This is a genomic window from Pandoraea pnomenusa (assembly GCF_040391475.1).
Classification (GTDB): domain Bacteria; phylum Pseudomonadota; class Gammaproteobacteria; order Burkholderiales; family Burkholderiaceae; genus Pandoraea; species Pandoraea pnomenusa_C.
Genome location: NZ_JBEBXS010000012.1, coordinates 57,672 through 115,342, shown reverse-complemented (window position 1 = coordinate 115,342; position 57,671 = coordinate 57,672). Strand labels below are relative to the sequence as shown.

The following is a 57,671-nucleotide window of genomic DNA, read 5'->3' as shown; positions in this document are numbered from 1 at the left end:
CGGACGGTAAGGAAGCCCACGATGACGACCCCGCAATTCCATTCGCTGACCATTCGCGAAATCCGTCCCGAGACCGCCGACGCCATCTCCATCGCCTTCACGGTGCCGGACGCGCTGCGCGACGCCTACCGTTTCACGCAAGGCCAGTTCCTCACGCTCAAGACCGAGATCGACGGTGAAGAAGCCCGTCGCTCCTACTCGATCTGCGTTGGCGTGCCGGATTACGAAGCCTCCGGCGAGCTGCGCGTCGGTATCAAGCGTGTGCCGGGCGGCAAGTTCTCGAATTTCGCGAACGACCAGTTGAAGCCGGGTCAACAGATCGACGTGATGACGCCGGACGGCCGCTTCTTTACGCGCCTGTCGGCCGAGCACGCCAAACACTATGTCGGCTTTGCCGGCGGCTCGGGCATCACGCCGATGCTCGCGCTCATCAAGACGACGCTCGCCGCCGAGCCGAACAGCCAGTTCACGCTCGTCTACGGCAACCGGTCGGTGCCCGCGATCATGTTTGCCGAGGCGCTCGAAGACCTGAAGAACACGTACCTCGGCCGTCTGCGCCTGTACCACGTGCTCTCGGACGAAGCGCAGGAAGTCGAGCTGTTCAACGGTCTGCTCGATCAGAACAAGTGCACGGCGTTCCTCGATGCGCTGATTCCGCCATCGAGCATCGACGAAGCCTTCATCTGCGGCCCGGGCCCGATGATGGACGCCGCCGAAGCCGCGCTGGCCGCCGCCGGTGTCGCCAAGGAAAAGATTCACGTCGAGCGTTTCGGCGTGCCCTCGCCGCAGGCCGGCGCGAAGCCCGTCGTCGTGATCACCGACGACACGCCGATGGCCGAACTGGTTGTCGTGATGGACGGCAAGGAGCGTCGCCTGCGTCAGCCGTACGAAGGTCAGAGCATTCTCGATACGGGTCTGGCCGCCGGGTTGTCGCTGCCGTACGCGTGCAAGGGCGGCGTGTGCTGCACGTGCCGCGCGAAAGTGCTCGAAGGCGAAGTGGCAATGGACAAGAACTACACGCTCGAGGATTACGAAGTCGAACAGGGCTTCGTGCTGACGTGCCAGGCGCGTCCGCTCACCGAGCGCGTTGTCGTGAGCTACGACGAGCGTTGATCGCCGCCGGTTTCGGCCGGCTTCGGCCGGCCGTCTCGTCGTCGATACGGGCTGTTTCGGTACATCGCCTGCGGCGCTCCGGACCGGCCCGAGCGTCAAACAGGCGTTTGCCACACGGTGCGAACGTAGCGGCAACACTGCGGTAACAGGCGCGAAGTCCGGCCAATGCGTCGATTATTTCGGGCATTTCGGGAGCGTCAACCCGAGGTAGCGGGAATACCGTAAACTACCGGGCATGAATACCATCCATGTCGTCTGTGGCGATATCGCCGCGCAGCAGTTGCGCGCGGCAATGGCGCAAGCGCGCCGCGCCGACCCCGTCCTTGTCCTGCGTGACGATCTGGCCATCGGCCCGTTGCGCGAGATCGACGAGAACGAACGGCAGCGCGCCGCATTCTGGCAACGGGTGATGCCTTCCGCCGGTCGCGACTACGCGAACGAAATCCGCGAAGAACTGGCGTCGCTGCGACGCCTGGCCGAAGGTGGTCCGACGGCCGCCGCCGTGGTGTGCTGGCACGGCGACAGCGCGACGGATCAACTCACGTTGCGACGCGTGGCCTTTACGTTGCGCAACACGCCCGCGCGGCTCAACGAAATTGTATTGCGCAGTAGCGACCTGACGGGTCCCGGCACACCGCAGGGCATCGAGCGACGTACCAGCGTCGGCATGTATGCCCCCGAAGTGCTCGCCGAGCGGCTCGCGCGTATCGCGCCGATCTCGCTGCTGCGCATCGGACGTCTGTCGCTGGAATGGCGTGCGCTCAAGCAAGTGAATACGCAAGTGCGCCGGTGGGTACACAACACGTTCGAAGGCGCGACGTTCGGCGAGATCGACGATCAGATACTCGGACTGGCGCCCGTGGCCTGGACGCCGATGGCCGCCTTTCTGGGCGACACCATGCCGCGTATCGAAGGCTTCTTTGCCACCGACAGCTTTTTACTATGGCGCTGCCGCGAACTCGGTGCGGCAGGCCGGCTAGCCTTGCGCGGCGACACGACATCCGCCGCCGCGTGCGATCTACGACTGGAGTAACCCCCGTTTATGGCACGTACCAAAGCGCCCGATCACGAATCGCAGCGCGAACAGATTCTCGATGTCGCGGCCGAAGCCTTCGCCCGCGCGAGCTATCCGAGCACTTCGATGTCCGAGCTGGCCGCCGCGTGCGGCACGTCGAAGGCCCGGCTGTATCACTATTACGCGAGCAAGGACGCGATCCTGTTCGATCTGCTGGAGCGCTATACGAAGCGGCTGATGCTGATCGTCACCGAGGTCGAGGCGCTGGGGCAACGCCGTGGACTGTCGGAGCGCGATACGTTCCATGAACTGATTCGCGCGTTTCTCGATGAGTACGAGACGTCGCAGACGCGCCACATCGCCCTGCTCAACGACGTGAAATTCCTGAACGACGAGCAACGCGAGATCGTGCTCAATCGGCAGCGCGACGTGGTGGCCGCTTTCGCGCGCCAGCTCACGCGGGCGTTCCCCGACCGGGTCGTCAAGCACAATCAGACGGCGCTCACGATGATGCTGTTCGGCATGATCAACTGGACATTCACCTGGCTCAAGCCGGGTGGCCGCATGCGTTACCGCGATTTCGCCAACGAAGTCATCGCCGTGCTCGAACACGGACTCGCCGCGCCGCTGCCCGATGGCATCGAAGCCGCGATTCCCGCTGCGGTGTTGCCGCCACGAGGCTGAACAAGTAAGCATTCACTCACAACGAAAGGGCGAGCCATCGCCCTTTTTTGTTGCCTCGCAGCAACCATCCAATCATTCCCATGGTGCGCGAAACCCAGAAAAGACGCCATTCTTCAGCCACTTAGACAATTCCCTCCAATGCGCTCGCGTGATTCCTAGGGTTTTTACCTAGCCACTCAGGTATAATTCTTTTGCGTCGCACAATTCCGTGACGACGAGAAGAATAGCTAAGGATTACGCCATGACTGCCCCGAATCAAACGCCCGACGTCGCACGCGCGACGGTTGCCGCCAACGAGCGGTCGAGCGTGCTGATTCGTGAGCTGACGTCCGGCGACATCCATCGTCTCCAGCGCCACTTCCTGGCGCTCGGCGAAGAAGACCGCCTGCTGCGTTTCGGCCAGGCCGTCACCGACGACGTGATTACCCGTTACGTCGCCAGCATCGACTTCTCGCGTGACAGCGTGTTCGGCGTCTACGACGACAACCTCGCACTCGTCGCCGTCGCGCACGTGGCCCAACTGCCGGAAGGCAAGAACGGCCGCGTCGCGGAGTTCGGTGTCTCGGTGCTCGAATCGGCCCGCGGCCGTGGCATCGGCTCGCGCCTGTTCGAGCGCGCCGCCATCCACTGCCGCAACAAACGCGTCGATACGCTTTACATGCATTGCCTGTCGCGCAACGCTCGCATGATGCGCATTGCGAAGAAGGCCGGCATGGAGATCAACTTCGCTTATGGCGAAGCCGACGGTTACCTCAGCCTGCCCCCGGCCGACACCCAGTCGATGCTCTCGGAAATGATGCAGGAACAGGTCGCCGCCTTCGACTACGCGGTCAAGCGCCAGCTCCGTAACGCACGCCGTCTCTTCGGTGCCCTGCTGCCGAACCAACGCGCCGCCTGATACCGCGCGTTTGCGAATCGCAGAAAAAGAAACCCGGCCGATTGGCCGGGTTTTTTGTTTTCGTCAGAATGACGGTGCGCGACGATCGCTATCGGACTACGGCAGCGGCAGCGCTGTTGTCTCCTTGAGTTGATCGAGGACGAAGCTCGTCTTCACGTCGACCACACTCGGATGCACGAGCAGGTGGGTTTGCATGAAACGCGAGAAGTGCGCCATGTCCCGCACGTGGACACGCAACAGATAGTCCATGTCACCGGCCATGGCGTAACAACCGACGACTTCGGTCCACGTGTCGACCACGCTGCGGAAGTGTTCGATCACCGACCCGCCCTGCCCGTCGCCCGGATGCCGCTTGTCGAGGCGCACATTGACGTAGGCGAGCAACCCCAGTCCGAGCCGCGTCGGTTCGAGTAGCGCGACGTAGCCGCGAATGACGCCCGCTTCCTCGAGACGGCGGATGCGCCGCAGGCATGGGCTCGGCGAAAGCCGCACCTGTTCGGCGATTTCGAGATTGGACAGCCGGCCGTTTTGTTGGAGCAAGGCGAGGATCCGGCGATCGATCTTGTCCAGTTCGAGTTTTGACACACTTCTCCCTATTATTGGTATTTATGCGCAACATTATTGCGCATTTTGTCATATTTCGAGAAGTCCTCGCCCTAGGCGTCACGTTACGACAGATTACAGCAAGTTGGCGCGGAGAAAGAAAAAGGGCGCCGGCCTTATGTCGCGGCGCCCTGGTGGGCTGGAACATGTCGCCGGTATGGCGACGACACGTTCAGAGATGTTCAGGCCGCATCAGCGGCGCTGGAATTCACGCGGATCGATCGTGCGCTGGTCGAGCGGGCCTTCGTAACGCTGCGGCTGTTGCGTGGCGCGCGGCTGCGGCGTAACACGGGCCACAACCGGGGTCGGTTCGGCCGTCTTGTCGCGTGCCAGTTCATCGGCACGGGCGACGCTCACTTCCAGGGTCAGGAACGAAGCGGAAACCAGCAGGAATTTGGCGATGTTTCGTTGATTCACAGTGACTCCTTCTTACGTATTGCTTTATTGCATGCGCACTTGCGGTGCGCGAAGAACGTACCCAACGTCTCGGGTAAGGCATTAGTGGGCATTCTGCCTGCTCTGTTCCCACTCGCCCCGAACCGTTACACGTTGTTACCCGCATGTCGGAAGACGCCGACAAAACGCACGGTTCGCGACACAATCCCGACACAAAGGCGCCATTTTGATGGAAATTCCGGAAATCGGAGCGCGTCCGGGTGCCGCACCTCCCGAATCTGTGAGGGATCCCCCCAGACATTCGCCGGACAATGCATCGGCTGACTAACTGCCGAGCAGGGCCGAGGGTTTACGCCAGCCGTTTTACGTTTACGTAAACGTCATAATGCGCGTGGTACTGCCCCGAGCGGCAACTTATGCAACGTCACCTTCACCGTCAGGCAATGCCATGACGCCGGTGCTAACATGAGTCCGACTGGCATCAGCATCACGAAAAAAGGCCCCGCCCACCGGGTGACACCACGCAGGTGAACACTCGGGAGAGAGCAACTTATCAAGGCCGGCATTCACCACGGCCGTCCTGCTTCACGAGAGCGGGGGGGCAAGAAGTTTTGGCGATCCCAAAATCAGTGAGAGTGAGGAGCACACCCCATGAACGCCCCCGTCAATCCGAGCTTGCTGGCCGCACTGGAATCGGTCACGCTCGACGACAAGTACACGCTCGAGCGCGGACGCGCTTACATGAGCGGCATTCAGGCGCTGGTGCGCCTGCCGATGTTGCAGCAGGCGCGCGACGCCGTCGCCGGGCTGAACACCGCCGGTTTCATTTCAGGCTATCGCGGCTCGCCGCTCGGTGGTCTGGATCTCTCACTATGGAAAGCGAAGCAACACCTCGCCGGCCATAACATCGTCTTTCAGCCCGGGCTGAACGAAGACCTCGCCGCCACCTCGGTGTGGGGCTCCCAACAGGTCAATCTGTATCCCGCCAAGTTCGATGGCGTGTTTTCCATGTGGTACGGCAAGGGCCCGGGCGTCGACCGCTCGATGGACGTCTTCAAGCACGGCAACTCGGCCGGCTCATCGAAACACGGCGGCGTGCTGGTGCTCGCCGGCGACGACCACGCCGCCAAATCCTCCACGCTCGCCCACCAGTCCGAACACGTCTTCAAGGCGGCCGGTATTCCGGTGCTGTATCCGTCGAACGTGCAGGAGTACCTCGACTACGGCCTGCATGGCTGGGCGATGAGCCGTTACTCCGGCCTGTGGGTCGCCATGAAGTGTGTGACGGACGTGGTCGAATCGTCGGCCTCGGTGATGATCGATCCGCACAACGTCGACATTCAGTTGCCGAACGACTTCATCATGCCGCCCGACGGCCTGAACATCCGCTGGCCCGATCCGCCGCTCGTGCAGGAAGCGCGCATGATCGACTACAAGTGGTACGCGGGTCTGGCCTATGTGCGCGCCAACAAGCTCGACCGCGTGATGGTCGATTCGCCGAACGCGCGCTTCGGCATCATGACCGGCGGCAAGGCCTATCTCGATGTCTGCCAGGCACTCGCCGACCTCGGTCTCGACGACGCCACGTGCCAGCGCATCGGCATTCGTCTGTACAAGGTGGGCTGTGTGTGGCCGCTCGAAGCGCAGGGTGCGCGCGCGTTCGCACAGGGTCTGCAGGAAATTCTGGTGGTCGAGGAAAAGCGTCAGATCCTTGAGTATCAGATCAAGGAAGAACTCTATAACTGGCGCGACGACGTGCGTCCGCGCGTCTACGGCAAGTTCGACGAGAAGGACGGCGCCGGCGGCGAATGGTCGGTGCCGATGGCCAACTGGCTGCTGCCCGCCCACTACGAACTCTCGCCCGCGCTGATTGCGAAGGCCATTGCCACGCGCCTGGAGAAGTTCGAGCTGCCGAGCGATGTGCGCGATCGTATCGCCACACGCCTGCGCGTGATCGAAGCGAAGGAACAGGCGCTTGCCAAGCCGCGCGTCGCGGCCGAGCGCAAGCCGTGGTTCTGCTCGGGTTGCCCGCACAACACGTCGACCAACGTGCCCGAAGGCTCGCGCGCCATCGCGGGGATCGGCTGCCACTACATGACCGTGTGGATGGATCGCAAGACCGACACCTTCTCGCAGATGGGCGGAGAAGGTGTGCCCTGGATCGGTCAGGCGCCGTTCTCGTGCGACGAACACATCTTCGCGAACCTCGGCGACGGCACCTACTTCCACTCCGGCCTGCTGGCGATTCGCGCGGCGATCTCCTCGAAGGTCAACATCACCTACAAGATCCTGTACAACGACGCCGTCGCCATGACCGGCGGCCAGCCGGTCGACGGCACCCTCTCCGTGCCGCAGATCGTGGCGCAGGTCGATGCCGAAGGCGCCGCGAAGATCGTCATCGTGACGGACGAGCCCGAGAAGTACGAAGGCGTGAAGCTCGTGGGCGACGTGCCCATCTACCACCGCAGCGAACTCGACCGCGTGCAGCGCGAGTTGCGCCTGGTCAAGGGCACCTCGATCCTGATCTACGACCAGACGTGCGCCACCGAGAAGCGCCGCCGCCGCAAACGCGGCGCGTACCCCGATCCGGCGAAGCGCGTGGTCATCAATGAGGCGGTCTGCGAAGGTTGCGGCGACTGCTCGGTGAAGTCGAACTGCCTGTCGGTCGAACCGCTGGAAACGGAATTCGGCACCAAGCGCCAGATCAATCAGTCGACGTGCAACAAGGATTACTCGTGCCTGAACGGCTTCTGCCCGAGCTTCGTGACGGTGGAAGGCGGCCAGTTGCGCAAGCCCAAGACGGCACAGGTCGACAGCAGCGGTCTGCCGCCGCTGCCCGAGCCGGCGCTACCGGCAATCACGCGCCCTTACGGCATTCTCGTGACCGGCGTGGGCGGCACCGGCGTGGTCACGATCGGCGGCCTGCTCGGCATGGCTGCGCATCTGGAAAACAAGGGGGTGACAACGCTCGACGTGACCGGTCTTGCGCAGAAAGGCGGCGCGGTGACGAGCCACGTGCAGATCGCCCTGCAACCCGAGGACATTCACGCCACGCGTATCGCCATGGGCGACGCGCGTGTGGTGATCGGTTGCGACGCCATCACCACCGCCAGCGACGACACGCTCTCCCGCGTGCAGCACGGTGTGACGAACATCGTCGTGAACAGCGCTCACACACCGACCGCCGAGTTCATCCGCAACCCGAACTGGCGCTTCCCGGGCTCGAGCACGGAGAACGATATCCGCGCGGCGGCCGGTGAAGGCGTCGACTTCGTCGATGCGAACCATCTCTCGCTGCGACTGCTGGGCGACACCATCTACACGAACCCGTTCGTGCTGGGTTATGCCTGGCAGAAGGGATGGGTACCGCTGTCATATGCCGCCCTCACGCGCGCCATCGAACTCAACGGCGTGGCCATCGAGAAGAACAAGCAGGCCTTCGAATGGGGCCGCCGTGCCGCGCACGATCTCGCAACGGTGCGCAAGCTTGCGCAGCAAAACGAGACGCCGGAATCGTCGGCCGCCGGTGGCAAGTTGATTACGCTGCACACGCCGCGTGCGCTCGACATGCTGATCCAGCGCCGTTACGACCAGCTCGTGGCGTATCAGGATCGCGCCTATGCCGAGCGATTCAAGCAGACGGTGGAGCGCGTGCGCGCCGCCGAGACGCCGCTCACCCCGGAAGGCACCCAGATGCCGCTGACCGAAGCCGTCGCCCGTGCGCTCTACAAGCTCATGGCGTACAAGGACGAGTACGAGGTCGCGCGCCTGTACACCGACCCGGCGTTCATGAAGAAGATCAACGAGCAGTTCGAAGGCGACTTCACGCTGCGCTTCCACCTCGCGCCGCCTTCGCTCGCGAAGCACGACGACAAGGGCCATCTCATCAAGCAGACCTACGGTGCCTGGATGATGAAGGCGTTCGGTGTGCTCGCGAAGTTCAAGGGCCTGCGCGGCGGCGCGTTCGACATCTTCGGTCGCACCGAGGAGCGTCGTACCGAACGCGCATTGATCGGCGAGTATGAAGCGCTGGTCAACGAACTGGTGTCGCGTCTGAACGAGCAGAACCTGCCGCTGGCCGTGCAGCTGGCCGAACTGCCGCAGGAGATTCGCGGTTACGGGCACGTGAAGGAGCAGAACCTTGCGGCCACGCGCATCAAGTGGACGAAGCTGCTCACGCAGTTCCGCGACGGCGACTCGCATCGCGCCGCAGCGTAAGCCGTCCGTCCAATAAAAATCCCGCCAGCGCGTGAGCGTCTGGCGGGATTTTTTTGTGCGCGATGTCAGCGGCGCACGTGCGGTGAACGCGCGCCGAGGTTGCCCCCGGGCAGCGCATCCGTCCGAAACATCAACGCGTGACGTTGGCGGCAGCCACTGCCGTCATGTTGATGATACGGCGCACGGTCGCAGCCGGCGTCAGGATGTGAACCGGCTTGGCGCAGCCGAGCAGGAACGGGCCGACCGTCACGCCTTCGCCGCCCGTCATCTTGAGCAGGTTGTACGTGATGTTCGCCGCTTCCACGTTCGGCATGACGAGCAGGTTCGCTTCGCCGGCCAGACGCGACGCCGGATAGGCGGCGCGACGCACCGTCTCCGACAACGCGGCGTCGCCGTGCATTTCCCCGTCGACTTCGAGTTGCGGCGCACGCTCGGAGAGCAGTTCGCAGGCTCGGGCCATGCGCTGTGCCGAGGCCGACTTCACGCTGCCGAAGTTCGAGTTCGAGAGCAGCGCCACCTTCGGGGCGATGCCGAAGCGCTCGATTTCCTTCGCGGCCAGCACGGTCATCTCGGCGAGTTGCTCCGAGGTCGGCACTTCGTTCACGTACGTATCGCTGATGAACAGGTTGCGCTTCTCGAGCATCAACAGGTTCATGGCGGCGTAGTTCTCGACACCGGCGGCACGGCCAAGCACCTGATCGACCACATCCAGATGGCGGTGGTACGTATCGATCATGCCGCAGATCATGCCGTCGGCTTCGCCCAGACGCACGAGGATCGCGCCGATCAGCGTGTTGTCCTTGCGCATGGCAGCCTTGGCGACTTCCGGCGTCACACCGTGACGCGCGCCGAGGTTGTGGTACTCCTGCCAGCAACGCTGATAACGCGTGTCGTCTTCCGGATTCACGATCTCGAAGTCGACGCCCGGCTTGAGCTTCGAGCCGATCTTCTGCAGGCGCATTTCGACCACGGCCGGACGGCCAATGATGATCGGCTTGGCGATGCGCTCGGTCAGCACGAACTGGGCGGCACGCAGCACGCGCTCGTCTTCGCCTTCCGCGAACACGATGCGCGCAGCGTCGTTGCCGAAGCGCGCACGGGCAGCGGCGAACACCGGACGCATGATGAAGCCGGTGCGATACACGGTCGTGCCGAGCTGCTCGCGGTAGGCGTCCATGTCCGTGATCGGACGCGTGGCCACGCCCGAGTCCATCGCGGCTTGTGCCACGGCCGGCGCGATCTTGATGATCAGGCGCGGATCGAACGGCTTCGGAATGATGTATTCCGGGCCGAATTCGAGCGACTGGCCTTCATAGGCGCGTGCGACTTCTTCGCTCTGCTCTTCTTCCTGCGCGAGTTCGGCGATGGCGCGCACGGTGGCGAGCTTCATCTCTTCGGTGATGGTGGTCGCACCGACGTCGAGCGCCCCACGGAAGATGAACGGGAAGCACAACACGTTGTTGACCTGGTTCGGGTAGTCCGAACGGCCGGTCGCCACGATGCAGTCCGGACGCGCCGCCTTGGCGATTTCCGGGCGGATTTCCGGCTCGGGGTTGGCGAGCGCGAGAATCAGCGGCTTCGGACCCATCGTCTTGACCATGTCGGCGGTGAGCACGCCGGCGGTCGAGCAGCCGAGGAACACGTCGGCGCCGTTGCTGGCGTCGGCCAGCGTGCGCGCTTCGGTCGCCACGGCGTAGCGTGCCTTGCTCTCGTCGAGCTTGTCGCGGCCGGTGTGGATCACGCCCTTCGAGTCGAGAACCAGGATGTTCTCTTTCTTCAGGCCGAGGTTCACCAGCAGATCCAGACAGGCGATGGCGGCAGCGCCGGCGCCCGAGCAGACCAGCTTGACCTTGCCGATGTCCTTGCCCACGACCTTCAGGCCGTTGAGGATGGCGGCCGAGGCAATGATGGCGGTGCCGTGCTGATCGTCGTGGAAGACGGGGATCTTCATGCGCTCGCGCAGCTTCTTCTCGATGTAGAAGCACTCGGGCGCCTTGATGTCTTCGAGGTTGACGCCGCCCAGCGTGGGCTCCAGCGCCGCGATGATGTCGACCAGCTTGTCGGGGTCGTTCTCGGCCAGTTCGATGTCGAACACGTCGATGCCGGCGAACTTCTTGAACAGGCAGCCCTTGCCTTCCATGACCGGCTTGGCGGCGAGCGGGCCGATGTTGCCCAGGCCGAGCACGGCCGTCCCGTTGGTGATCACGCCCACGAGGTTGCTGCGCGACGTGTAGCGATTGGCGGCCAGGGGGTCTTCCGCAATGGCTTCGCACGCATAGGCCACGCCCGGGGAGTAGGCCAGCGACAGATCGATCTGGTTCGACAGGGGCTTGGTCGGCGTCACCGAGATTTTGCCCGGACGCGGATTCTCGTGGTACGCCAGGGCGCTTTGTTTCAGTTGTTCATCCATATCTCGATACCTAAGGACTTACGACAGCGGGGTCTCTGCCGCATGCGGGCAGCGAGCAGACCCGGCCGTCTTTTGACGGATCACGGCGGGGGGAAGAGCCAACCGGAGGGATTCGGCGATTGTGTCGTCGACGGGGTTCTTCACGGCGCGGTGGCGTGATGACCACCGCTTCCCCGATCCAGCAAGTCGCGCTCGCGCGCGTCGGACCGTGGGACTTGCAGCGCGCCGGACGCACTGCAGGACGCAAAGTGTACACCTTGCGCCTGAAGCCTGATGCTGCACGCGCAGCATTCGCGCGTGCAGGGAGGGGGCCGAACGGACCTGCGACAGACCCTAGGACCGGGCCTGCGGCAGGGCTTGCTGCAGGGCTTGCTGCAGGGCTCGCAGCAGGACTTATTGCAGCGCCTCGCCGCGACGCTCCGGAATCAGGAACAGCGTGGCGAGGATGTCGAGCACGTAGATGCCCGCGAGAAACACGAGCGCCATCTTGAAAGAGTAGGCGGCAGCCAGCGCGCCAACGGTGAGCGGCCCGAAGCCGCCGACCGCTCGGCCGATGTTGAACAGCACGTTTTGCGCCGTGGCACGGGCGGCCGTCGGATACAGCTCCGAGATCAGCGCACCGTAGCCGCCGATCATGCCGTTCACGAACAGACCCATCACTGCCCCGCCGATCAGCAGCGTGAACGGCGTCTGCAACTGGGCGTAGACGAACACCATCACGACCGCACCGATCTGATAGCCGATGAACGTCGGGCGGCGGCCGAAGCGATCCGCGAGACGGCCGAACAGCCAGATGCCGAAGGCCATGCCGAGCACGGTCACGGCCGTCCACATCGCCGACTTCGTGAGCGAGTAGCCGAACGTCTTCGAGAGATACGACGGCATCCAGATCATGAGGCCGTAATAGCCGAAGTTCTGCACCGAGCAAAGGATCGCCACGCCGAGACTGGCGCGGGTCGTGGCGCTGTCCTTCACGAGCAGCTTGAGCGGCGCATGCTCGCGCGGCTTCTGTTGCTGCGCGAGGAACATCTCCGGCTCACCCAGCGTGCGGCGCATGACGAACGACACCACGGCGGGCAGCAGGCCGACCGCGAACATGCCGCGCCAGCCGATCACAGGCAGCAGCACCGGCGTGAGGAGCGCAGCGGCGAGGACACCCGCCTGCCATCCCAATCCCACGAACGACGACGCCCGGGCACGACGTGCCGGCGGGCAAGCTTCCGCGGCAAGCGCCATGCCGATACCGAACTCACCGCCCAGGCCGATACCGGCGATCGTGCGGTACGCGAGCAGGTCCCAATACCCCTGCGCCAGCGAGCACAGGCCGGTGAACACGGCGAAGAGCAGGATCGTCCAGGACAGCACGCGCACACGGCCGTAGCGATCCGAGAGCATGCCGAACACAATGCCCCCGAAGACCGCACCGACCAGCGTCCACGTGACGAGCGAGCCCGACTGCGCAGTCGAGAGCGCCAGATCGGCCGCGATGGCAGGAAGAATGAAGCCGAGGATCAGCAGGTCGAAGCCGTCCATGGCATAGCCGACGGCTGACGCCCAGAGGGCGCGGCTTGCATAGCTGGAGTCGTGCGTTGCGGCAGGTACCGCGAGCGAGGGCGAGGAGTCGTTGGGCATGGTCACGTCCGGTCTGAATTTTCGGCGTGAGTGTATGCCTGTCATAAAGGCTCGGCAACTGTCTCTTTTTTTGGACTCATCTGTCGGGAATGGATTTTCATATGCGCCGTGCGGTCACACGGCGCGTAGATACGGGGGTGGAACTATACGCTTAGTGCATAATTCAGCGTGCATCTGCTGAAACTTGTGGCATAATTCGCGTTTAAGCGCCGGTCGCTCGTCGCAAGACGCCGACCCGCCGCCTCAGACGGCGTCCTGCCGCTGCGCGTTGCGCGCTGCGGCACCCCGCTGACTCATTCACGACTCCTGGCTGCACGCCGCATGGCGGGCAGCTACGCAAAGGAACCGCATCATGATTGGCATCGACCGCCAGGCGATTTCCGATATCACCGCCAAGATCCTGCTCGAAGTGGGCGCGGTGCATTTCAACGCCGAGAAGCCGTACATCTTCACCTCGGGCTGGGCCAGCCCGGTCTACACCGACTGCCGCAAGCTGATCTCGTACCCGCGCGTGCGCCGTACGCTGATGGACTTCGCGGAAGCCGTGATCATCCAGGACGTCGGCTGCGAGCAGTTCGACACGGTGGCTGGCGGCGAGACCGCAGGCATTCCGTTCGCTGCCTGGATCGCCGACAAGCTGATGCTGCCGATGCAGTACGTGCGCAAAAAGCCGAAGGGCTTCGGCCGCAATGCGCAGATCGAAGGCGATCTGCCGGAAGGCTCGCGCGTGCTGCTCGTGGAAGATCTGACGACCGACGGTCGCAGCAAGATCAACTTCTGCAAGGCGCTGCGCGAAGCCGGTGCGAACGTGAACCACGTGTTCGTGATCTTCCACTACGACATCTTCCCGGAGAGCCGTCAGGTGCTCAAGGACATCGATGTCCAGCTGCACTCGCTCGCCACGTGGTGGGACGTGCTGCGCGTGGCGAAGCAGCAGAATCACTTCGATACGAAGACGCTCGACGAAGTCGAAAAATTCCTGCACGCCCCGGCCGAGTGGTCGGGCGCGCACGGTGGCGCCACGTCGTTCCCGAAGGACTAAGTCCTGTGGTGCGTGTAGTATTCGCTTGAGAGGCGAGAGCGGCCGGCCTGTAAAGGCTGGCCGTTTTTTTATCTGCGCGGTCTATCGGCGGGATTTCGGCACGGGAGAGTCACCCATGTTTGCTTCGGTCGTCGCAGTCAGCGTCGGCGCCGCACTCGGCGCGCTGTTGCGCTGGGCACTGAGCGCACAGCTCAACACCATCCTGCCGACGTTCCCGCTCGGCACGCTCACCGCCAATCTCGGTGGCGGGTATCTGATCGGCGTGGCGGTCGCCCTCTTCGGGCAGGTGCCGTCGATACCGATCGAATGGCGACTGTTCGTCGTGACCGGCTTTCTCGGCGGGTTGACGACCTTTTCCACCTTCTCTGCAGAAGTCACCACGCTGTTGCGCGAAGGCGAATTGGGCTGGGCGTCACTGATCGTGATCGTTCACGTGGGCGGCTCGCTCATCATGACGCTCTTCGGCATGGCCACCGCTACCCTGCTCGTGCAATGGCTGCGCCCGGCGGCGTGATGACGTGATGGCATGTTGGGCCGATGGCAGCACGACGGCCGTCAGGGCAACAGCATGACCAGCTTCACGTCATCGTGCCCCGACAGGCGGAACGTGACCTGCGCGAAATCGATATCGCCGCGCGCCGGATGATGAAAGCCGCGCCGGCCGCCCTCGCGCTCCACCACATCCTGCTGTGACCAGAGTGCGGCAAAGACGCTGCTCTCGCGCTGCAAGGCGTCGGTCAGGGCACGCACGGGCGTATCGTCGAGATACGCGCTGCATTCGGCCCGAAACTCGGCCACTACGCGCCGTGCCCGGCGCTCCCAATCCTGAATCAGCGACTGCGCCCCGGCATCGAGAAAGATGTAGCGCAGCAGATTCTTTGCGCCCGGCGTGTCGTGGGTATCGAGCCATCCGCAAAAGATTTCAGCGGCGGCGTCGTTCCACGCGAGGACGTCCCAGCAGCGATCGAGCGCATACGCCGGTGCCGCGACTGCGGCAACGGCCGCCTGCACCTGCGCGGTCGCGTGATGCGGCAACGGCTCGGCCCCGCGCTCCGGATCGCGCCGACCGGCCAGATCGAACAGATACGCTCGCTCGGCACGCGAGAGCCGCAACGCACTTGCCACGGCAGCCAGCGCACCCGCCGAGATCGAGACTTCCCGCGCCTGCTCGATCCATGTGTACCAGGTTGCCGACAGCCCGCACAACTGCGCGACTTCCTCGCGGCGCAACCCCGGCGTGCGACGTCGACCCATGGGCGGCAAGCCGACGGCCGCAGGGGTCAGTCGCTCGCGATGCGCGCGCAGGAAGTCGCCGAGTGCCCGACGCTGGCGGGCGTCGTCGGCAGGCGCAGTGGACGCCGGCGACGAACTGCCGGACGATGGCGAAACGGAACGGGTCGGCATGGGGTTATTTTTCATACCAGGATAAATGGGCAACTTGTACCGGTATCAATGAGCCATTATCGTGAGACCCATCGATGTCGCGCAAGCCCCGGATCGCACATCGCACCCGGCCCCACCAACGAAGGAGACGCCCCGTGAACCAACCTGCGAACGACAAGACCCGCCCCGCCGCTGCGGCACCTTCCGCTGCCGCGACGCATGACTCCCACAACGCTGTCGTCACCGGCCAGTTCGGCCCGCAGGCGTCTGCCTATCTGACGAGCGCGAATCACGCGCAGGGCGCGGATCTGGAACAGCTTGCGGCGATTGCCCGGGCGCACGCCGGCGCGCAGGTGCTCGATCTCGGCTGCGGCGCGGGTCACGTGAGCTTCTTCACCGCCCCGCATGTCGCCCGCGTCGTGGCATACGATCTGTCCGCCGACATGCTCGGCGTGGTCGCGGGCGAAGCCGCCAGACGCGGCTTGTCGAACGTCGACACACAACTGGGCGCTGCCGAGTCGCTGCCCTTCGACGATGCCACCTTCGATCTCGTCTTCAGCCGCTACAGCGCCCACCACTGGGCCGATGTCGGCGCCGCATTGCGCGAGATGCGTCGCGTGCTCAAGCCCGGCGGACGCGTGGTGATCTGCGACGTCGCCTCCACCGGCCAGCCACTGTTCGACACGTATCTGCAGGCCGTCGAAGTCTTGCGCGACACGTCGCACGTGCGCGATTACGCTGCGAGCGAATGGTTGGCGATGGCAGCGGGTGCGGGGTTCTCGGTTGCCTCGCTCACACCGCGCACGCTCGAGCTCGACTTCAAGACCTGGACGACGCGCATGCGCACGCCGGAATCGATGCAGGTCGCCATTCGTGCACTGCAGACAGCGATGGCCGACGACGTGCGTCGTCACTTCAAGATTCAGGATGACGGCTCGTTCACGCTCGACACGCTCACGCTCGAATTGATCCCGGGCTGATCGATCGCGCGATCGACCGGCAATGAAAAAGGCGCACCCGAATCGCTTTCGGGTGCGCCTTGTCTTTCGACCGCTAACGGCAAACGTTACTGCACGCGCATCGGTCCCTCGTCGTCATTCGCACCGCTGATCTCGGCGGCACCTGCGAGCAACGCCACGTAGTGCCGCAGCGCCCTCGCCCGGGCCTGTTGGTACAGCAGCGCGGCAATGCGTTCGGCCACGCGCTCGAATGGCGGCATGCGGCCTTTCACTCGCCGCTCGATACGCACGACGTGAAAGCCATAACGCGTATTCACGAGTCGCGGCAACACCCCCAGCCGGTCACCGCAGAACAGCACCAATTCGAACTCCGGCGCACCGCTGCCACGTGCGAGCATGCCGAGGCTGCCGCCCTCGCGCGCGGACGGACAATCAGACATCGTCTGCGCCAACGACGAGAACGACGCCGGTTCGGCGAGCACCGCATCGAGCGCCATTTGCGCGCGTGCCAACGTGCTCGACAACGGCACCCCTGCCGACAGGGCGAACAGGATATGACTCGCCTGCACCTTGTCGCCGACGCGGAACTGCCCGGCGTGCTCGTGGAAATACGCGCGGCACTCGGCTTCGGTCGGGTGCCGCACCTGCACGTCTCGCGTGAAGAGCGCGTCGACGATGGCGTCGTCGCTCGCGCGCGCGGCATCCGACTCGCTCAACAGCCGCAGGTCGCGCGCACGCTGACGCAACAACTCCCGGCTGACGAGCGCTTTCCGGGCAGCCGCTTGCGGATCGGCCGCGTCGCGATGCAGATCGATCTCATCGGCGACGCGGCGTGCGTCGATGACAATCCCGTTGACACGCAAAGACATGACGGACTCCCACAAAAACGATTGCAGCTACGCTGTCACGCCACGCTCAGAACGCGTTCTGAATGCGACGATAGGCGCGCGCGAGCTGCACGTTCGTGCGGCTCACCGATTCGGAGAACTCGCGCGCGTCGACGGTGACTTTCGGAATGGTCGCGAGATCGGTCTCGCGGCTGATGTGCGTGGTCGAGGGAATGTAGAAGTTTTCGGGGATATCGCGTCCGTCGACCACGCTGTTGTGTCGCACGACCACGCCGTCATGAACGACGCAGTTGAACAGCACGGAGTTGAAACCGATGAAGACGTTGTTGCCGATGACACAGGGCCCGTGCACGATGGAACGATGGGCGATCGACGTGTTCTCGCCGATGGCAACGCGGGCACCGTCTTTCGAGTGGATCACGACCCCATCCTGGATGTTGGAGTTGGCGCCGATCACAATCGGCTCCATCTTGCCGTTCTCATCGACTTCATCGGCGCGCAGCACGGCATAAGGTCCGATGAAGACATTCTCGCCTACGATGATCTGGCCGCACAAAATGGCCGTGGGATCGATGAACGAGGTCTCGTGCACCACGGGGTAATCCCCGCGCGGATTCTTTCGCAACATACTTGACTGACTCCAGACCGCTCGCTCGTACGCCGGGCTCGATGGCGGGCGTGGCGAGCGTCGCGCGCCTTGCACGATGCATCGCTGCCGGAATCGGCCTCGTCGGAATACGCCCAATGGGCAAGCGGGGGAAAGGGAACACGGATGGGTGCCGTGATGCCAACTCTCTCACCGCCGCGAACGGTATATCGGTGTTGTAGGCGATGAGAGGCAGAAAGGCAAATGCCCGCGATGACGGTGCGGGCAGCCGTTGCGCGTCGCACACACTCGCGTGCGACGCAGGAAAAGCTCAGTGCAGCGGACGCGTTGCCGCAGCCTGCACATCGTTGGCAGTTCCGGTCGGACGACCGCGCCAGTACCCTGCGAGCAGCGACCCCGACAGGTTGTGCCAGACCGAAAACAGTGCGCCGGGGAGTGCGGCGAGCGGCGTGAAATAGAGCTTGCCGAGCGTGGCGGCGAGGCCCGAGTTCTGCATGCCGACTTCGATCGCGAGCGTGCGGCAGATCGACTCGTCGAAGCCCAGCAGACGCCCGCCCCAGTAACCCCCCAGCAGCCCCAGGCCGTTGTGCAGTACCACGCCAAGCATCACGAGCGGACCCACGGTGGCAATGTTGCCCTGATTCGCGCCGACCACCGCGCCGATGATGAGCACGATCGCTACCATCGACACGAGCGGCAGATACCCTTCGACGGCACGCACCACGCGACCGAAGTAGCGATTGATGATGAGACCGGCGCCGATCGGCAACGCCACGATCTGCAGGATCGAGAGCAACATGCCCTCGACGTCCACCGCAATCGAGGCATCCACATACAGACGCGTGAGCAACGGCGTGGCGAATACGCCCACGAGCGTCGACATCGCGCTGATGGTCACCGACAGTGCCACGTCGCCACGTGCGAGATAGATCATGACGTTCGACGCCGTACCGCTGGCCACGCTGCCCACGAGCACCATGCCGGCCGTCAGATCCGGCGGCATGTGCAGCACGCGCGCAATGATCCAGGCGGCGAGCGGCATCACGAGATAGTGCAGCACCACGCCTGCCACGATCGGGGCAGGTCGTGTGAATACTCGCTTGAAGTCGTCGAAGGTGAGCGTGACGCCCATCGCGAACATCACCACGGTGAGCAGCGCCGTGACATGCGGGGTAATGCCGGAGAAACTGCCCGGCGACAGGAAGGCGAAAACGGACAGCAGCAGAGCCCACAACGGGAACAGCCGGGTGACACGGGCGATCATGAAATCCTCGGAGAAGGGGAAGGCGGCGCGTGCAATGGCGAATGTGTCGGGCACGGATGTGCGCCGTATTTTCGCCATGCCCGGGCCGTCGGGCGCAAAAGCTTAATATTTTACTTATTTTGCGCAGCCCGCTTTTCCGGTGTCGTCCGGATACCACGCGACGGTGCCACGGCATGTGAATGCGTGATAGGCCGGACGTCCCTACGACCTCCGGACAAGCCTCCGGAGCGCAACTCACATTCATCGGAATATTGAGTTGCGCGTCCATCGTCGTGTCTCGTCAGTCCTGTCGAGCGCTTAGTCGCGCTTCGGTTTGCCCATCAGCAGCGCACCGCCAGCGCCATCCCGACGCGCCGGACGCGGACCACGCTGAGCAAAATCGCCACGCTCCGCGCCACCACCCTGACCACGCGGCGGGTTCTGTGCGCCGCGACCGTGATTGCGGCCGTCCTGACCTTGACGTGCGGCGCCCGAACCCTGCGCGAGCGCACGTTGTCCGTCGCCCTGACGCTTCGGTGCCTGCTGACGTTGCGGCGTCGATTGACCGACGTTGCCAGCGCTCGTGCCGTTAGTGTTGCCGTTGCTGTTACCGCTGTTTCCATGACGGCCGCCACGATCATTGCGCGCGCCGTCGCGGCGTGCCTTCGGCTCGCCCTGACGCGCACCGCGATTACCGTCGCGCGGCTCACGGGCTTCGCGAGGCTCACGCGGCGCACGGCCCTCGTCGCCACCGCGACCGCCACGGCCACCGTGCTGGTTCTTGCGAATCGGCTGTGCCACGGCGTGCGGATCCGGCTCGAAACCAGGGATCACTTCGCGCTCGATGGTGCGCTTGATGAGGCACTCGATCTGCGTGAGCAATTGATGCTCGTCCACGCACACGAGCGACACGGCTTCGCCGTTCGCGCCGGCACGGCCGGTGCGGCCAATGCGGTGTACGTAGTCTTCCGCCACTTCCGGCAGGTCGAAGTTCACCACGTGCGGCAGTTGATCGATGTCGATACCGCGCGCGGCGATGTCGGTCGCGACCAGCACTTGGAGCGTGCCGCTCTTGAACTCGGCCAGCGCCCGCGTGCGCGCACCCTGGCTCTTGTTGCCGTGAATGGCCAGCGCCGGAATGCCGCCCTTCGTCAGTTGCTCGGCCAGACGGTTCGCGCCGTGCTTGGTGCGGGTGAAGACCAGCACCTGGAACCAGTTGTGCTCGCGCACGAGGTGTTCGAGCAGTTCGCGCTTGCGGTCGCGGTCGACCGGGTGGATTTTCTGCGCGACGGTCTCGGCCGTGGTGTTGCGGCGCGCCACTTCGATGAGAGCGGGCGACTTCAACAGGCCGTCGGCCAGTTGCTTGATCTCGTCCGAGAACGTGGCCGAGAACAGCAGGTTCTGACGCTTTGCGGGCAGCGCCGCCAGCACGCGGCGAATGTCGCGGATGAAGCCCATGTCGAGCATGCGGTCGGCTTCGTCGAGCACGAGAATCTCGACACCCGACAGGTCCACCGTCTTCTGCTGCATGTGATCGAGCAGGCGGCCCGGCGTGGCAACGAGGATGTCGACGCCGCGCGCGAGTTGCTTGACCTGCGGCACCATCGACACACCGCCGAAGACGGTCATCGACGTGAGACGCAGGTACTTGCCGTATTGCGTGACGCTTTCCTCGACCTGGGCGGCCAGCTCACGCGTGGGGGTCAGCACGAGGGCGCGCACCGGGCGCTTGCCGTTCGCGGCCGCCGCACGGGGGCGCGACGAAAGCATCTGGAGAATCGGCAGCGTGAAGCCTGCCGTTTTGCCGGTCCCGGTCTGGGCCCCGGCAAGCAGATCGCCGCCTTGCAGGACGGCCGGAATCGCTTGAAGTTGAATCGGAGTCGGGTGAGTGTAGCCAAGGTCGGCCACCGCACGCAGGATGTCGGCCGACAGGCCGAGCGTTTCAAAAGACATATAAAGACCAATGCGCGGACTCCACGATGTGTGTCCCCGCGCGTATCGATGTTGTTTGTTCTTGATGGAATGCCCGCGTCGGGCGTGCAACGGGCATCGCGCTCATGTGGGCGACGCGCCTGAAGACGCCGGCAAGACGACCCGCCGGAGAATGTGAAGCAGTGGCTTGGCGAGCCAGGCCGTCGCGGGTACGGCCGTGTCTTGAAAGGGCGTAGTTTACCATGCGGCCTCATTCAAGTCAGTGTCCACTATGCAATCCGCCGCGCGCCAGGCCTCGCGGGGCACCCGGCACCTCCGCCGGACAAGCTCGTGACGGGCTGTCGCGCCGAACCAGGTGCGAGCCGCTACACTGACGCCAGTGCCGTGATGCCCTCGCGTCGGTCACGTCGCTCACGATTCCTAACCCCTCCAAAACGCCTCGGCGCCCTGTTCCGTGCGATTCGACCTGACCGATCTGCGTTTGTGCCTGCTGGTTGCCGAAGCGGGCAGCATCACCGCCGGCGCCGAGCGCGCCCATCTCACGCTCGCCTCCGCCAGCGCCCGCATCCGCGGCCTCGAGGAGACGCTGGGCGTCGCCCTGTTCGTGCGCCACCGGCAGGGTGTCATCCCGTCCCCCGCCGGGCGCGCCCTGCTCGCGCACGCCCGCCGCGTGCTCGCCCAGATCGAACAGATGCGCGGCGAGCTTGGCGAATACGCCGCCGGACTCAAGGGGAACGTGCGCATCGCCTCCAACACGGTGGCAATGTCCGAGTTCCTGCCGGACCTGCTCGGCGCCTTCCTTGCCGAGCATCCGAACGTGGAGATCTCGCTGCGCGAGCAGACGAGCCCGGCCGTCGTGCAGGCGGTGCTCGAGGGCGCAGCCGACATCGGCGTGGTCTCCGACTGGATCGAGCTGACGGGACTGGAAACCGTGCCGTTCCGCCAAGACCGGCTGGTCGTCGTCACGCCGCCGGGGCACGCCCTCGCCAAACACGACACCGTGAGCTTTATCGACGTGCTCGACGAAGAGTTCATCGGCCTGCCCGAACACAGTGCACTGGGCGAGCATCTCGACGGCCACGCCAAGCGGGCCGGACGGCCGCTGCGCTATCGACTGCGGTTGCGCGACTTCGACAGCCTGTGCCGCGCCGTGGCGGCCGGGGCCGCCCTGGGCATCGTGCCGTTGAACGCCGCGCGTCGCTCGTCGGCCACGCTGGGGATCGGCATCGTGCCGCTGTCCGACGCCTGGGCGCTGCGTACGCTCGTGTTGTGCGTGCGCGAGCGCGACGCCCTGCCCGTCTACGCACGCCAGTTGCTCGAACGTCTGCAAGCCACCCCCGTCGCCACAAACGAAAACGGCACGACGTAATCGTCGTGCCGTTGGCAAGCGCGCCTGAGCCGATGTGCGTTACATCGCGGCGGGCGTCGACTTCTCGCGGCCGCGCAGCAGCGCGTACAGGATGATCGCGCCGAACGTGGCGCAGCCGATGCCGCCCAGCGAGAAGCTGCCGAACTTCAGCGTGAAGTCACCGGCGCCCAGCACCAGCGTGACGGCGGCTACGATCAGGTTGCGGTTGTCCGAGAAGTCGACCTTGTTCTGCACCCAGATGCGGGCACCGGCTACCGTGATCAGGCCGAACACCACGATCGACACCCCGCCCAGCACCGGCCCCGGAATCGTCTGAATCACCGCGCCGAACTTCGGCGAGAAGCCAAGCACCAGCGCGATCACCGCCGCGACGGCGAACACCAGCGTCGAATAGATCTTCGTGACGGCCATGACGCCGATGTTCTCGGCATAGGTGGTCACGCCCGTGCCGCCTACGCTGCCCGACACGATGGTCGCCAGTCCGTCCCCGAGGAAGGCGCGGCCCATGTAGCGATCGAGGTTCTGGCCGGTCATGGCGCTCACGGCCTTGATGTGACCGAGGTTTTCTGCCACGAGAATGATCGCGATGGGTGCGAGCAGCACCATCGCTTCGGGCTTGAACACTGGCGATGCGAAGTGCGGCATGCCGAACCACGCGGCATTGGCCACGATGGCGAAATCGATCGGTTTGCCCAGGCCCATGCCGTTGGTCAGCACGGCGTACAGCACGTAGGCGAGCAGCAGGCCCACGAGAATCAGCAGACGCTGCACCATGCCGCGCGCGAATACGGCCACGAGGCCCACGCACAGCACCGTCGCCAACGCCATCCAGGTGTCGAAGCTGGAGGCCGACACCCCCTTCACGGCGACCGGCGCGAGATTCAGGCCGATCACCGCGACAACCGCGCCCGTCACCACGGGCGGCATGAGCGCTTCGATCCAGCGCGTGCCCACCGCCATCACGATCAGGCCGATGATGGCGTAGAGCACGCCGCACGCGATGATCCCGCCGAGCGCGACGGGAATATTCAGGTTGGGGCCGCTACCGGCATAGCCCGTCACTGAAATGACCAGACCGATGAAGGCAAAGCTCGAACCGAGATAGCTGGGCACACGTCCGCCGACGAGCACGAAGAACAGCAGCGTGCCAATGCCGGACATCAGGATTGCGAGGTTGGGATCGAAACCCATGAGCAGCGGTGCGAGCACGGTCGAGCCGAACATCGCAACCACGTGCTGCACGCCCATGGCGATGGTCTGCGGCCAGGGCAGACGCTCATCGGGCGCGATCACGCGCCCCGACGCCGTATCCTGCTGCCGCCACTTCGGGAAGTAACCCTCTGCCATATCGATCCTCTCCTGTGCTTGTCGTGTGGTGTCGTTCGGTGCCGCATGTGTGACGCCCGTCATCCGGCCGGATTGCCCGCGGGGTGACGGAAAACTGGGCGAAGTGTACGGAGCGCCCGCACGGAAGGCAAGGCGAGAAACCGGCAATGTCCGGGGCTGTCGGCAACCACGCCACAGGCACGGGCAACGGCGTCCGGCGCGGGGGGCCACCCCGGCGGGCCGTCCCGCGTCACGGGGCCTGGCGCCGGTTACCGCCGGGCCGCCGCCTGAAGAATCCTGTCGGCCAGCGCGGCGTAGTTGCCGTCGAAATGGTGCCCGCCCGGCATTCTCACGATCTGCACGCGCTTCGGATCGAGGCCCGGGCAGTTGCTGTCGTCCTCGTCTGCGCCGTAGATACACATGGCCATGCCATCGGGCAGACGCTCGACCTCCGGGCGAATCGGCAGGCCGTTCTGGCTCGACATCACCCAGTTGGTCATGCGGAATTCGAAGTCCGCCTTCTGCCCCAGTCCCATGAGCACGAGCAACGCGACGCGCTCGCGTGCGACGGGCGACAGCCGGTTGACCATGAACGGCAGCACGTCGGCACCCTGCGAGTAGCCGATGAGAATCACGCGCTTCTTGTTCCAGCGTGTCTGATAGAAGCGCATGAGCCGGTCGATGTCGAGCGCGCCCGACGCCGGTGTGCGCGCCGACCAGAAGTAGCGCAGCGAATCGACGCCGACCACCGGAATGCCGTGTGCGGCAAGCGCCCCGGCGACGTCGCGGTCCAGCCCGGCCCAGCCGCCGTCGCCGGACATCAGGATCGCGAACGTGTCGGCGAGAGGCTCCGCAGGTTTGCCCGTGGCCGGGACTTCGATGACCGGCAGATCCGCCACCGCCGCAGGCGGACGCGCCGTGCCGGCCACATGGTGGGCATTCAACCGTCGGAAGGCGTTCTTGTACTGCGTGATCCAGTCGGCCAGCACAGGGGTGGACGGGGCGCCGTTCGCGTCCATGCCCCCCAGACTGCCGGCGAGACCGCCGGCAACCCAGTTCGAATTCGGCGTGCGGGCCGCAAACTCCTGTGCCACGCGATCGGAACATCGCGGCGCACGCACGGTCGGCCCGCCTTCCGGATTGCCTGCCGGGCCGCTCATCACCAGCCACGGCGCGCTCATGACCGGCGCGGGCAGCAGCCGCATCGGGGCGCCGCCGGCGGTATGCGTGAGCCCACGCCCGAAGTGCACGCCTTCACCCTGGCACAGCGGCCGCGACATTGGCAGCACGGGACAGAAGTCGACGGACAGCGCGCCGGAGAACGTGTCGGCGCCCGCCTGCGCGAGCATGGCGTAAGCGAACGTGCCCCCCACGCCGTCGCCTACCAGGATCGGCGGCGTGTAGCCGGGCAGCTTCACGGCAGCCTCGACCCAGCGGCCGAAGTTGTCGAGATCGCCCGCCGCGTACACGCAGGCGATGTCGTCCTTCGTGTAGTTCGCCATCAGCCGCGCCGTATCAATGCCCGCAACCAGCGCGCCGGTGTCCGCGAGCGCGCGGGCCATGCGCTCGGCGCGCGGCGTCCAGCCGTCGTCGTCGGAGAAGAACAGGACCGTCGCATTCGGCTCACCTTCCGGGCGGAAGATCGGCACATTCTCGAAGCGCCCGTGGGTCATGATTTCCGGCGGTGCGTGGTTCGCCCCCCGGAAGGCCACGGCACCGGCGGTCGCCGCAGCGGCCTGCGGCATGACCGGCGACGGCACGCTCGACGCGGCGGCCGGGGGCTGCGCGACAGGTCCCGCTTTCGGTGCGGGCTTGAGGACATTGGCGCGTTGGCCCGGTGCGTCGAGCGGCGCTGCGAGTGGGGTTTGCGCGGGTGCGGCCGGCAGCCACGCGGCCCATCCCAGCACGCCGACGAGCGCGCTCGCGGCGACCCGTCTCGTCCAACTCGACCGGTGCGCCAGCGGCCTCACCTCACGCGTGGTGCGCAGCGATCTCACGCGTTCGTCGATTGCGCTGCCCTGCGTGGCCATCGCGGTTCCCGTCATTTCGTAATCATCCCCTTCCAGCCACCGCCGACGAGCGCCGCCACGTCGGCCAGGGTGAGCATCGGCGCGATGCCGCCCGGCGTCATCAGATAGCGTGCTTCCCATTCGGGATCGAACTTGTCCTTGAAACTGCGCAGTCCGCGGAAGTTATAAAAGCGCGCCCCATGCGCAAACATCATGCGCCCGAAGCGATGCCAGCGCGGCGCGAGTTGATGCGTCTCCATGCCCGACATCGGCGCCATGCCCAGCCCGAAGCGCTGGTAACCCAGATCCTTGAAGTGGAGCATCAGCTTCGCGAACAGGAAATCCATCGTGCCCGGCGGGGCATCGGGCACCTGACGCATCAGATCGATACTCGCCTCGATGCGCTGCACGTCGGGGCACATCAGCGTGGCGAACGCCACGAGCCGCGTGTCGCGACGTACGAGCGCAACCGGTTGACGCAACACGTAGGCGTCGGCGAAAGCCCCCAGCGAGAAGCCTTTCTCGCGGGTGTGCTGACGGGCGAGCCAGGCGTCGGACACGCTCCGCATCTCGGTGAGATAGGGCGCGACGCCGTCCGGCGGCACGATCTCCAGCGTGAGCCCTTCGCGCTCGCCGCGCGTCACGCCGTGCCGCAAGTTCGCCCGTCGCGCGCCTTGCAAGCCGAATTCCGGCAGCGACACGAAGGCTTCCTCGCCCAGTTTGTAGGCGCGCAATCCCGCGTCGATATAGAGCGGCAGCGCCTGCGGCCTCGTCTTGTAAAACGCCGCGCGGCCACCGTGCGCGTCGGCCAGTTCGATGAACCGCCAGATCAGTTCGGGCCACTCCTTCTGGTCGCCCACCGGGTCGGAGAGCGACACCCACGAGCGACGATGCTTGGCGTACATGATGAACGCGTTGCCCGAGGGCGAGAACAGGAAGCTCTTGTCACCCATGAGCGCCAGACAGGCGTCGGCGGCCGGTTGCTTTCGAATGACGGCGAGTGCGCGCGCCAGTTCGTCTTCGCTGGCGGGCACCATCGCGCCGGGCGACTGACGCAGCAGTTGCCACAACGACAGGCCCAACCCGATCACCGCAACAACCATCAACGCGCGCATGGAACGCGGTGCGTCGCCGTCGAACGTGAATTGCCACCAGAGCTGGTTCGCGTATCCCACGCGACGGTACGACATGAACATCAGCCACGTACAGGCGCCCAGCACCGAGAGCACGGCGATGATCCAGCCCGGCTCGAACTTCTGCGTGAAGAGCGACGAGCGCCGGTCGAACTGCTTGCGCGAAACGAGCAGGAGTGTGGCGAGCACCGCCAGCACGAAGAACTCCGACAACGCGATGCCCTTCGGAATCGCGAGCACCGCGGCCACGATCGTCAACCCGAGCGACCCCCACCATGCGGCGTCGAGCCGGTGCAACAGCCCGCGCGCAAGGAACAGCATCGACAGCCCCGCCACGCTGCCCAGCAGATGTGACAGTTCGACAAGGAACAACGGCACGTGTTGTCGCAGGAAGTCTTCGGCGTCGCGCGTGGCCGGCGTGACACCGGAGATCAGCAGCATCACGCCGGCCACGAGTGTCAGTGCTGCCAGCAGGCCGGGGAAGAGGCGCACGGCGGCGCGTCCGATCGGCGCGGCCGGCCCCTGTCGCAGTTCGAACCCGGCGAGCAGACACGCCGCCAGCATGAGTGGCAGGAGATAGTAGATGCCGCGATAAAGCACCAGCGCGCCCGCGACCTGACTGATCGGCGCATGGCCGTTCGTCGCCAGCAGAATCACCGCTTCGAACACCCCCACGCCACCGGGGACGTGGCTGAGTACGCCGAGCGCCATGGCGATGGCATAGAAGACGACGAAGGTCGGCAGATCGACCACGCCCGCAGGCAGCAGACACCACAGCGCCGCCGCCGCCATACCCAGATCCGCCGCCGAGATCAGCAACTGTCGAAGCGCGAGATCGAGCGGCGGCAACGGTATCGCCCAGCGGCCAAAGAGCGACACCGTGCGTTTGCGCGTGCAGAACACGAGGAAGGCGGCGGAACCCGCGAGCAGCAGCACGGCGAATGTCTGCAACAACCACGCCGGGATCGGCACCAGCGCGGACACCCGCGACGCCCCCCACAACATGCCGAGCGAGCCGAACACCGTCATGCCCAGTCCGAACGCCCCCGCATTGAAGGCAACGGCCTGCGCGACCTTCGACGCATCGACCCCGGCGGCGGCGTACATCCGCATGCGCACGGTGCCGCCGGTCAGCACCCCGAGGCCCACGGAGTTGCCCAGTGCATAGGCGATGAACGAGGTAAGCACGACCGTCGAACGCTTGACCGTCGCGCCCGCAAAACGAAGCCCGGAAATGTCGTAGCCGGTGAGCGCCGCGTAGCTCGCCAGCGTTGCCAGCATGGCAAGCACCAGCCGTGTCACAGGCGTGTTGTGAATGGCGGCGACGATGTCGTCGTAATGCACGTGACGCAGCATGTGATGCAGCGCGTCGAAGACGAACAGGCCGAGCAGCGCCACGCCGCCCACGATCAGCCAGGGCCGTGCGGCACTCCATGGGAAGCGTCGTAGCCACCGGACCGGCGCGGGGAGTGCCAGCCAGGCCGCGTCGGCCGGTGTGGCGGCCATGGCGGATGCGTCGGCGGGGGAATGCGGATCGTGTGGGCCGCCGCCGCCCCCGCCACCGGCGGAAGCCGCAGCGCTCGACGCGGCGCTCGTCTGGAGCGTCACGGAGGAAGGAGTATCGGCGGGCCGGCTCGGGCGCGCACGGGAGGGTTCAGTCATGTATCGGTCGATCCTTCGGCCGGTAAGACGCCATCTTCGGGACGCCGCCCCCAAGGCCTATGGGCGAGTCGGAGCCTGTCTCGCAGATAGCTTACACCCCGATGCGTGACAGGTCTTGTCGGTGTGCCACTGACAAAAACGGGCGCGGCGCCACGAAAAAGCCCGCCCGGCGGCCGATTCCAGCGGTTTTCGTCGTCTTTTTCCGTACTTCTCTCGCGTTGCGAGGCAGTTTGGGGGCCATGGCGACGCCCCCTGATACCGCGCGCTCCCCGTCACACAAGGGCGTTCCGGCACGATTGCGGAGAACTATGGGGAGCCCATATTGATATATGCAACTTAATGTAAAATGCAGGGTTTTTACTAGCTAGTTAACCGAAGTTTTTCCTAAACTTCGAATGCCAATATCGCCGCAACGCGGCACGTGCGCACACCGAACCATTCCGACTCCGAAGAGAGTCGATTCGCGGTTCGAAGCTTCGTGCGCGGGGGGAGTTGAAATGTACGTCGAACGGCATCGCCGTCCGGCAGGGGCACGTCTGAGAGCGCGGCAGGCACGGCATGCGAGCATGCAGGCCGTGCTGCACGCCATGGGACAACGCGGTGCGTCTGTACGCCGTGTTTTCCTGAGTGTCCTGCTGGGCACTGCCACCCTGTTCGCTGCGAACCTCGGGTTCGCGCAAACTGCGTCGTCACCGACGGCGTCGAACGCAAACAATACCGTCGTGGCGCTGCCTGCGTCCGGCCCGGGCACGCCTATCAAGCCGGCAGTGCCGATCGGTCAGGCGACCATCGCCCAGGGTATCGCGCAACTCAAGGAGCGCTACAACCTGTCGCACGTGTGGTTGCGCACCGAGTCGGACAATGGCGTCGCGCTCGAGGCGGCGACCTCGGGCGACGAGGTTCAGCAGTTACTGCCGGTTGCCAGTCTCTCGAAATCGGTGACGGCCATCGGTATCGCCTTGCTCGTGCAACAGGGCAAGCTGTCGCTCGACGCGAAACTCGGCGATCTGCTCGATACGTATTCGAAGCAGCATGGAAAGCCGCTCGATCCGTCGCTGCGCGAACTGACCGTGCGACGTCTGCTCGCCCACCGTGCGGGTCTGCCCACCAACGGTTTCAACGATCCCGTCAATGGGCTGTTCAGCGGCCTCGCGATCCGGCGCGTGGGCGGTAGCGCGGACTTCTTCAAGTACCTCGACGCGGGCGAAGCCGGTCACTCCACGGGCAAATCCGACTTCGTCTACTCGAACGTCTCGTACCTGCTGCTGGGCATGGTGATCGAGGCCGTCTCGGGCGAGGAGTACAAGGACTTCTGCGAGTCGCATATTTTCCAGCCGCTCGGCGTGACGGATGCCAAATTGCCCGATAGCTGGCGTCTGCTCGCACCGTTCGCGGGATGGCAGATGTCGACCGGCGCGCTGCTCAAGGTGTGGCGAGTGTTCGACGTGCGTCACCCGAGCCTGCTGACCGAGAAGACCCTACGAACCCTGTTGCTCGACAAACAGTCGGGAGCGGTCAATTCTGACCGCGACGTGTATTACACGCTCGGCGTGTTCCTGCTCACGGGGGCGGGTGATCGCAGCTATCGGATCAGTCATGACGGCATCGCCGACTTCTTCCGCACGCAGTCGACGTATTACACCGTGGTAGAGAAGAATGTGCCCGGCGATAGCTGGGCGCTGGTGGTGTCGCCGATTCCGTCGCGCGGGCAGTTCGGCTCGCTTCAGCGCGACGTGCGACGCATCATTCGGCAGGCACGGCTGATGCCGTGAGAGCGGTGTTGATGTCGACTTCGACGTCGGCATCGCCTTCGCCGTTTTCACGTCGATCGCCGAAGTCGCACACATAGGTTCCGGCAATCAGGCCTCGCTTTTGCGACGCACTCAATTGCTTCACCCGATGCTCGGCGCGCGATGCCGCCGAGCGGTCCACAAATGTCAGCGACAGCAGAATTCGCGATGGCGGATAGGCACGGGTGAAGCGCGCGCCTTTGCCTGACACGTGGGCGGCGAATCGAGCGTCGACATCCACGGTGATGCCGGTGTAAATCCGCCCGCCTGCGCATTCCAGCAAGTAGAGAAACCAGGGCTTCGGCCCCGTCTGCGAATTTGGCGCCTCCGACACTTTCGGTGCTTTCGGTGCTTTCGGTGCAGCAGTAACGTTCGCGGCGGTCATAGCTTTGCCCGCTCCACGCGCGTGAAATCGCGCGGCGAAACGCCCAGTGCACGGCGGAACATGGCCGAGAACGCGGCCGGATTCGCATAGCTCAGACGGCTCGCGACCGTGGCGACCGGTACGCCACGAGAGATCCAGTCGACGGCACGCGCGACACGCACGCGTTGACGCCACACCCCGAAGCTCGTCCCCAGTTCTGTTGTAAACAACCGCGCGAGCGTTCGCTCCGAGGCGCCGACGTCCTCCGCCCACTGCGCGAGCGAGCGATCGTCTTCCGGGTGTTCCATGATCGCGTCGCAAAGCTGACGCAAACGGCGGTCCTCCGGCACACGCAAGTCGAGCGAAGCCATCGGCGCTACGCGCAACTCCTCGAGGAGCAACGACGTCACGAGCCCGTGGCGACGGTCGTCGACGGACATACCGCTTCCCAGCGCCGCTGCGAGATCTCGCAGCAACGGCGACACCTCGAGCACCAGGCAGCGATCGGCCGGAAGCGGCGAGACATCCGACAGCATGTAGACGGCATAGAACTGCGCCTCGCCGAGCACAGCGACTTCGTGCGACATGCCCGCCGGCACCCAGGCGGCGCGAAACACGGGCACGATCAGGCTCGTCTCGCCTGCCGTGATACGAAGCCCGCCACGCTGCGGGCAAATCAGTTGCCCCCATTCGTGATGATGCGGCTCGATGAGCGCATCGGGCGGCGGCGTGCGCAAATGCGCGACAACCGGCGTCTCGGCGCTCGGCGCCGTACGGGGCATGGGAACGAAGCTGGGGCGCGTGGCGGGCGCTGTCGCGGAGCGTGGCATGTTCGCGATGGTATTTGTCCTGATCGGCGTTACCGACACTTAAAGGAGTCGCTAGCATACGATATGCCCGTCACGATGCAAGCCCTGACGTATCGAGACAGACATCTGCCGTATCTGCCTGGCCCATCATCACAACGACAAGTGCCATGACCGAGTCTTCCACGCCGGCCACACCCGAGCCGACACCCCATCCGCCGCCCGCCGGCGATACCCTGCGCCATGAACGTCTGCGGGCACGCCTGCGCGCGTTAAGCGGTTACGCCGTCTACGCCCTGCTCGCCCTCGCGCTATGGGCCGCGAGTCACGGTAGTACCACCCTGGATCTCTCGCCGACCGCCGCGCAGGCCGCCGTGCTCGTGCTGTTCACCGTCGGTGCGTGGGCTTTCGGATTGTTCCCGGAACCGGTCACCACGCTAACGTTCTTCCTGCTTGCCGTCCTGCTCCACGTGGCGAAGCCGGAGGTCATCTTTGCAGGCTTTCACTCCGCCGCATGGTGGCTCGTCTTCGGCGGGGCCGTGACCGGGCTTGCGGTTCGCACGACCGGACTTGGCTCGCGCATCGCCTCGACATTGTTCGCGCTCAAACGTCCGACCTATCGGCGCTACGTGGCATCCGTCATGGTGGCGTGTGTCGGTCTCGCATTCGTGATGCCGTCGACGACGGGCCGTATCCTGTTGCTCATCCCGATCGTGCTCGCGCTCGCGGATCGCATCGGCCTCTCGGAGGGACGCCGTGGTCGCACGGGGCTGGTGATGATGGTGGCCGCCGCGAGCTACATGCCGCCCACCACGATCCTGCCCGCCAACATTCCGAACAGCGTGCTGATGGGCGCAGCGGATTCCTTCTACGGCGTGAAGCTGCATTACGCGCCGTACCTCCTGCTGCATTTCCCCATCCTCGGGGCGCTCAAGGCCGTGATCCTGATCTGGGTCATCTGCCGGCTCTTTCCCGATGACGGCCCGCTCACCAACACGTCCTCCAGCACCCCGGCACCGCTGACCGACGACGCACGGCGACTGTCCATTCTTCTGGCGCTCGCGCTCGCCGGCTTCGCCACCGACGCCTGGCACGGCATCTCGCCCGCCTGGATTTCGGTAGCCGCCGCGATCATCTGTCTGTTGCCCGCGATACACATCGTCACGCCGAAGACCTTCACCGAGCAGATGCACATCACGCCGCTCATTTACGTGGCGGGCTTTCTCGGTGTCGGGGCGGTCGTGGCCGATACAGGCCTGGGAGAGAAGGTGGCGCGTCTGTGTCTCGACGCCGTCGGCATGACGCCCGGCACGCCGGTCATCAATGCCGCCTGGCTGATCGTGATTGGCTCGGCCATCGGTCTGGTGGCAACGCTGCCCGGGCTGCCCGCCGTGCTCACGCCGCTCGCCGGGCAGTTGTCCACGGCCAGCGGTCTGCCGCTCTACACGGTATTGATGTTGCAGGTGCCGGTGTTCTCCACCGTCCTGCTGCCGTACCAGAGCCCGCCGATGATGATCGCCATGCATCTGGGTGGCGTAGGCATGCGCGATGGCACACGGCTCACCGTCGTGATGACGGTCATTACGTTGCTCGTGCTCTTCCCGCTCGACTACGTCTGGTGGCGCGTGCTCGGCATGTTGCCCTGAAGCGCATTCACTGCGCGCCGCCGCGACGGCAGAACACGAGCCATCGGTCGCCATCCTCGTCACGCCAGAACGCCCCTTCGCGCTCGAAGATGGCACCGAGCCGCAAGCGTAGCGCGCGCAGCCGCGCGTCGCTCACGCCGGGCAAGATCATGCCGCGCACGTAGCTCACGTGCGGCACGGTGCGCAACAACGTGCGAATCAGCTGGCAGAAGCGCCTCACGGCGTGCTCGCTGGCGGTCGCGTTGTCGTCGAGACGGAAGTCGGTAATCGTCAGCACGAACCCGGCCTCCCGCTTGTCCAGGCGATGACAAAGGGACAGCTCGCCGTTCTCGACACGCTGTCCCAGCGTGATGCAGGTACGCTCGCAAACCTCGACGCGCGCCGTGAATCGGTGAGTCCTGAAAAATGCCGCAACGGCGCGCTCGCAGACTGACATGGTGGGGTATGCGCAAGAAAGGCGGATTGGGGGGCCGATGACGGAGGGCCTTCAGCGAATGGCTTCGTACAGCTTGCTCAGATGTTGTCCGGCCATGCCGTAGAGTTGCCGGGAGACTTCACGCAATTCCGAACTCGCCGAATCGATGCGCTGACGTAAGCGGTCGTTGGTTCTGCGCGTCTCGTCGGTCAGCGTGGTTGCGAATTCGCCGACGACATCGTTGTCCCGCCCCCGATTCGACAGATCGGCCGAAGCGAACTCGAACGCCGGCTTCCCGAACTGTCCGACGCCGCTCACCACACTGCCGAACATCTGTCCGATTTCCATCTTGTCGCGCAGGCCATAGCGCGCGCCGATCACACTGCCGCCCAGCGACAGCGTGCCGGAAAAGAGCGAGCCGCCGGCGGACGTCATGGCCGCGTCGTAGTGCTTCTTGTTGGCGCGATACTTCTCGTCGCGCGCCGCCACACCACGTGCGAACACCATCACGTCGTGACGTGCGCGATACGCCTGATCGGTGTTGCGCTCGCCTGCACGGATTTCCATCATCAGCTTCACGAGCTGCATCAACGTGACAAGACCGTCGGTGGCGCTTTCCGCGCGCCGGGAAGTCTCGGGGGAACGTTGCGTCGCGTTGTGCTGCGGATCCCGGTCGCCGTGCAACGTTGTCGGCCGGGGCTGGGATATCGCCATGTAAGTCATTGCGAACCTCGTCTTGGGTGCAACGCGCAGTGCGCGTCGCGAGTCTCGAATAAGGAAAATGCGAACCGCTCGGCGTTCAGGCCATCGACGATGCAATGCGAATTCGCACATCGCCCGTCCTTGTGACCGCTTCGCTGGCGATTTGCGCCGCGTCGCCCTGCCCCTCCGACAACGACGCCATGCGCTTGCCCAGGCGCCGCTTGTCGTCGCCGTTCATCTCCATGAGGAACTGCAGCCAGGTCATCTCGGTATGAAGGTCGCGCGCTTCGCGCTGCAACTTCGCGCGCTGAATGCCGATGACACCCGCCGTGATATCGCGCGCAGCCACTGTGCCGCCACGCACCACGCTCGACAGCGACCACATGCCACGCAAGATCGCACGGCGACCCTGCGATGCCATCTGCTTGCCGAACGACTTCGTCACCCCCGAAGCACCGACCGCGGCCCCTTTGGCGACCTGCTTCGCGGTCGACTTCACCACGTTGTCGAACGCACGCGACACCATCTGCTCGACCATCTGCTGCGTGAACTGCTCTGCCATGCGATTGAAGCCGCGACGCGCCAACTGCCGTGCCGTGCGCGTGCCGTTTTGGGCGAGCGATCGCCCCACGCGTTTGCCGACTTCCATGCCGACCTGATACGACACCTCCGAGACCACGCGTGTCTTGATGGCGCTCACGGCCGCATCGTCGCCCGCCTTGACGGCCTTCGTGAGCGCCTCGCCCGCCCCGCCCTTGAAGACGCGGGTTGCCGCCTTGGTGACGGATCGCGACGCCATGAAACCGCCCACCGACATGCCGAATCCCACGACCATGCCCAGCGCCTGGAAGGCCATTTGCGCGTAGCCCCACTTCTCGGCTTCCTTCTCGTAATACGACGCGTTCTTCGGATCGACCAGCGCCATCGTCTTGCACACTGCCGCGCCGATTCCGGCGATGCCGGCCCCCACGTCGGCGACGCCGCTCGCGATCATCAGCGGGTTCATCGTCAGCACGCCGGTCACGACCTTCACCGCGCCGACGACCAGGTCGACGGCCGCGGTGACCCAGTCGAAGATCGCGCCGAAGACGCCGCCCTTGCGCGCCTTGTCGGCATCGCGCGTCATGGCGTCCATCTGCTCGCGAAACTTCTGGATATCCTCCTGACGCAGCTTGTCCTGACGCTCCGCAAGCAGTTGCAGCGCCCGCTGCGTCGACTTCGCCGTGTCTCCCATCGCCTGCATCGCGATGGTCGACGCAACCATCACGAGCGTGGACGGATCGAGCTTTTCCACGCTCGCCAGATCGCTGACGCCGAACCGCCCGTTGGGTCGCGTACCGCCGGAAGCCATCGAGCTTCCCAGCGAGTAGAGACGTTGCAGAAGGCGAGCGAACGCGCCCTGCGCGTCTTGCCAGTCCACGTTGTCCGGCGCATCGGGCGTGAAGTCCTCGGGCGCAAGGCAATCGCCCGTTGGCCCCTGGCGACGCGCGGTGCGCGCGATGTCGGGGCTCGGAGATGTCGTCTGATCGGTGGCGGCGTCGTGTACGTCACCCGCCCACCACGAACGGTAGTGTCCTCCTGCTGTGGCAGTCGAAATCATGCGTTTCCTTTGGATGAAGAAGTTGACAGGGCATCACATCGCGCGCGCGCCGAGTGCGCCAGTTGGCGGTGCTGTGCGTGCTCGCCGCACAAACGCAGCGTTGCGCGATACGCCTTCAGTGCAAATGCCACGTTGCCGATACGCTCGTAACTCACCCCCGCGAGATACGGCGCACGCGGATCCGCCGCGCGAATCACGCCCGCCTTCGCGAAGCAAGGCAGCGCCGTCTCGTGCTGCGCCAGCCGCTGGTAGCAAAGTCCCAGTCCGAACCAGTCGTCGAACGACCACTGGTCGAGCGTGGCCAACACGAAATACAGGCGCTGCGCCGCCGCGAACTTGCCCTGCGTGAAGCGATGACGGGCATACGCCCGGACCCGCGCCAGATCGGTTTCGTCGAGATCGGCGAGCATGCGCAACGCGCCGCCACGCGAGAAGAAGCGGGAAAAGATGGCTTCGATCTCGGCATTCGCGGCTTCCGACGCGGTTGCATGCGCGGCGGGCGGCGGCGTGCTCACGAGCGCATCGATCCGTTGATCTGATTGAGCTGCTGACCGCGCGAACTGATGATCGTGTTGGCCAGCGTCGAGACGCCGTTGTATTCCTGCAGAAATTTGTTGATCTCGATCTGCTCGATGGTGCGGCTATCGGTCGCCTCCTCGCTGCGACTCTCCGCGGTGGCCTTCAACGCACGCAAATGATCGGCGCGATAGTCGCCAGAACCGCCGCTGGGCCCGGTGTAACCCGACTCGCCGACTTTCCTCGAGCGCGATTCCCACTCCTGCAAAGTCTTGCGCGTACCGCTGTCGTCAATGGTGATCTTGAGATCGTACTTATCGAAGAACTCACGGATGCCGTCGTTGAGTTTCGTCGTCTTTTTCGTGTCCGTGCCGAGTTGATTGATGAGCGACTCGATCTGGTTCGCGATGTCACGCGCCTCGCGGCCGTGCGACTGACGCATGCGCATCGAATCGATCTTCTGCTTGGCGTCGCCACCGCTCGCTTGCATCAGCGTGGCCGCGTGCGCCAGCAGCAACGAGTGGATATCGGTGGTCCGGCCCGCGAGGAATGACAGGTCCGGCGACGATGGCGGGTTTGTCGTGGACGACGACGCGCCGTAGGCTCGGTAATTCGTGGAGAGACTGTTCATGAGGCGTACCTGAAGGGAAAGAGAAGTGATGTACGACCCGAGGGTCGTATGTGCCACAGCGCCCGACATCAGAGACTGCTGACGATCCGGCTCGTGATGTCGCGCAGCTTCGCGATGACCGCGTTGCTCAACGTCAGCGCGTTCTCGTAGCGCGACAGAAATTGCTTTAGCTCGATCTGTTCGATCGTGCTGGATTCGCCGCCGGCCGCCGCGGCCGTCTGCAACGACGCCCTGAGGTCGCGCAGTGCGGTCTCGTCGAAGCTGCCCGTCGCCTGCGAAGAAGACAGCAAGCCGTGACGGACAGCGACTTCCCGCAAGCGTTCGGGCAGCCGTTCGGGTTGCCCGTTCGATTGCAGACGCGCGAGTGCGTCGTCAACGGCGCCGATGGCTTCACGCGCCTCGCGAGCTGCGGCGCTACGCGCGCGCGCCTTCGCCATCCACGCATCGACCTGCGATTGCAGATGGTCCATCTGGTCGCTCGCGCTTTGCATCGCGCCGAGCAGGGGATTGTCGGCCGCCGGGGGGCGCGACGACGGCGTGAAGTCCACGCTGCTGCGCCCCGGCACAGAGGACGCGAGGGTGTCGACGGTGCGGTAGCTCATGTCGTCGGTCCTCATGCACAGGCGCGGCGCATCGCGGGCGCTCGCACGGGGGCCGCGGCGGTGTCGCCGCTTTGCGGTGCGGGGGATTGGGCGCGCAATCGCTCGATGACGCGCACAAGCGCGGTAGACATGCGATCGATCTCGCGCGCTTCGCGCCGGAACGGCTCGCTGTTCAGCAATGCATCCAGTCGTTCGAGCTTCGCGCGAGCTTCCGGCGTAGGCGTCTGCTCCAGTCGTCGGATATCGTCGAACGCCGCCTGATACGCCTGCATCTGACGTTGTAGCCGACGGCCGGCGAGCTGGATCTCGCCCCACATCCGCTCGTATTGAGCGATGTGCGAGTCGCCTGGCAGCGATGCCGTGCCGCTCGAAGCGACAGGTGAAGGGGGCGTCGGCGCGGTCGCTGACACGGCGGGCGCAACGGATGCGACCGACGCCGCCGAAGTCATGTCCGCCGACAACGTCGGCGAGGGATGGTGGGACGAATCAGACATACAGGGACACCTCCGTACGTAACCGTCGTGATTGACGACAACGGCATCGTACGGAGGGGATTTCGGGCCGCCTTTGCAAAGCCAGCCAATGCTTCCGGGAACCGGCAGCGCTTCATCCGTTTCCCATCCGGCATCGATCGTGTGGACTTGTCCGCATTCTGCGGGCGATGACGAGCGCGCACGACGACGGGAGCCCTCTCGGGTTCGCTTGCATGGCGCGCGCCACCGCACCCGATCACGCGGCGCCGAAGCCGCCTCCCCCGGGGGTCTCCACGACGAAAACGTCACCCGGTTGCATCAGCGCACGCCCGATATGTGACAAGGATTCACGCGAACCGCCAACGCGTTCGACGTAATTCGCACCGAGCGCGCCTCCCGCCCCGCCCTGCGCACCGAAAGGCGCATGCACGCGGTTGTTCGACAGGATCGAAGCCGTCATCGGCGTGAGGAAGCGGATGCGTCGCACCGCACCGTTGCCGCCACGCCAACGCCCGGCACCGCCCGACCCTGCGCGGATCCGGTGGCTTTCGAGTCGCACCGGGTAGCGCCACTCCAGCACTTCCGGATCGGTGAGACGAGAGTTCGTCATGTGTGTCTGCACCGCATCCGCACCGTGGAACCCTTCACCGGCGCCACTACCGCCCGCGATGGTCTCGTAGTACTGGTACGTGTCGTTGCCGAACGTGAAGTTGTTCATCGTGCCCTGGCTCGAAGCCACACGTCCCAAGGCACCGTAGAGCGCGTTGGTCACGGCCGACGACGTCTCGACATTGCCCGACACCACCGCCGCCGGATACACGGGGTTGAGCATCGACCCCTCCGGCACGATTACCGTCAGCGGTTTCAGACACCCGGCGTTGAGCGGTATGTCGTCGTCGACGAGAGTGCGAAAGACGTACAGCACGGCGGCCATGCACACGGCACGCGGCGCGTTGAAGTTGTTCGGCAATTGCGCCGACGTGCCGGTGAAGTCGATGGTCGCGCCCTGGGCGGCCCGATCCACGCGAATGTCCACCTCGATCACGGCACCGTTATCGAGTGCGTAGCGATAGTGGCCGTCGCCGAGCGCGCCGATCACGCGACGCACTGCCGCTTCGGCGTTGTCCTGCACGTGGCCCATGTAGGCCAGCACGACATCACGTCCGAATGCGCTCACCATGCGACGCAATTCGTCCACCCCCTTCTGATTCGCAGCGACTTGCGCGCGCAGATCCGCCATGTTCTGGTCGATGTTGCGCGCCGGGTAGCGCGCGCCGGCGAGCAATGCACGCGTCTCCCGATCGCGCAGTTCGCCCGACACGACCAGTTGCCAGTTGTCGATCAATACGCCCTCTTGCTCGACATGCGTCGAGTCCGGTGGCATCGATCCCGGCGTAATCCCGCCAATATCCGCATGGTGGCCGCGCGAGCCGACATAGAAGAGCGGTGCTTCCGCGACGTGTCCGTCGCCGTCGACGAATACCGGCGTGATGACGGTGACATCCGGCAGGTGCGTGCCCCCGTGGTACGGATCGTTGAGCATGTAGACGTCGCCGTCGCGCATCTTGCCGCGATTGCATTCGATCACTGTCTTGATGCTCTCGCCCATCGAACCGAGGTGCACCGGCATGTGCGGCGCATTGGCGATGAGATTTCCCTCGCGGTCGAATAGCGCGCACGAGAAGTCGAGACGCTCCTTGATGTTCACCGAGTACGCCGTGTTTTGCAGACGCAGTCCCATCTGCTCGGCGATCGACATGAAGAGATTGTTGAAGATCTCCAGCCGTACCGGATCGGCTTGCGTGCCAAGGCCGCGTTGCGATGCACGCGGCACCACGCGCGTGAGCACGAGGTTGCCCTGCGCGGTCATCCGGGCCTGCCAGCCGGGCTCGACGACAGTCGTGCCACTCGTCTCCGCCACAATGGCCGGCCCGTCGATCGTGTCGCCCGCGAGTAGCGTGTCGCGGCTGAACAGCGCCGCCTCGTGCCAGGCACCGCTCGCGTAGAGTTTCACCCGATCCACCGCCACCGGTGCGCCCGAAGTGCGGGCGTCGAGCGGTGCGATATCCACCGGCGCGTCGGAGCGCCCGATGGCTTCGACCGACGCCACCTCGACGATCAGCGCCGCGCCATCCATCAGGAACGAATAACGCTGACGATACGCCGCCTCGAATGCCGCACGCATCTGCGCGACGTCCCCGAACGGCACCGGCAGCGCCGAATCCGTACCGGCGTAGCGAACATGCACGCGACGTACCGTTTCGATGCGCGACGGCGGCACCCCCTGCGAGCGCAGCACACTCACGGCCTCGTCCGCCAATGCGCCCAGCGCGTCTTCCAGGGCCGTCAACCCGTCCTCCGACAATGGCGCCTCGATCATGCGCTCACGCATGGCCGTCTGATCGGCGAGTCCCATCCCATACGCCGACAGCACCCCGGCGAGCGGATGGGCGAAGACCCGGGTCATGCCAAGCGCGTCGGCTACCCCGCAGGCGTGCTGACCGCCCGCGCCGCCGAACGTCGTCAGCACGTAGCGACTCACATCGTGACCGCGTTGCACGGAGATCTTCTTGATGGCGTTGGCCATGCTGCCGATCGCGATCTCGAGGAAGCCTTCGGCGAGTGCCTCCGGCGTCTGACGGCGGCCCGTCGCCCGCTCGATCTCTGCGGCGAGCGCGGTGAACTTCTCGACCACGACATCGCGATCCAGCGGCGCATCGGCGCCCGGTCCGAAGACCTTCGGGAAATGATCGGGCTGGATCTTGCCGAGCATGACGTTGCAGTCGGTCACGGTGAGCGGCCCGCCGCGACGGTACGCCGCCGGGCCGGGATTCGCGCCTGCGGAGTCCGGCCCGACACGCAAGCGTGTGCCGTCGAACGACAACACCGAACCACCGCCCGCCGCGACCGTATGGATGCTCATCATCGGCGCGCGCATGCGCACCCCGGCGACCTGCGTCTCGAACACGCGCTCGAACTCGCCGTGGTAATGCGAGACGTCGGTCGACGTGCCGCCCATGTCGAAACCGATCACCCGCTCGAAGCCCGCCGCGCTCGACGCGCGCACCATACCGACGATGCCGCCCGCCGGACCGGACAGGATCGCGTCCTTGCCCTGGAAGTTGTCGGCGCGCGTGAGGCCGCCGCTGCTCTGCATGAACTGGAGATTCACGCCCGGCATCTCTTGCGCCACCTGCTCCACGTAGCGCCGAAGGATCGGCGAAAGGTAGGCGTCGACCACCGTCGTGTCGCCGCGCGAGACGAGCTTCATCAACGGCGAGACCTCATGCGAAACGGAAACTTGCGTGAAACCGATCTCGCGCGCCATCGCGGCGAGTGCCTTCTCGTGCGCCTGATAGCGATAGCCATGCATCAACACGATGGCGAGCGCCCGAATGCCTTTCTCGTAGACCGCGTCGAGCGCCTGTCGCGCCGTTGCGACGTCGAGCTCGCGAACGACCTCGCCATGCGCGCCGATACGTTCGTCGATCTCGATGACCTCGGCATACAACGCCTCGGGCAATGCGATATCGAGATCGAACAGACGCGGCCGATTCTGATAGGCGATGCGCAGCGCATCGCGAAAGCCGTGTGTGGTCACGAGCGCGAGCGGTTCACCCTTGCGCTCGAGCAACGCGTTGGTGGCCACGGTCGTTCCCATTTTCACCATGTCGACCTGCGCAGGCGTGATCGGCTCACCGGCGCGCAGCCCGAGCAGATGACGGATGCCGGCCACAGCGGCGTCACGATACTGTTCCGGGTTTTCGGAAAGCAGTTTGTGCGTGACGAGGGTGCCGTCCGGCCGGCGCGCCACGATATCGGTGAAGGTGCCGCCGCGGTCGATCCAGAACTGCCAGCGCGTTGCGGTCTGATGCGCAGGGGCACGATTTTGGGTGGAGGAGGTGAGAACGTTCGTCATGGGGTCACTCGCAATTCAAAAGCTAAGGGCAAACGAGAATCGAGGGGTGTCACTGCGCGGACGCGGCCGTCGACCGGTTCACGCAGGGCGCACGTCCCCCGGCGCGGACCGGTCCGGGAGTACCGGACCGGGCTGCACATGGGCGTCGCAATCAGGAAGCAGGGGGAAGTCAGCGGTTCGGAGAACGCGGCAGCGACGGCTGCCGCAGTGGGTCATGCGTGCATGAGGCGGCGCATGCGTCGTCGCGTCACTGTCTGCGCGCCTCAAGCGAATCGAGTTCCCGGCCGCGTGTTTCCGGCAGTGTCAGCGCGGCGAGAATCAGCACGCCGTAGGCGACACCGGCGAAGATGCCGATCGTCGTACCCAATCCGTACTGCTTCGACAGCATGCCGATGAGGAACGGGAACAGCGCACCGATGGCGCGGCCGACGTTGTAGCAGAAGCCTTGACCGGAGCCGCGCACGCTGGTCGGAAACAGCTCGGTCAGGAAGGCGCCCATGCCGCTGAAGATGCCCGACGCGAAGAAACCGAGCGGGAACCCGAGCCAGAACATGGCGCTGTCGGTGAGCGGCAGCGACGTGTACGAGAACGCGATCACCATCGAGCCCAGCGCGAACAGGATGAAGTTGGGCTTGCGGCCGAGGCGGTCGGTCAGATACGAACTGGCCAGGTAACCGACCCACGAACCGAAGATGATCATCGCGAGATAACCACCGGTCCCCATGACCGTCAGGTGACGCTCGGTCTTCAGGTACGTCGGCAACCACGTCGTGATCGCGTAGTACCCGCCTTGCGCGCCGGTCGTGAGCAAGGCGGCGCGGATCGTCGTCGAGAGCAGCGCCGGGCTGAAGATCGCGGCGAGTCCCGGGCTGTCGTCGGACTTCGACTGCTTGGCCTTCTCTTTCTGATAAACCTCGGGCTCCTGCACGTAGCGACGGATGAAGAGCACGAGCAACGCGGGCAGCAGGCCGATGAGGAACAGCGCGCGCCATGCCATCTCGGCGGGCAGCAGCGAGAACAGGGCAGCATAGAGAATGGCCGTCAGGCCCCAGCCGATGGCCCAGCCCGACTGCACCAGTCCCACGGCCTTGCCGCGATCCCGTGCGCGAATGACTTCACCGATCAGCACGGCGCCTGCCGTCCATTCGCCACCGAAGCCGAAGCCCATCAACGCGCGGGCGGCGAGCAACTGATGGTAGTTCTGGGCGAGCCCGCAAAGGCCGGTGAAGACGGCGAACCACAACACGGTGAGTTGCAGCGTGCGCACCCGACCGATACGGTCCGACAGAATGCCTGCGGCCCAGCCGCCGAGCGCCGAGGCGAGCAGCGTGAGTGTGCCGATGAAGCCGGCGTCGGCAAGGCTGATGCCCCACGTGGCCACGAGTGTCGGAATGACGAAGCTCAGCATCTGGGTGTCCATGCCGTCGAGCATGTAGCCGACCTTGCAGCTCCAGAAGGCGCGCTTTTCGCGCGGCGCGGCCTCGCCATACCACCCGAACAGGCTGCCGCCGGTGTCGGAAGACGGCGCGGAATTCCCGGGTACGGGGGGCGCGAGAGGGGTTTTGCTATCCATGAGAAAAAGGCTCCGGTGATGTCCTGACTTGCCGTGTGATGCCTCGGGCCGCGCTCGTTCAACAGGCGTGTTCGGTCGCCGGCAGACGATGGCTCGCCTGCCGTCATGGCGCGGTTCTTTTGTGATGCGTGATGCCGGTTGATACCTGAGTGGGGCTTGACCGGTGCGTGCTTGCCGCCCGGTCACTGCCGTCACGCGATGCTGCAATTACCGCGAATGCTGCGCACGCGGCCTGCGCGTAGTGCTCAGAAGACGGCCAGCGACGCGTTCGGAATGTCCGTCATGAGCATGTAGCCCGGACGGTGCGCGATCGCGAGCGGCAGCTTCGCGCCCATGAGCGCGGTCTGCGGTGTCACGCCGCACGCCCAGTACACGGGCAGCTCACCGTCGCGAATCGTCACGGCGTCGCCGAACTCCGGCTTCGCCAGATCGGCAATGCCGAGTGCCGACGGATCGCCAATATGAATCGGTGCGCCATGCACGCCCGGGAAGCGGCTCGTGATCTGCACCGCGCGAATCGCGTCGGCACCCGTCATCGGCCGCATCGACACCACCAGTTCGCCGCCGAACTTCCCGGCACGCTGGTTCGCGATCTTCGTGCGATACATCGGCACGTTGCAGCCCTCTTCCACATGACGCAGCGGAATCCCGGCCTTGGCCAGCATGTCCTCGAACGAGAACGAGCAGCCAATGGCGAAGACGACGAAATCGCTCTGCCAGTACTCGGCGAGGTTATCCACCTGCTCGGCGAGCTTGCCGTCGCGGTAGACGTTGTAGCCCGGCACGTCGGAGCGGATATCCACTTCACGGCCGAGCGCCGGCACGTGCCACTGCCCCGGCTCGCCCACACCCAGCAGCGGACATGCCTTCGGATTGCTTTGGCAGAAGCGGAGGAAATCGTGCGCATGTGCCACCGGCAGAATAGCCAGATTGGCTTGCGCGAAGTCTCCGCAATAGCCGGCCGTCGGTCCGCGGAACTGTGCGCTGCGCACCGCCTGACGGAATTCGAAGGGCGTAATCGTCTCGCGTTGCGCAAAGAGGTCGTTCGGCGTGGCAGGGTGGTTCATGGCAGATCCGGCGTGGGTGGCAGGAATGGGAGAGGCCTGGACGGCATCGGATGGGTGAAGCATAGAAAGAAAAAAATGTTGTCGCTAACGAGTTTTTCTACGCATCGCCGTATAGAATTTCTTAACAACCTCGCGGGTTTTCCCGAGGTTTGTTGCATTTATTTTCGTCGCTTCATTGCCGGTTTTGGGCATGCTCCCTACGTCGCGAGTCCCATGAATACACGCTTTCTCGAGACCTTCGTCACGCTGGCCAAGCTTCGCAACTTCCGTGCGACGGCCGTCGCGTTGCACGCCACGCCCGCGGCAATTTCCCAGCGCCTGAAGGCGCTCGAAGAGGAGTTGAAGACGGCGCTCGTCGACCGCGACAGCCGCGAATTCCGGCTCACGCCGAACGGCGAGTACCTGCTGGGCTATGCGAAGGCGGTGGTCGATGCGGCACGGCGCCTGCAAGCGGCGGCATCCGGGGAAAGCACGTTGCGCGGACGCCTGCGGCTCGGCGTGATCGAGACCGTCGTGCACAGTTGGCTGCCTCATTATTTACGGCGTCTCGCCGCCGACTATCCGACGCTCGAAGTCGAGCTGACGGTAGACGTCTCCGTGCAGTTGCAGCGCCGCCTGATCGCCGACGAGCTCGATCTGATCATTCGCGTGGAAGGCAGCGACGACAGCAGCGTAGTGTGCGACGCGCTCGCCAACTACCCGGTGCACTGGATCGCCCGCACGGGCATGTTTCCGAATACGCGCAACGGCCTGGCCAAGCAGGTGCTGCAACATCCGATCCTCACCTACGGCCGCGGCACGGCGCCGCATCGCGCGCTCGAGGACATCGTGGCGAAGCTCGCGGGTGTGCACGGCATTCCCCTGTCGGAGACGCGCATCACCGGGTCACCGTCGATTGCCGTGATCGTGCAGTTGGTGAAGGACGGTTTCGGTGTGGCGGCGATCCCGCGGCTATTCGTCGACGATCTGATCGCGCGCGGCGAGGTCACGGAGTTGCCCTTGCAACCGGCGCCGCCGTCGATCGTGGTGTCGATGTCGCGTCGTGCCGACGCGCCGCTCTTCGTGCACGGCGCCGCCACCGCCGCCCGTACCGCCTGCACGGAGTACTGCCGAAAGAGTGACCGGCGTCTCGTGGAATTGCTGTAGCGGCCCTACGCCTTCAGTGGAAATGTGCAAGCCGCGTGAGGAAGGTGTAATCCGCCTCGGCCGCCATGAGACTCATCAGCACGAGCAACGCCAGCGGGGGAATGAGGATCGCGTAGACGAGTGCGAGCCGCTCCCATCGCATGTGCATGAAGACCGCCACGATCAGCCCCGCCTTCGCGACCATGAGCGCGAGAATCAGCCCCCAGCGCAGATAGCCATGCAGATTGGCGTAATCGACGAGATACGAAAACGTCGAGAGCACGAACAACAGCCCCCACACTTTTAGGTAGAGACCGACCGAGTGCTGCTGCCCGCCGTGGCCGCCGTGCGCGCCATCGGATGCGGATACGTGAGTGGCTGGCGGCACGGATGTCGAGGATTCCATCGCTCCTCCTACCAGAGATAGAACAGCGCAAAGATGAACACCCACACGAGATCGACGAAGTGCCAGTACAGCCCCGCGATCTCGACGAGCTGATAGTTGCCGCGTCGTTCGAGCGTACCGTTGAGCACCTTGCGCATGACAGTGAGCAGGTAGATGACGCCCGCGCTCACGTGCAATCCGTGAAAACCGGTAATCATGAAGAAGCACGCACCGAACTGCGCCGCCCCCATGGAATTCCCCCACGGCCGGATACCTTCGTGCACGATCAGGTTGGTCCATTCGAACGCCTGCATGCCGACGAAGGCCATGCCGAGATACGCCGTCGCCAGAATGCATGCGGCCGTCTTGTCGCGATCGCGGCGGTACGCATAGTTCACGGCCATCGCCATCGTGCCGCTGCTGGTGATGAGCACGAACGTCATGATGGCGATGAGCAGCAACGGCACCGGATGCCCGTTCACGTCGAGCGCGAAGATCTCCGCCGGATTGGGCCACTCGGCGGTCGTCGACATGCGTACCGTCATGTAGCCGATCAGAAAGCTGCTGAACACGAACGTGTCGGAGAGCAGGAAGATCCACATCATCGCCTTGCCCCACGGCACGCGGAACGTGGCGCGGTCGCCTGACCAGTCGGTCACGACGCCCCGCCATCCGTCGGGGGGTTCAGCGACGCCGGTAGCGCTGGAAGCGGCAGACGGTGACGTATTCACGATGAACCTCCTCGCGTCGCGACGCGCGCGTCACGGCGTGACCCCGCCGGTGCCGCACAGACGCTGCGCGATCTCCGGCGTGAGATTGACGACGGCGGCGAACAATACCGCCCACACCACGAACAGGAAATGCCAGTACTGCGCGACGAGAGAGAGTCGGCGCGCACGTGTTGCGTGGGTCAGTCGATGCGGTATCAGGCACGCCCATGCCACGAGGCCTCCGAGCAGATGCACCGCATGCAGCCCGGTGAGCAGGAAAAAGAAGCTGTTTGCGGGGTTGCCCGCCACGCCGAGATGGCGCGCGCTCAGGTCGCGCCACACCCAGAGTTGCGCCACGACGAACACGAGCGCCAGCACCCCGGCCACGGCCCAGTCGCGACGTGAGCGACGTAACTCGCCACGTCGCGCTTGCCAGGCCGACGACTGCATCACGATGCACGCGGCGGCGAGCACGCCCGTATTGACCCACAACGCGTTGACGGGCGGCAGCGGTCGCCAGTCGCTCTGGCTCATGCGCATCACGTACGCCACGAGCATCAGCGAGAACAACATGCCGATCACGCCCATGAGCCACCAGAGGGCTACCTGCGACGCGGCACGACGTTGCGGTGGGGCGACGGGCACGCCGCCCGGCGGCATGGAGGGCCACGAGGGCCACGAGGGAACGGGCTTCATGAGGTCGCTCCTTTGGGAGAGTCCTTGGCCGCAGTCGCGTCGCCATGCGTCAACGTGGCGGGACGTCGCGGATCGGGGGCGAGATTCTGCGGCACGAAGTCGTCGATATCGCCCGGCACGCTGTACTCGTACGGCCAGCGGTAGACCGTGGGCAGCACCGGTCCCCAATTGCCGTGCACGGGCGGCACGTCGGGTGTCTGCCATTCGAGCGACGCGGCGCGCCACGGATTTGCCCCCGCGGCCTTGCCGTGCCGCAGGCTCCGCGCCAGGTTGAAGAGGAACAGCAGTTGCCCGAGCGCGACGATGAAGGCCGCGACCGAGATGCAGGTGTTCATGACGTGCGCCGAATCGGGAATGAAGCTGTACCCCTGGAATTCGTAGTAGCGACGCGGCATGCCCAGCACACCGAGGTAATGCATGGGGAAGAAGATCGCGTAGGTGCCGAGGAACGTGATCCAGAAGTGCCATTGACCGAGACGGTCGTTCAGCCGGCGTCCGGTCACCAGCGGATACCAGTGATAGATGCCACCGAAGATCACCAGGAGCGGCGCGACCCCCATCACCATATGGAAGTGCGCCACGACGAAATACGTATTCGACAGCGGCATGTCGACGCTGACGTTGCCGAGGAACAATCCCGTCAGACCGCCAATCACGAACGTGCTGATGAACGCGATGGCAAACAGCATCGGCACTGTCAGGTGGATGTCGCCGCGCCAGAGCGTGAGCACCCAGTTGTACACCTTGATCGCCGTCGGAATGGCGATGATGAGCGTGGTCGTCGCAAAGAGGAATCCGAAATACGGATTCATGCCGCTGATGAACATGTGGTGCGCCCACACAACGAACGAGAGCACGCCGATGGCGAGAATCGCCCACACCATCATGCGGTACCCGAAGATGTTCTTGCGCGCATGCACGCTGATGAGATCGGACACGATGCCGAACGCGGGCAGCGCCACGATGTACACCTCCGGATGCCCGAAGAACCAGAACAGATGCTGGAACAGCAACGGGCTGCCGCCGCGGTACGCGAGCGGTTGTCCCATCGAGACGATGGCGGGCATGAAGAAGCTCGTGTGCAGCGTCTTGTCGAACAGCATCATCACGGCCGAGACGAAGAGCGCCGGGAAGGCCAGCAGCGCGAGCACCGTCGCCATCACGATGCCCCACACGGTGAGCGGCATGCGCAGTAGCGTCATGCCTTCGGTGCGCGCCTGCAGTACCGTGGTGACGTAGTTCAGGCCGCCCATCGTCGCCGCAACGATGAAGATCGCCAGCGAGATCAGCATGAGTACGATGCCCCATTCGACGCCGGGGGTGCCGGGCAGAATCGCCTGTGGAGGATAGAGTGTCCAGCCTGCGCCGGTGGGGCCGCCGGGTACGAAGAAGCTCACCATCAGCACGACGACGGCCAACAGGTACACCCAGTAACTGAGCATGTTCAGGAACGGGAAGACCATGTCGCGCGCGCCGACCATCAGCGGAATCAGGTAGTTGCCGAAACCCCCGAGAAAGAGCGCGGTGAGCAGGTAGATCACCATGATCATGCCGTGCATGGTGACGTACTGATAGTAGTGATTCGCGTCGATGAACGAGAACTTGCCCGGGAAGCCGAGCTGCAGGCGCATGAGATTCGAGAGCACCAGACCGACCAGACCGACGGCGATGGCCGTGCAGGCGTACTGCACCGCGATCACCTTGTGATCCTGACTCCAGACGTATTTCGTCCAGAAGCTCTGCGGGCCGCCGTAAGCCCCATGAGCGCCGTGAGTGCCGTGATGGGCACCGGCATCGGGGGTGCTGTCGGAATCACCGGTCATGAGTCGTCTCCCTGTGTTCTCGCGTGCCAGGGCGTGTTCTGGCGCGAGCCGTCCTTAATATCGATGCATGGGTCGTTGCATGGTGCGTTGTCGTTCCTGTGAAGCGCCTGTCGAATTTCGGTGAACCGTCTGGTGCTGCGTTGTGTTCCCACCTATTGCCCGGGCCGGATCATCGGGACATTCGGCTGCGCCGGTCCGGCGGGCGGCGGGCTGGCGGACTGCGACGGCGGCACGTTCAACGGCGGCACATTGGCGCGCGAATCGTTGGGTGCCGGTAACCCCGGGGCCTGGCCCTGGCGCCGTGCCGGACGCTGCGGCTGCGCACCTGCGGGGTAGGGATTGGATGGCGCGGCGGGTGTCAGGGGCGCGTACTGCACGGGCGGTCGCGGCGTCTCCAGCGTGTTCTGGGCCAGTTGCAGTGCGGGGGACGGCGCGGCGGCGGACGGCGCAGGTGACGGCGCGGCGGGCTGGGCGGGCTGGGCCGGCGATGCAGGATTGGCGGGGCCGCCCGTGCTGGCGGTGCCCAGCGTCCGGATATAGGCGACGAGCGCCTTCAGTTCGTCGTCCGTCAGATCGATCTTCGGCATGAGCGGCGCGAAGCCCTTCGGCACGCGCGCGGTCGGATTGCGAATGAACGTGGCGAGGTAAGCGTCGTCGACATGCGCCGAGCTGCCGTCCTGAAACGTTTCGGTCTTGCCGTACAGTCCGTGCCAGGTCGGCCCCACCCCCTGGGCGCCGTCGACCGTATGGCAGGCAGCACAACCCTTTTGCTGTGCGAGGAGCTTGCCCTTGGCGGCCAGCGGATCGGATGCGGCCGCGCCGGCATGCTGCGCCTGCAACATTGCGAACGTTGGAAGCTTTGCCACCCAGGCATCGTAGGCGGGTTTGTCGTCGACAACCACCACGCCGCGCATGTCGGAATGGCCGACGCCGCACAGCTGCGCGCACAGGATGTCGTAGCGGCCCGTGCGCGTGGGCGTGAGCCACATTTGGGTGACCATGCCGGGCACCATGTTCATGCGGGTGCGGAACGGCGGCACGTAGAAGTCGTGCAGCACGTCTTTGGCGCGCAGCAGCAATTTCACGGGCTGGCCGACGAGCAGATGCAGCTCGGGGGCGTCGACGATGCGGTTGTCCTGATTTGCCGGGTCTTTGGGATTCAGGCCGAGCGGGTTGTCGGCGGTGACGTAGCTGGGGTCCGACGTGCCGAGCCGTCCGTCCGGGCCGGGAAGACGGAAGCGCCATTGCCACTGTTGGCCGACGACTTCGACGACGCGCGCATCGCTGGGCGGACTGATGAGCTTGGCGTAGACGAACAGCCCGGGGGCGAGCATGGCGGCGATGCCGACCGTGGTGATGCCGATAAGCCAGATTTCGAGACGGCGGTTATGAGGCTCGTAGGCGGCGCGATGGCCGTCGCGATGGCGGTACCGAAAGATCGCCCAGGCGACGAAAAGATTGACGACAACAAAGGCCACGCCGGTGATCACCAGCGTAATGGTGAGGGTATCGTCCATCTGGCGCCAGTTCGACGCCAGCGGGGTCAGCCACCACGGACTCCAGAAATGGAAGGCGAGCGCGGCGGCGACGACGACGATCAGGACAATGGCGATCGCCATAGTGTATTGGGAATGGGCTACCGTTTGTCCCCTTAAGACTAGACGCTGAACGCATCAAGTCAAGCCGGGCCGTGTCCCGTTGGGCCTCCGCCCAACACCCGGTCATGCCGGGCCCCACGAGGAAATGGTATCCTCTCGGACCGAGAATTTTAGTTCGGCCGCCACTCGTTTCCGCGCATCGGAGCGCCGGTCCCGCTGAAGCGACAAGACACCCAATTCGACTGACACGCGCGCGTGCATCGCATGCGGAAGCCCCCACGAGACAGCACCTCCAAGTGAGGGAAGGGGTGCCCACGGATCGGGCGAGGTCGACGCGCGGGCGGATGCAGATCACCAACGCTAGGCCAAATGAGACTTTCTCACATCATCATTTTGCTGACTTATGCCTGCGCGATGGGCATCGGACAGATTCTCTTCAAATACGTGGCGATTCACGGGGCCGACCCGACGGCGTCCGCTGCGCAACGCGGGCTCGCACTGGCGACTAACCCGACGTTCCTGTTCGCGATCGTGTTGTACGGTGTGTTGACGCTGATATGGATTTGGATCCTCGGCTTCATCCCCCTTTCGAAGGGGCTCCCATTCACGGTCACGAGCATTCTCGTGGCCGGCGTCGGTAGCCATATCCTCTTCGGCGAGCCACTGTCGCCGCGTTTCTTCATTGCCGTCGGCTTCATTGCGGTGGGACTGCTCGTACTATCATGGGAATGACAATCTCGGCGTCAGCCGCACCGCCCGACCGAGCGGACATCTGGATCGTGATCGCGGCCTTCAATGAAGGCACCATGATCGGCGACGTCGTACGCTCGGTAAAAGTGCTCGGATACCCCGTCGTGGTGGTCGACGACGGTTCGCGTGACAGCACCGCAGACGTGGCCTTGCACGCCGGCGCCCACGTCGTGGTACATCCCATCAATCTCGGCCAGGGTGCCGCATTGCAAACCGGCATCCAATACGCCGTGCACAACGACGCCCGGATCGTCGTCACCTTCGACGCCGATGGGCAACACGCGGCCGACGAAATCGAGCGCATGACCGATGCGCTGTCGTCCCACAATGTGGACTTCGCGCTGGGGAGCCGCTTCATTGGTCAGGCAGTCGGCATTCCGAAACTCCGGGTACTGACGCTCAAGGCCGCCGCCCTCTTCACCTGGATCACTACCGGTGTGCGACTGACGGATGCCCACAACGGCTTTCGGGCGATGACCCGTGACGCCGCGACCCGCCTCGAGATTTATCAGAACCGGATGGCTCACGCATCCGAAATCGTGTCGTACATCGCGAAGCACAAGATGCGCGTGGTGGAAGTGCCAGTCACGATCACCTATACCGATTATTCGCTGCGCAAAGGTCAGAAGCTCTCGAACTCCGTACGCATTCTCATTGACCTGTTCCTGGGGAGGATCTCACGATGATCGCTCAGTACATGCTGACCGGGATGGTCGCCGCGATCAGCCTCTACTACGTGGCATTGCGCGGTGCGCAGCGCCACCGGATCGCGGTCCTGATCGGCGCCGGTATCGCAACGTTCCTGATCTGGGACGCGAACGCCACGACAGCCATTGCGCACATGATCGGCATCGGACGCGGCCTGGACTTCGTCATCCCGGTCTTCTGCCTGCTGTTGCTGTTCCTGATTGTCGCGATGTACCGAAAGATCATCGGTCTGCAGGACGACCTGACCGCACTGTGCCGTCAGCTCGCCATCAACGACGCGAGGAAACCGACCCAACCCGCGTCCGCCCCCGAGACTCAGTCGAAATGAGCAACTCTGCAAACCTGCGGCCGTTGCGGCCCGCAGTTCGCCCCGAAGGGTTCGGCACCCCCGCGCCCGTTTTGGCGATCCGTCTTCGCGACGTGCTTCTGTTCGGTCTTCCCCTGACTGTCTCGACTCTCGTTGTACTGCTGGCGTTCTGGCCCGCCCAAGTCAATTTCGACGCTTCCGTCCAGTGGATGGAAGCCGTGCGAGGCACGACCTATACGGCGGGGCTGGTCGTTCCCGTCACGCTGCTCATGCGCGCGATCAGCATGATCTGGCCGTCTCCCGGTGCGTTGATGCTCCTGCAGACCGGCGCAATGTGGCTCACGGTGGGTTACATGCTGGCGGAGTTGCAGGCGATAGGGGTCAGGCGCAAGTGGGTGATCGCCTGCGCGATCGTCGTGGCCGTTCTGCCACAGAACCCGTTGATGCTAACGACGCTGGGCAAGGACAGCCTCTACACGCTGGCGTGCCTGATGCTGTGTGCCGTTCAACTGCGCCTTGTCCGACGCGGCGTGACGGACCTTTTCAGCACGGGCACGGCCGCATGCTTCGTGGTCGCTGTGGCGCTGCCGGGCATCATCCGAATCAATGGCCTGGTCTCATCGCTGGCGGTCGCGCTCGTCACGTGCGTCTGGCTGGCCTGCGTGGGCGGGTGGAAGCGTGGCGTGGGCATTCTCGTGGCCACGGTGCTGACATTCGGGGCAGTGTTCTGGGGCACATCGCGCGTGCCGGGCGTCAAGCCGGACGATGTCGGCAGCGTCGCACTCATTTTCACGAACCATATCGTGGCGGCGGCCATTCACGACGGGACACCGCTGCTCCCCGAGGAGCGCGCGCTCGCGGAAAAAGTGATGCCGCTTTCCGACTGGCGCGACAGCTACGATTGCCGCATGACCGACAAGACACGGGCGGCGATACTCGACGCGTATCAGGGTCGCCCCGAGGCACTGGCCGCCGTCCTGAATACCAATGCCAAAGCCCTGGTGAAACTTGCGGTGACGCTGGCGATGCGCAACCCAAAGGCCGCGCTGGAGCGCCAACTGTGCATCTCGCGTCCGTTGTGGCACGTGGGCCCAACCGCCGAGCAGAATCTGTGGGATACCACGGCACCCGCCGGCATGGTGGGGCTCTCCGACATGATCGTTGAACCCTATGCCAGCCAATTGCGGTTGTCGCCTGTGCTGCCGGCGCTGGGTAAGTTTCTGGAAACCTTCACCTACCACACGACGATACCGCGGCAAGCAGCGGGAACCCTGTGGCTTTGGTGGAACAGCGCCGTGCCAATGTGGCTGTCGCTGTTCGTCGTCTTCTGGTGCTGGCTTCGACGTGGCGATCGACGCGCGGCTTACGTCTATCTGCCGTTCGCAGTTCACTCGGCCACGATGTTCGTGCTGATCCCCTACCCGGCCTTCCGCTACCAATACCCGGTCTGGGCGATCCTGCCGTTCATGCTGCTCTTCCTGGCGCTCCCGTCGCGCCGTAACGCAACGGGCGGCCAACCAGGCAACGTTTCAGTGACCTGACGCAGCGCCTGCGCTGCCACCAATGGCGGCCTGTGCGGCCGCCGCCATTCGCGCCCAGTTTTCACCGCGGCGCTGCATCTGGTCCGCGAGCACCGGCGGCGTGTCCTCGATGGTCGGCAGGTTGCCGACGTAGAAGCGTCCGCCGGCTGCGGTCGGGCGCAGCAGTCGCTTCGCGACATGCATCAGGCGCGCACGACGGATACGACGGATGTCCGCATCGATCTCTCCCTGAAGCGCCGCCGGCGTCACACCGAGAATCGCCGCCGCCTCAACGAGCGCCTGATCGATCTCCTGCGCATATTCACCGTGCAACACCCGGCAGATAGCGATGAGATGCGCGAAGTTGAAGTCGCGCACGCGACGCTCGTCGATCCGCGCGATCGTCTCGAGCGACGCGTGTGCCCACACGGTTTCGACGGAGAAGAACTTCGGCACACCCGCACTCCAGCCCTTGGCCTGGAAGCCCTTTGTCTGCGCTTCGTCCGAGAGCTTTCCCTTGTGCTGATTGACGGCACTGCGGCCGGTATTACTCCCGCCCGACGCGCCGGGGATCGTCAGCGGATAGGCGAGCTTGACGAACCGCTTCGTGCTCATCGCCAAACCGATGGCGCCCGAGACGTCCGGACTCGATCCATGGAAGTAAGCACCCGAAACGGCTTTGATCTTGTCGAGCACCGGCTTGGCGACGATCCCGTGGTAGATCTTGGGCAGACCGTCCGTGCCTTGCGCCGCGCCACGCAACGCACCACGCAACGCCTGGGCCGAATCGATGCACGAGACGCTGCCGAACTTGCGCGCGATGTACAGACGCGATGCGTGCCCCATGCCGAAGTGTCGCGAACGGAAATCCGGCCATGCGTAGTTCGCCACCACGTCGGGGGCCAACACTTCGATATCGTTCTCAAGTGCCCACTGCGCGGCTTCGAGCGCCTCTGCCGCAATCGTGTCGTCATCGCCGATCAGGCAGATGTAACGTCCGGTCGCGGCACCAATGGCGGCATTGTGGTTGCCGGTCATGTCGAGGCGTTCCGTCGGACGAATGTAACGAAGGCGCGGTGAATTCGCGAGCGACGGATTGGCAGCGAGTTCCGACTCAAGTCGGCCGTCAGTGCTGGTATCGGTCACCACCACCTCGAGCCGGGGATCGTCGATGGCCAGCAACGAGCGGATCGCGTGAATGGCGTATTGCCCGCGATTATGCGTCGGGATGACAACGGAAAGCAGCGGTTGCATGACTCAGGTTCCGGCAAGTAGTTCGGGCGATGGGCTCACGTGCTTGATCTTCAGCGCCGACCAGAGCGCAATGGCCAAGTACAGATTCATGGGGAAAGCTTCGAAGACGATTGTGGTCATTGAGAAGCAGGCAAGCACGATAACGGCGGGTGTCGCCCGAATCCAGTCCACCTGCGTCATCCGGAACCGGACAAACAGGCCGACCAGCAGCAGGCCGAAAATCCAGAATACGCCGAAGTTGCCGATCCATGACGCCACCAGGGAATCGGGCGCCACCTGTCCTGCAGGGTTCTCGCTCACCAGATTCGCCGCATTGGTATAAACGCCGAAATTCGAAATCCCGAACGACGCACCCGACAACATATCCCAAAGCACCTTCAGACGACCGCCACCGGAGATCTGGACGAAGTCGGCGCGCTGCGTAAGCACGTTCAAACTCGGAATCAGCAGCAGAACGCTCACCAACATCAACAGGCCGAAGAGGTTGATGCGACGCCCGCAGAACACGAATAGCGCCATCAGCGCGACGGTCACGATGCCCGTGCCCGATTGCGTCAGAAGACTGATCATCGCCGCCAGAAACACGAAGTACCAGCAGCGCGAACGCGACTCGCTATGTAGCACCATGAGCAATGCTGCGCTCGCGCACCCGAATAACGACGCCGAGTTCGGCACGATGAAAATACCGGGAGTTCGCGCCGGTATTCCCGGCAGCACTTCGCCGAAAACCGGTGGCATTGTAAATAGTTGCACCACCTGGACAGCAATGCACAGATACATGCCCCAAAGGACCCACTTGGCGACGACACGCTTGTCGAGGCCATTGACCCAATCGCGCATCAGCAAGAACAGGATGAACGGCGTGATCCAGCGAAGTCCGATGGTGGCGATCAGCGGACCATTGACCAGCACCGAGATGGCCCATTGCACGAGCACGAGGACCACCAGGCCAAGCGCATAGTCGACTAACGGGGTACGCCCGGATTTGCGCGCCACCCACACGATCGACAGCAGCAGACACAGGTATGCAATGTCCTTGCCCAACTTGTACACGATCGGCCCCGTATACATGTACAGCGCAAGGCTGCCCGTCGTCATCAGGGCACTGAGGTCAAAGTAGTTCTGCAGCAGTGTCGCCAACAGCAGGAACGGGAAGAACCAGCGTCCCATCCGCAACCGCGACAACCCGGATCCACCTCCCAACGGCACGATCATCTTCCATCCTTCGGGGAGCCAAAAATCGTCTTGCACTTCGCGACGTCACCGCGGCCGCGTCCGAGAAACATTGCGATACGTATTACTGCCAACTCACGTCAAGGCGCCAGCGCTTCATGCCTCATGCCTCATGCCTCATGCGTGTGGGTGCCAATCGCGATCGCGGCCCAGCCGATGAGAAGCCCCGTCAGGAGGATGCTCCTGGCGTCGGGAGAGAACTCGCCAACGTTGAGGAAATAGATGGCAATTACAACCCATCCGACGGGCTTGATCGAGCGCGGCGCGACTGTTTGAATCATCGCGACCACCCGCGCCTTGAGGGTCGCTTGCGGTCAGGCCAGACGTGCGCTTGAGATGGAGTTTATCAGCATGCACAGGGCACCAGAATGAGACCCCCCGCAGCCTGGGTCGAAAATTCATGGCCGATCCGGCGACCCGGATGCCTGTCCGCGAACAGGGCTATTGCCCTGCACGCCTGCGCCGTCATGACAGGCAGCAGTCACGCCGTTTGTCCGTTCATGCAGGCATCGTCCATTCGCCATCGCACGTGGGCCTGACGAATGTCGGAAACATCACAGCCATAAGTGCCACCGGCAGGGACGACCGCTTCATGATCGTTTCCTGTCGCGTGGCGCAATACGCCGCCACAACAGCAGCAACGAACGCCCCACCGCGAAACGAACAACCACCCGAATCGCTCGGTGCCGAGATGCAACCTGACGGTCGGCATGGACGCGGCCGCTCGGCGATGCGTCGAACCCAGATCGTCTGTCGAGCGTGCTTCCCATCAGCACCGACGCCCAACCCGATGCCTGGACCTATCTCCGAAACTCGATGACAAAGATCTCGGGAGCCTCGCAAAATCTGGTGGGAAAAAGGCGGTATCTTACACCAGCCCCCTTGCTGAAATCGCAAAAGTCACGCATGTGAAGTCTCCCATAGTTAACAAATGAATTCACGTTCGCTGCCTGTCGTCGCCGCAAATCACGGCGGC

Annotated in this window: 47 protein-coding genes and 1 pseudogene; 16 read left to right on the top strand and 32 right to left on the bottom strand. The window is 64.6% G+C overall.

Going from position 1 to position 57,671, the window contains the following annotated elements; translation table 11 throughout:
- Positions 1-21 precede the first annotated feature (21 nt).
- The 4 genes from paaE to ABWO90_RS14545 all read left to right on the top strand — a co-directional run bounded on the left by paaE (position 22) and on the right by ABWO90_RS14545 (position 3,710).
- Positions 22-1,113: a 1,2-phenylacetyl-CoA epoxidase subunit PaaE gene (paaE, locus tag ABWO90_RS14560; RefSeq protein WP_353191941.1), complete on the top strand. Its 1,092-nt coding sequence runs from the start codon at positions 22-24 to the stop codon at positions 1,111-1,113.
- A 235-nt stretch (positions 1,114-1,348) separates the two neighbouring features.
- Positions 1,349-2,146: a DUF1835 domain-containing protein gene (locus ABWO90_RS14555; RefSeq protein WP_353191940.1), complete on the top strand. Its 798-nt coding sequence runs from the start codon at positions 1,349-1,351 to the stop codon at positions 2,144-2,146.
- A 9-nt stretch (positions 2,147-2,155) separates the two neighbouring features.
- Positions 2,156-2,812, top strand: a complete 657-nt coding sequence (locus tag ABWO90_RS14550; protein WP_353191939.1) for a TetR/AcrR family transcriptional regulator — start codon at positions 2,156-2,158, stop codon at positions 2,810-2,812.
- 241 nt (positions 2,813-3,053) lie between these two features.
- Positions 3,054-3,710, top strand: coding sequence for a GNAT family N-acetyltransferase (locus tag ABWO90_RS14545; RefSeq protein ID WP_353191938.1), 657 nt, complete (start codon positions 3,054-3,056; stop codon positions 3,708-3,710).
- Positions 3,711-3,806: 96 nt separating this feature from the next.
- Here ABWO90_RS14545 and ABWO90_RS14540 read toward each other — a convergent pair whose 3' ends face one another.
- Positions 3,807-4,295 carry an Lrp/AsnC family transcriptional regulator gene (locus ABWO90_RS14540; protein ID WP_353191937.1) on the bottom strand — a complete coding sequence of 163 codons (489 nt, stop codon included), beginning with the start codon at positions 4,293-4,295 and terminating at the stop codon, positions 3,807-3,809.
- Between the two features lie 210 nt (positions 4,296-4,505).
- The gene (locus tag ABWO90_RS14535) at positions 4,506-4,730 is read right to left on the bottom strand and encodes a hypothetical protein (protein ID WP_353191936.1); all 225 of its coding nucleotides are present in this window, start codon (positions 4,728-4,730) and stop codon (positions 4,506-4,508) included.
- Positions 4,731-5,360: 630 nt separating this feature from the next.
- Here ABWO90_RS14535 and ABWO90_RS14530 point away from each other — a divergent pair.
- Entirely contained in the window at positions 5,361-8,927 is a 3,567-nt protein-coding gene (locus ABWO90_RS14530) for an indolepyruvate ferredoxin oxidoreductase family protein (RefSeq protein WP_353191935.1), read from the top strand.
- A gap of 130 nt (positions 8,928-9,057) precedes the next feature.
- Here ABWO90_RS14530 and ABWO90_RS14525 read toward each other — a convergent pair whose 3' ends face one another.
- Positions 9,058-11,337, bottom strand: coding sequence for an NADP-dependent malic enzyme (locus ABWO90_RS14525; RefSeq protein ID WP_353191934.1), 2,280 nt, complete (start codon positions 11,335-11,337; stop codon positions 9,058-9,060).
- 393 nt (positions 11,338-11,730) lie between these two features.
- Positions 11,731-12,969, bottom strand: coding sequence for an MFS transporter (locus tag ABWO90_RS14520; protein ID WP_353191933.1), 1,239 nt, complete (start codon positions 12,967-12,969; stop codon positions 11,731-11,733).
- A gap of 352 nt (positions 12,970-13,321) precedes the next feature.
- Between ABWO90_RS14520 and ABWO90_RS14515 the strand changes: the two genes are divergently transcribed.
- Positions 13,322-14,011, top strand: coding sequence for an orotate phosphoribosyltransferase (locus ABWO90_RS14515; RefSeq protein ID WP_042113471.1), 690 nt, complete (start codon positions 13,322-13,324; stop codon positions 14,009-14,011).
- Positions 14,012-14,126: 115 nt separating this feature from the next.
- Positions 14,127-14,525, top strand: coding sequence for a fluoride efflux transporter CrcB (crcB, locus tag ABWO90_RS14510; protein ID WP_353191932.1), 399 nt, complete (start codon positions 14,127-14,129; stop codon positions 14,523-14,525).
- Positions 14,526-14,566: 41 nt separating this feature from the next.
- Here the strand turns inward: crcB and ABWO90_RS14505 are convergent, their stop codons facing one another.
- Positions 14,567-15,415 carry a helix-turn-helix transcriptional regulator gene (locus ABWO90_RS14505; protein ID WP_353191931.1) on the bottom strand — a complete coding sequence of 283 codons (849 nt, stop codon included), beginning with the start codon at positions 15,413-15,415 and terminating at the stop codon, positions 14,567-14,569.
- A gap of 134 nt (positions 15,416-15,549) precedes the next feature.
- Here ABWO90_RS14505 and ABWO90_RS14500 point away from each other — a divergent pair, with 134 nt between their 5' ends.
- A complete protein-coding gene (locus ABWO90_RS14500) occupies positions 15,550-16,374 on the top strand; it encodes a class I SAM-dependent methyltransferase (protein ID WP_502922616.1) in 825 nt (274 codons plus the stop codon).
- Positions 16,375-16,460: 86 nt separating this feature from the next.
- Here ABWO90_RS14500 and ABWO90_RS14495 read toward each other — a convergent pair whose 3' ends face one another.
- The 4 genes from ABWO90_RS14495 to ABWO90_RS14480 form a co-directional block, all read right to left on the bottom strand.
- The gene (locus ABWO90_RS14495; protein ID WP_353191930.1) at positions 16,461-17,222 is read right to left on the bottom strand and encodes a peptidylprolyl isomerase; all 762 of its coding nucleotides are present in this window, start codon (positions 17,220-17,222) and stop codon (positions 16,461-16,463) included.
- Positions 17,223-17,268: 46 nt separating this feature from the next.
- A complete protein-coding gene (locus ABWO90_RS14490; protein ID WP_353191929.1) occupies positions 17,269-17,829 on the bottom strand; it encodes a gamma carbonic anhydrase family protein in 561 nt (186 codons plus the stop codon).
- A 289-nt stretch (positions 17,830-18,118) separates the two neighbouring features.
- Positions 18,119-19,072, bottom strand: coding sequence for a ketopantoate/pantoate/pantothenate transporter PanS (gene panS / locus ABWO90_RS14485; protein WP_353192003.1), 954 nt, complete (start codon positions 19,070-19,072; stop codon positions 18,119-18,121).
- 297 nt (positions 19,073-19,369) lie between these two features.
- Positions 19,370-21,004: a DEAD/DEAH box helicase gene (locus tag ABWO90_RS14480; RefSeq protein WP_353191928.1), complete on the bottom strand. Its 1,635-nt coding sequence runs from the start codon at positions 21,002-21,004 to the stop codon at positions 19,370-19,372.
- 433 nt (positions 21,005-21,437) lie between these two features.
- On the opposite strand from ABWO90_RS14480, the gene ABWO90_RS14475 reads away from it, so the two are divergent.
- Entirely contained in the window at positions 21,438-22,352 is a 915-nt protein-coding gene (locus ABWO90_RS14475; protein ID WP_353191927.1) for a LysR family transcriptional regulator, read from the top strand.
- A gap of 39 nt (positions 22,353-22,391) precedes the next feature.
- Here the strand turns inward: ABWO90_RS14475 and ABWO90_RS14470 are convergent, their stop codons facing one another.
- The 3 genes from ABWO90_RS14470 to mprF form a co-directional block, all read right to left on the bottom strand.
- Positions 22,392-23,699 (bottom strand): solute carrier family 23 protein, encoded by a 1,308-nt coding sequence (locus ABWO90_RS14470; RefSeq protein ID WP_353191926.1) that lies wholly within the window; start codon positions 23,697-23,699, stop codon positions 22,392-22,394.
- A 248-nt stretch (positions 23,700-23,947) separates the two neighbouring features.
- Positions 23,948-25,723: a virulence factor family protein gene (locus ABWO90_RS14465; protein WP_353191925.1), complete on the bottom strand. Its 1,776-nt coding sequence runs from the start codon at positions 25,721-25,723 to the stop codon at positions 23,948-23,950.
- Positions 25,720-28,326 (bottom strand): bifunctional lysylphosphatidylglycerol flippase/synthetase MprF, encoded by a 2,607-nt coding sequence (mprF, locus tag ABWO90_RS14460; protein ID WP_502922622.1) that lies wholly within the window; start codon positions 28,324-28,326, stop codon positions 25,720-25,722. The genes ABWO90_RS14465 and mprF overlap by 4 nt, the downstream gene beginning before the upstream one ends.
- A gap of 653 nt (positions 28,327-28,979) precedes the next feature.
- Between mprF and ABWO90_RS14455 the strand changes: the two genes are divergently transcribed.
- Entirely contained in the window at positions 28,980-30,254 is a 1,275-nt protein-coding gene (locus ABWO90_RS14455) for a serine hydrolase domain-containing protein (RefSeq protein ID WP_353191923.1), read from the top strand.
- Here the strand turns inward: ABWO90_RS14455 and ABWO90_RS14450 are convergent.
- Together ABWO90_RS14450 and ABWO90_RS14445 are read right to left on the bottom strand one after the other, a co-directional pair.
- On the bottom strand, positions 30,226-30,657 hold the full coding sequence (locus ABWO90_RS14450; RefSeq protein ID WP_353191922.1) for a GIY-YIG nuclease family protein: 432 nt from the start codon (positions 30,655-30,657) through the stop codon (positions 30,226-30,228). The two genes, ABWO90_RS14455 and ABWO90_RS14450, sit on opposite strands and share 29 nt — an antisense overlap.
- Positions 30,654-31,418: an AraC family transcriptional regulator gene (locus ABWO90_RS14445; protein ID WP_353191921.1), complete on the bottom strand. Its 765-nt coding sequence runs from the start codon at positions 31,416-31,418 to the stop codon at positions 30,654-30,656. Before ABWO90_RS14445 ends, ABWO90_RS14450 begins: the two co-directional genes overlap by 4 nt.
- Before the next feature lie 194 nt (positions 31,419-31,612).
- On the opposite strand from ABWO90_RS14445, the gene ABWO90_RS14440 reads away from it, so the two are divergent.
- Positions 31,613-33,088, top strand: a complete 1,476-nt coding sequence (locus ABWO90_RS14440) for an SLC13 family permease (protein WP_353191920.1) — start codon at positions 31,613-31,615, stop codon at positions 33,086-33,088.
- A gap of 7 nt (positions 33,089-33,095) precedes the next feature.
- Here ABWO90_RS14440 and ABWO90_RS14435 read toward each other — a convergent pair whose 3' ends face one another.
- The 10 genes from ABWO90_RS14435 to ABWO90_RS14390 form a co-directional block, all read right to left on the bottom strand.
- Positions 33,096-33,524, bottom strand: coding sequence for a hypothetical protein (locus ABWO90_RS14435; protein WP_353191919.1), 429 nt, complete (start codon positions 33,522-33,524; stop codon positions 33,096-33,098).
- Positions 33,525-33,575: 51 nt separating this feature from the next.
- Positions 33,576-34,226, bottom strand: coding sequence for a hypothetical protein (locus ABWO90_RS14430; protein ID WP_353191918.1), 651 nt, complete (start codon positions 34,224-34,226; stop codon positions 33,576-33,578).
- Between the two features lie 76 nt (positions 34,227-34,302).
- Complete coding sequence (gene sctE / locus ABWO90_RS14425) at positions 34,303-35,805, bottom strand: type III secretion system translocon subunit SseC family protein (RefSeq protein WP_353191917.1); 1,503 nt, start codon at positions 35,803-35,805, stop codon at positions 34,303-34,305.
- Complete coding sequence (locus tag ABWO90_RS14420) at positions 35,802-36,320, bottom strand: CesD/SycD/LcrH family type III secretion system chaperone (protein WP_353191916.1); 519 nt, start codon at positions 36,318-36,320, stop codon at positions 35,802-35,804. The genes sctE and ABWO90_RS14420 overlap by 4 nt, the downstream gene beginning before the upstream one ends.
- A complete protein-coding gene (locus tag ABWO90_RS14415; protein WP_353191915.1) occupies positions 36,317-36,952 on the bottom strand; it encodes a hypothetical protein in 636 nt (211 codons plus the stop codon). The genes ABWO90_RS14420 and ABWO90_RS14415 overlap by 4 nt, the downstream gene beginning before the upstream one ends.
- Before the next feature lie 68 nt (positions 36,953-37,020).
- Positions 37,021-37,554: a hypothetical protein gene (locus ABWO90_RS14410; RefSeq protein WP_353191914.1), complete on the bottom strand. Its 534-nt coding sequence runs from the start codon at positions 37,552-37,554 to the stop codon at positions 37,021-37,023.
- Between the two features lie 11 nt (positions 37,555-37,565).
- The gene (locus ABWO90_RS14405) at positions 37,566-38,048 is read right to left on the bottom strand and encodes a hypothetical protein (protein WP_353191913.1); all 483 of its coding nucleotides are present in this window, start codon (positions 38,046-38,048) and stop codon (positions 37,566-37,568) included.
- A 235-nt stretch (positions 38,049-38,283) separates the two neighbouring features.
- Entirely contained in the window at positions 38,284-41,946 is a 3,663-nt protein-coding gene (locus tag ABWO90_RS14400; protein WP_353191912.1) for a hydantoinase B/oxoprolinase family protein, read from the bottom strand.
- 247 nt (positions 41,947-42,193) lie between these two features.
- Complete coding sequence (locus ABWO90_RS14395) at positions 42,194-43,519, bottom strand: MFS transporter (RefSeq protein WP_353191911.1); 1,326 nt, start codon at positions 43,517-43,519, stop codon at positions 42,194-42,196.
- A gap of 245 nt (positions 43,520-43,764) precedes the next feature.
- Complete coding sequence (locus ABWO90_RS14390) at positions 43,765-44,538, bottom strand: putative hydro-lyase (protein ID WP_353192002.1); 774 nt, start codon at positions 44,536-44,538, stop codon at positions 43,765-43,767.
- Positions 44,539-44,799: 261 nt separating this feature from the next.
- On the opposite strand from ABWO90_RS14390, the gene ABWO90_RS14385 reads away from it, so the two are divergent.
- Complete coding sequence (locus ABWO90_RS14385) at positions 44,800-45,732, top strand: LysR family transcriptional regulator (protein WP_353191910.1); 933 nt, start codon at positions 44,800-44,802, stop codon at positions 45,730-45,732.
- A gap of 13 nt (positions 45,733-45,745) precedes the next feature.
- Here the strand turns inward: ABWO90_RS14385 and ABWO90_RS14380 are convergent, their stop codons facing one another.
- The 5 genes and pseudogenes from ABWO90_RS14380 to ABWO90_RS14360 form a co-directional block, all read right to left on the bottom strand.
- Positions 45,746-46,117, bottom strand: coding sequence for a cytochrome C oxidase subunit IV family protein (locus ABWO90_RS14380; protein ID WP_353191909.1), 372 nt, complete (start codon positions 46,115-46,117; stop codon positions 45,746-45,748).
- Between the two features lie 8 nt (positions 46,118-46,125).
- Positions 46,126-46,827 (bottom strand): heme-copper oxidase subunit III family protein, encoded by a 702-nt coding sequence (locus tag ABWO90_RS14375; RefSeq protein WP_353191908.1) that lies wholly within the window; start codon positions 46,825-46,827, stop codon positions 46,126-46,128.
- Positions 46,828-46,857: 30 nt separating this feature from the next.
- The gene (locus ABWO90_RS14370) at positions 46,858-47,502 is read right to left on the bottom strand and encodes a cytochrome c oxidase subunit 3 (RefSeq protein WP_353191907.1); all 645 of its coding nucleotides are present in this window, start codon (positions 47,500-47,502) and stop codon (positions 46,858-46,860) included.
- A complete protein-coding gene (gene ctaD / locus ABWO90_RS14365; RefSeq protein ID WP_353191906.1) occupies positions 47,499-49,325 on the bottom strand; it encodes a cytochrome c oxidase subunit I in 1,827 nt (608 codons plus the stop codon). The genes ABWO90_RS14370 and ctaD overlap by 4 nt, the downstream gene beginning before the upstream one ends.
- 491 nt (positions 49,326-49,816) lie before the next feature.
- A pseudogene (locus tag ABWO90_RS14360) lies at positions 49,817-50,944 on the bottom strand (cytochrome c oxidase subunit II); the annotation flags it as partial.
- Between the two features lie 348 nt (positions 50,945-51,292).
- Here ABWO90_RS14360 and ABWO90_RS14355 point away from each other — a divergent pair.
- Genes ABWO90_RS14355 through ABWO90_RS14340 form a run of 4 tightly spaced genes read left to right on the top strand, consistent with a single transcriptional unit; the run spans position 51,293 to position 54,229 of the window.
- Entirely contained in the window at positions 51,293-51,655 is a 363-nt protein-coding gene (locus ABWO90_RS14355; RefSeq protein WP_353191905.1) for a hypothetical protein, read from the top strand.
- A 47-nt stretch (positions 51,656-51,702) separates the two neighbouring features.
- Entirely contained in the window at positions 51,703-52,359 is a 657-nt protein-coding gene (locus tag ABWO90_RS14350) for a glycosyltransferase family 2 protein (RefSeq protein ID WP_353191904.1), read from the top strand.
- Positions 52,356-52,709 (top strand): DUF2304 domain-containing protein, encoded by a 354-nt coding sequence (locus ABWO90_RS14345; RefSeq protein WP_353191903.1) that lies wholly within the window; start codon positions 52,356-52,358, stop codon positions 52,707-52,709. Before ABWO90_RS14350 ends, ABWO90_RS14345 begins: the two co-directional genes overlap by 4 nt.
- A complete protein-coding gene (locus tag ABWO90_RS14340; protein WP_353191902.1) occupies positions 52,706-54,229 on the top strand; it encodes a hypothetical protein in 1,524 nt (507 codons plus the stop codon). The genes ABWO90_RS14345 and ABWO90_RS14340 overlap by 4 nt, the downstream gene beginning before the upstream one ends.
- Here the strand turns inward: ABWO90_RS14340 and ABWO90_RS14335 are convergent.
- From ABWO90_RS14335 to ABWO90_RS14325, 3 genes are all read right to left on the bottom strand, one after another.
- On the bottom strand, positions 54,218-55,462 hold the full coding sequence (locus tag ABWO90_RS14335) for a glycosyltransferase family 2 protein (protein ID WP_353191901.1): 1,245 nt from the start codon (positions 55,460-55,462) through the stop codon (positions 54,218-54,220). The genes ABWO90_RS14340 and ABWO90_RS14335 overlap by 12 nt on opposite strands.
- Positions 55,463-55,465: 3 nt before the next feature.
- Entirely contained in the window at positions 55,466-56,713 is a 1,248-nt protein-coding gene (locus ABWO90_RS14330; RefSeq protein WP_353191900.1) for a hypothetical protein, read from the bottom strand.
- A gap of 92 nt (positions 56,714-56,805) precedes the next feature.
- Positions 56,806-56,976 (bottom strand): hypothetical protein, encoded by a 171-nt coding sequence (locus ABWO90_RS14325; protein ID WP_353191899.1) that lies wholly within the window; start codon positions 56,974-56,976, stop codon positions 56,806-56,808.
- Between the last annotated feature and the right edge of the window lie 695 nt (positions 56,977-57,671).

Excerpts from the sequence above, each read along its gene's own strand:
- paaE (WP_353191941.1), top strand. The coding sequence starts at position 22 with ATGACGACCCCGCAATTCCATTCGCTGACCATTCGCGAAATCCGTCCC.
- ABWO90_RS14555 (WP_353191940.1), top strand. The coding sequence starts at position 1,349 with ATGAATACCATCCATGTCGTCTGTGGCGATATCGCCGCGCAGCAGTTG.
- ABWO90_RS14550 (WP_353191939.1), top strand. The coding sequence starts at position 2,156 with ATGGCACGTACCAAAGCGCCCGATCACGAATCGCAGCGCGAACAGATT.
- ABWO90_RS14545 (WP_353191938.1), top strand. The coding sequence starts at position 3,054 with ATGACTGCCCCGAATCAAACGCCCGACGTCGCACGCGCGACGGTTGCC.
- ABWO90_RS14530 (WP_353191935.1), top strand. The coding sequence starts at position 5,361 with ATGAACGCCCCCGTCAATCCGAGCTTGCTGGCCGCACTGGAATCGGTC.
- ABWO90_RS14525 (WP_353191934.1), bottom strand. The coding sequence starts at position 11,337 with ATGGATGAACAACTGAAACAAAGCGCCCTGGCGTACCACGAGAATCCG.
- ABWO90_RS14520 (WP_353191933.1), bottom strand. The coding sequence starts at position 12,969 with ATGCCCAACGACTCCTCGCCCTCGCTCGCGGTACCTGCCGCAACGCAC.
- ABWO90_RS14515 (WP_042113471.1), top strand. The coding sequence starts at position 13,322 with ATGATTGGCATCGACCGCCAGGCGATTTCCGATATCACCGCCAAGATC.
- crcB (WP_353191932.1), top strand. The coding sequence starts at position 14,127 with ATGTTTGCTTCGGTCGTCGCAGTCAGCGTCGGCGCCGCACTCGGCGCG.
- ABWO90_RS14505 (WP_353191931.1), bottom strand. The coding sequence starts at position 15,415 with ATGCCGACCCGTTCCGTTTCGCCATCGTCCGGCAGTTCGTCGCCGGCG.
- ABWO90_RS14495 (WP_353191930.1), bottom strand. The coding sequence starts at position 17,222 with ATGTCTTTGCGTGTCAACGGGATTGTCATCGACGCACGCCGCGTCGCC.
- ABWO90_RS14490 (WP_353191929.1), bottom strand. The coding sequence starts at position 17,829 with ATGTTGCGAAAGAATCCGCGCGGGGATTACCCCGTGGTGCACGAGACC.
- panS (WP_353192003.1), bottom strand. The coding sequence starts at position 19,072 with ATGATCGCCCGTGTCACCCGGCTGTTCCCGTTGTGGGCTCTGCTGCTG.
- ABWO90_RS14480 (WP_353191928.1), bottom strand. The coding sequence starts at position 21,004 with ATGTCTTTTGAAACGCTCGGCCTGTCGGCCGACATCCTGCGTGCGGTG.
- ABWO90_RS14470 (WP_353191926.1), bottom strand. The coding sequence starts at position 23,699 with ATGGCAGAGGGTTACTTCCCGAAGTGGCGGCAGCAGGATACGGCGTCG.
- ABWO90_RS14465 (WP_353191925.1), bottom strand. The coding sequence starts at position 25,723 with ATGACGGGAACCGCGATGGCCACGCAGGGCAGCGCAATCGACGAACGC.
- mprF (WP_502922622.1), bottom strand. The coding sequence starts at position 28,326 with ATGGCCGCCACACCGGCCGACGCGGCCTGGCTGGCACTCCCCGCGCCG.
- ABWO90_RS14455 (WP_353191923.1), top strand. The coding sequence starts at position 28,980 with ATGTACGTCGAACGGCATCGCCGTCCGGCAGGGGCACGTCTGAGAGCG.
- ABWO90_RS14450 (WP_353191922.1), bottom strand. The coding sequence starts at position 30,657 with ATGACCGCCGCGAACGTTACTGCTGCACCGAAAGCACCGAAAGCACCG.
- ABWO90_RS14445 (WP_353191921.1), bottom strand. The coding sequence starts at position 31,418 with ATGCCCCGTACGGCGCCGAGCGCCGAGACGCCGGTTGTCGCGCATTTG.
- ABWO90_RS14440 (WP_353191920.1), top strand. The coding sequence starts at position 31,613 with ATGACCGAGTCTTCCACGCCGGCCACACCCGAGCCGACACCCCATCCG.
- ABWO90_RS14435 (WP_353191919.1), bottom strand. The coding sequence starts at position 33,524 with ATGTCAGTCTGCGAGCGCGCCGTTGCGGCATTTTTCAGGACTCACCGA.
- ABWO90_RS14430 (WP_353191918.1), bottom strand. The coding sequence starts at position 34,226 with ATGACTTACATGGCGATATCCCAGCCCCGGCCGACAACGTTGCACGGC.
- sctE (WP_353191917.1), bottom strand. The coding sequence starts at position 35,805 with ATGATTTCGACTGCCACAGCAGGAGGACACTACCGTTCGTGGTGGGCG.
- ABWO90_RS14415 (WP_353191915.1), bottom strand. The coding sequence starts at position 36,952 with ATGAACAGTCTCTCCACGAATTACCGAGCCTACGGCGCGTCGTCGTCC.
- ABWO90_RS14410 (WP_353191914.1), bottom strand. The coding sequence starts at position 37,554 with ATGAGCTACCGCACCGTCGACACCCTCGCGTCCTCTGTGCCGGGGCGC.
- ABWO90_RS14405 (WP_353191913.1), bottom strand. The coding sequence starts at position 38,048 with ATGTCTGATTCGTCCCACCATCCCTCGCCGACGTTGTCGGCGGACATG.
- ABWO90_RS14400 (WP_353191912.1), bottom strand. The coding sequence starts at position 41,946 with ATGACGAACGTTCTCACCTCCTCCACCCAAAATCGTGCCCCTGCGCAT.
- ABWO90_RS14395 (WP_353191911.1), bottom strand. The coding sequence starts at position 43,519 with ATGGATAGCAAAACCCCTCTCGCGCCCCCCGTACCCGGGAATTCCGCG.
- ABWO90_RS14385 (WP_353191910.1), top strand. The coding sequence starts at position 44,800 with ATGAATACACGCTTTCTCGAGACCTTCGTCACGCTGGCCAAGCTTCGC.
- ABWO90_RS14380 (WP_353191909.1), bottom strand. The coding sequence starts at position 46,117 with ATGGAATCCTCGACATCCGTGCCGCCAGCCACTCACGTATCCGCATCC.
- ABWO90_RS14370 (WP_353191907.1), bottom strand. The coding sequence starts at position 47,502 with ATGAAGCCCGTTCCCTCGTGGCCCTCGTGGCCCTCCATGCCGCCGGGC.
- ctaD (WP_353191906.1), bottom strand. The coding sequence starts at position 49,325 with ATGACCGGTGATTCCGACAGCACCCCCGATGCCGGTGCCCATCACGGC.
- ABWO90_RS14355 (WP_353191905.1), top strand. The coding sequence starts at position 51,293 with ATGAGACTTTCTCACATCATCATTTTGCTGACTTATGCCTGCGCGATG.
- ABWO90_RS14345 (WP_353191903.1), top strand. The coding sequence starts at position 52,356 with ATGATCGCTCAGTACATGCTGACCGGGATGGTCGCCGCGATCAGCCTC.
- ABWO90_RS14340 (WP_353191902.1), top strand. The coding sequence starts at position 52,706 with ATGAGCAACTCTGCAAACCTGCGGCCGTTGCGGCCCGCAGTTCGCCCC.
- ABWO90_RS14335 (WP_353191901.1), bottom strand. The coding sequence starts at position 55,462 with ATGCAACCGCTGCTTTCCGTTGTCATCCCGACGCATAATCGCGGGCAA.
- ABWO90_RS14325 (WP_353191899.1), bottom strand. The coding sequence starts at position 56,976 with ATGATTCAAACAGTCGCGCCGCGCTCGATCAAGCCCGTCGGATGGGTT.